The 57671-nt window shown below is 71.1% G+C and carries 46 protein-coding genes, 1 tRNA gene and 2 pseudogenes (2 of these 49 cut by a window edge); 20 read left to right on the plus strand and 29 right to left on the minus strand.

Annotated elements, in window-relative coordinates:
- From FCI23_RS07245 to sucC, 5 genes are all read right to left on the minus strand, one after another.
- Positions 1-51: transfer RNA gene (locus FCI23_RS07245), tRNA-Leu, on the minus strand (it extends 37 nt beyond the left edge of the window).
- Positions 52-212: 161 nt separating this feature from the next.
- Positions 213-1751 (minus strand): aldehyde dehydrogenase family protein, encoded by a 1539-nt coding sequence (locus tag FCI23_RS07250; RefSeq protein WP_136722622.1) that lies wholly within the window; start codon positions 1749-1751, stop codon positions 213-215.
- 44 nt (positions 1752-1795) lie between these two features.
- A complete protein-coding gene (locus FCI23_RS07255) occupies positions 1796-2212 on the minus strand; it encodes a carbonic anhydrase (protein WP_136722623.1) in 417 nt (138 codons plus the stop codon).
- A complete protein-coding gene (gene sucD / locus FCI23_RS07260) occupies positions 2209-3084 on the minus strand; it encodes a succinate--CoA ligase subunit alpha (RefSeq protein WP_136722624.1) in 876 nt (291 codons plus the stop codon). The genes FCI23_RS07255 and sucD overlap by 4 nt, the downstream gene beginning before the upstream one ends.
- Before the next feature lie 5 nt (positions 3085-3089).
- Positions 3090-4220: an ADP-forming succinate--CoA ligase subunit beta gene (sucC, locus tag FCI23_RS07265; RefSeq protein WP_136722625.1), complete on the minus strand. Its 1131-nt coding sequence runs from the start codon at positions 4218-4220 to the stop codon at positions 3090-3092.
- A gap of 170 nt (positions 4221-4390) precedes the next feature.
- Here sucC and FCI23_RS07270 point away from each other — a divergent pair, with 170 nt between their 5' ends.
- From FCI23_RS07270 to FCI23_RS07285, 4 genes are all read left to right on the plus strand, one after another.
- Positions 4391-6073, plus strand: a complete 1683-nt coding sequence (locus FCI23_RS07270) for a thiamine pyrophosphate-binding protein (RefSeq protein ID WP_136722626.1) — start codon at positions 4391-4393, stop codon at positions 6071-6073.
- 10 nt (positions 6074-6083) lie between these two features.
- Positions 6084-7313 carry a formyl-CoA transferase gene (gene frc / locus FCI23_RS07275; RefSeq protein WP_136722627.1) on the plus strand — a complete coding sequence of 410 codons (1230 nt, stop codon included), beginning with the start codon at positions 6084-6086 and terminating at the stop codon, positions 7311-7313.
- 3 nt (positions 7314-7316) lie between these two features.
- The gene (locus tag FCI23_RS07280) at positions 7317-9467 is read left to right on the plus strand and encodes an acetate--CoA ligase family protein (RefSeq protein WP_136722628.1); all 2151 of its coding nucleotides are present in this window, start codon (positions 7317-7319) and stop codon (positions 9465-9467) included.
- Positions 9468-9727: 260 nt separating this feature from the next.
- Positions 9728-11119: an OFA family MFS transporter gene (locus FCI23_RS07285; RefSeq protein WP_136722629.1), complete on the plus strand. Its 1392-nt coding sequence runs from the start codon at positions 9728-9730 to the stop codon at positions 11117-11119.
- Between the two features lie 528 nt (positions 11120-11647).
- Here FCI23_RS07285 and FCI23_RS07290 read toward each other — a convergent pair.
- Both FCI23_RS07290 and FCI23_RS07295 read right to left on the minus strand, forming a co-directional pair.
- On the minus strand, positions 11648-11980 hold the full coding sequence (locus tag FCI23_RS07290) for a chorismate mutase (protein ID WP_136722630.1): 333 nt from the start codon (positions 11978-11980) through the stop codon (positions 11648-11650).
- Positions 11981-12040: 60 nt separating this feature from the next.
- Positions 12041-12676: a LysE family translocator gene (locus FCI23_RS07295; RefSeq protein WP_136722631.1), complete on the minus strand. Its 636-nt coding sequence runs from the start codon at positions 12674-12676 to the stop codon at positions 12041-12043.
- Positions 12677-12734: 58 nt separating this feature from the next.
- Here FCI23_RS07295 and FCI23_RS07300 point away from each other — a divergent pair, with 58 nt between their 5' ends.
- Positions 12735-13259, plus strand: a complete 525-nt coding sequence (locus tag FCI23_RS07300; RefSeq protein ID WP_136722632.1) for a VOC family protein — start codon at positions 12735-12737, stop codon at positions 13257-13259.
- Between the two features lie 25 nt (positions 13260-13284).
- Here the strand turns inward: FCI23_RS07300 and FCI23_RS07305 are convergent, their stop codons facing one another.
- Positions 13285-13971 (minus strand): GntR family transcriptional regulator, encoded by a 687-nt coding sequence (locus FCI23_RS07305; protein ID WP_136722633.1) that lies wholly within the window; start codon positions 13969-13971, stop codon positions 13285-13287.
- Between the two features lie 139 nt (positions 13972-14110).
- On the opposite strand from FCI23_RS07305, the gene FCI23_RS07310 reads away from it, so the two are divergent.
- Positions 14111-14503, plus strand: a complete 393-nt coding sequence (locus FCI23_RS07310) for a FadR/GntR family transcriptional regulator (RefSeq protein WP_136722634.1) — start codon at positions 14111-14113, stop codon at positions 14501-14503.
- A 15-nt stretch (positions 14504-14518) separates the two neighbouring features.
- Here the strand turns inward: FCI23_RS07310 and FCI23_RS07315 are convergent, their stop codons facing one another.
- Positions 14519-15706 carry a molybdopterin molybdotransferase MoeA gene (locus FCI23_RS07315; protein WP_136722635.1) on the minus strand — a complete coding sequence of 396 codons (1188 nt, stop codon included), beginning with the start codon at positions 15704-15706 and terminating at the stop codon, positions 14519-14521.
- A 165-nt stretch (positions 15707-15871) separates the two neighbouring features.
- Here FCI23_RS07315 and FCI23_RS07320 point away from each other — a divergent pair, with 165 nt between their 5' ends.
- From FCI23_RS07320 to FCI23_RS07360, 9 genes and pseudogenes are all read left to right on the plus strand, one after another.
- Positions 15872-16855: a 2-dehydropantoate 2-reductase gene (locus FCI23_RS07320; protein WP_136722636.1), complete on the plus strand. Its 984-nt coding sequence runs from the start codon at positions 15872-15874 to the stop codon at positions 16853-16855.
- On the plus strand, positions 16852-18801 hold the full coding sequence (locus FCI23_RS07325) for a molybdopterin oxidoreductase family protein (RefSeq protein ID WP_136722637.1): 1950 nt from the start codon (positions 16852-16854) through the stop codon (positions 18799-18801). The genes FCI23_RS07320 and FCI23_RS07325 overlap by 4 nt, the downstream gene beginning before the upstream one ends.
- Complete coding sequence (locus FCI23_RS07330) at positions 18792-20825, plus strand: NAD(P)H-dependent oxidoreductase subunit E (protein WP_169316713.1); 2034 nt, start codon at positions 18792-18794, stop codon at positions 20823-20825. Before FCI23_RS07325 ends, FCI23_RS07330 begins: the two co-directional genes overlap by 10 nt.
- Entirely contained in the window at positions 20822-21688 is an 867-nt protein-coding gene (locus FCI23_RS07335) for a 2Fe-2S iron-sulfur cluster-binding protein (protein WP_136722638.1), read from the plus strand. Before FCI23_RS07330 ends, FCI23_RS07335 begins: the two co-directional genes overlap by 4 nt.
- A 6-nt stretch (positions 21689-21694) precedes the next feature.
- A complete protein-coding gene (gene fdhD / locus FCI23_RS07340; protein WP_136722639.1) occupies positions 21695-22543 on the plus strand; it encodes a formate dehydrogenase accessory sulfurtransferase FdhD in 849 nt (282 codons plus the stop codon).
- Positions 22544-22717: 174 nt separating this feature from the next.
- Positions 22718-23896, plus strand: coding sequence for a glycogen synthase (glgA, locus tag FCI23_RS07345; RefSeq protein WP_136722640.1), 1179 nt, complete (start codon positions 22718-22720; stop codon positions 23894-23896).
- A gap of 10 nt (positions 23897-23906) precedes the next feature.
- Positions 23907-25124 carry a glucose-1-phosphate adenylyltransferase gene (glgC, locus tag FCI23_RS07350; protein WP_136722641.1) on the plus strand — a complete coding sequence of 406 codons (1218 nt, stop codon included), beginning with the start codon at positions 23907-23909 and terminating at the stop codon, positions 25122-25124.
- A 69-nt stretch (positions 25125-25193) separates the two neighbouring features.
- Positions 25194-25322 (plus strand): annotated as a pseudogene (locus tag FCI23_RS59335) (TetR family transcriptional regulator); the annotation flags it as partial.
- A gap of 418 nt (positions 25323-25740) precedes the next feature.
- The gene (locus tag FCI23_RS07360; RefSeq protein WP_136722642.1) at positions 25741-26592 is read left to right on the plus strand and encodes a thioesterase family protein; all 852 of its coding nucleotides are present in this window, start codon (positions 25741-25743) and stop codon (positions 26590-26592) included.
- Positions 26593-26714: 122 nt separating this feature from the next.
- On the opposite strand, the gene FCI23_RS07365 is transcribed toward FCI23_RS07360, so the two are convergent.
- The 13 genes from FCI23_RS07365 to FCI23_RS07425 all read right to left on the minus strand — a co-directional run bounded on the left by FCI23_RS07365 (position 26715) and on the right by FCI23_RS07425 (position 39799).
- Positions 26715-27149 (minus strand): hypothetical protein, encoded by a 435-nt coding sequence (locus FCI23_RS07365; protein ID WP_136722643.1) that lies wholly within the window; start codon positions 27147-27149, stop codon positions 26715-26717.
- Positions 27150-27263: 114 nt separating this feature from the next.
- The gene (locus FCI23_RS07370; protein WP_136722644.1) at positions 27264-27767 is read right to left on the minus strand and encodes a flavin reductase family protein; all 504 of its coding nucleotides are present in this window, start codon (positions 27765-27767) and stop codon (positions 27264-27266) included.
- On the minus strand, positions 27764-28558 hold the full coding sequence (locus FCI23_RS07375; RefSeq protein ID WP_136722645.1) for an alpha/beta hydrolase: 795 nt from the start codon (positions 28556-28558) through the stop codon (positions 27764-27766). The genes FCI23_RS07370 and FCI23_RS07375 overlap by 4 nt, the downstream gene beginning before the upstream one ends.
- Entirely contained in the window at positions 28555-29685 is a 1131-nt protein-coding gene (locus tag FCI23_RS07380) for an LLM class flavin-dependent oxidoreductase (RefSeq protein WP_136722646.1), read from the minus strand. Before FCI23_RS07380 ends, FCI23_RS07375 begins: the two co-directional genes overlap by 4 nt.
- Positions 29686-29689: 4 nt before the next feature.
- Positions 29690-30913 carry an acyl-CoA dehydrogenase family protein gene (locus tag FCI23_RS07385; RefSeq protein WP_136722647.1) on the minus strand — a complete coding sequence of 408 codons (1224 nt, stop codon included), beginning with the start codon at positions 30911-30913 and terminating at the stop codon, positions 29690-29692.
- Between the two features lie 62 nt (positions 30914-30975).
- On the minus strand, positions 30976-32109 hold the full coding sequence (locus FCI23_RS07390) for an LLM class flavin-dependent oxidoreductase (protein ID WP_136722648.1): 1134 nt from the start codon (positions 32107-32109) through the stop codon (positions 30976-30978).
- 29 nt (positions 32110-32138) lie between these two features.
- On the minus strand, positions 32139-33179 hold the full coding sequence (locus tag FCI23_RS07395; protein ID WP_136722649.1) for an ABC transporter ATP-binding protein: 1041 nt from the start codon (positions 33177-33179) through the stop codon (positions 32139-32141).
- Positions 33176-34303, minus strand: a complete 1128-nt coding sequence (locus tag FCI23_RS07400; RefSeq protein ID WP_246143477.1) for an ABC transporter ATP-binding protein — start codon at positions 34301-34303, stop codon at positions 33176-33178. Before FCI23_RS07400 ends, FCI23_RS07395 begins: the two co-directional genes overlap by 4 nt.
- The gene (locus tag FCI23_RS07405) at positions 34281-35324 is read right to left on the minus strand and encodes an ABC transporter permease (RefSeq protein ID WP_136722650.1); all 1044 of its coding nucleotides are present in this window, start codon (positions 35322-35324) and stop codon (positions 34281-34283) included. Before FCI23_RS07405 ends, FCI23_RS07400 begins: the two co-directional genes overlap by 23 nt.
- Positions 35321-36388, minus strand: a complete 1068-nt coding sequence (locus FCI23_RS07410; RefSeq protein ID WP_136722651.1) for an ABC transporter permease — start codon at positions 36386-36388, stop codon at positions 35321-35323. Before FCI23_RS07410 ends, FCI23_RS07405 begins: the two co-directional genes overlap by 4 nt.
- On the minus strand, positions 36385-37947 hold the full coding sequence (locus tag FCI23_RS07415) for an ABC transporter substrate-binding protein (protein WP_136722652.1): 1563 nt from the start codon (positions 37945-37947) through the stop codon (positions 36385-36387). The genes FCI23_RS07410 and FCI23_RS07415 overlap by 4 nt, the downstream gene beginning before the upstream one ends.
- A 455-nt stretch (positions 37948-38402) precedes the next feature.
- Complete coding sequence (locus FCI23_RS07420) at positions 38403-39329, minus strand: DsbA family oxidoreductase (RefSeq protein WP_246143478.1); 927 nt, start codon at positions 39327-39329, stop codon at positions 38403-38405.
- Entirely contained in the window at positions 39326-39799 is a 474-nt protein-coding gene (locus FCI23_RS07425; protein WP_136722653.1) for an RrF2 family transcriptional regulator, read from the minus strand. The genes FCI23_RS07420 and FCI23_RS07425 overlap by 4 nt, the downstream gene beginning before the upstream one ends.
- Positions 39800-39873: 74 nt before the next feature.
- On the opposite strand from FCI23_RS07425, the gene FCI23_RS07430 reads away from it, so the two are divergent.
- The 3 genes from FCI23_RS07430 (at position 39874) to FCI23_RS07440 (ending at position 44200) form a co-directional block, all read left to right on the plus strand.
- Positions 39874-40386: a cupin domain-containing protein gene (locus tag FCI23_RS07430; RefSeq protein ID WP_136722654.1), complete on the plus strand. Its 513-nt coding sequence runs from the start codon at positions 39874-39876 to the stop codon at positions 40384-40386.
- Between the two features lie 287 nt (positions 40387-40673).
- Positions 40674-42452 (plus strand): ABC transporter transmembrane domain-containing protein, encoded by a 1779-nt coding sequence (locus FCI23_RS07435; RefSeq protein ID WP_136722655.1) that lies wholly within the window; start codon positions 40674-40676, stop codon positions 42450-42452.
- Positions 42449-44200: an ABC transporter ATP-binding protein gene (locus FCI23_RS07440; protein ID WP_136722656.1), complete on the plus strand. Its 1752-nt coding sequence runs from the start codon at positions 42449-42451 to the stop codon at positions 44198-44200. Before FCI23_RS07435 ends, FCI23_RS07440 begins: the two co-directional genes overlap by 4 nt.
- A 57-nt stretch (positions 44201-44257) precedes the next feature.
- Here the strand turns inward: FCI23_RS07440 and FCI23_RS07445 are convergent.
- From FCI23_RS07445 to FCI23_RS07475, 6 genes and pseudogenes are all read right to left on the minus strand, one after another.
- A pseudogene (locus FCI23_RS07445) lies at positions 44258-44479 on the minus strand (DNA-binding protein); the annotation flags it as partial.
- Positions 44480-44740: 261 nt separating this feature from the next.
- Complete coding sequence (locus FCI23_RS07455; RefSeq protein ID WP_136722808.1) at positions 44741-46675, minus strand: hypothetical protein; 1935 nt, start codon at positions 46673-46675, stop codon at positions 44741-44743.
- Positions 46676-46707: 32 nt separating this feature from the next.
- Entirely contained in the window at positions 46708-47610 is a 903-nt protein-coding gene (locus FCI23_RS07460; protein ID WP_136722657.1) for a carbohydrate ABC transporter permease, read from the minus strand.
- 28 nt (positions 47611-47638) lie between these two features.
- Entirely contained in the window at positions 47639-48607 is a 969-nt protein-coding gene (locus FCI23_RS07465) for a carbohydrate ABC transporter permease (protein ID WP_136722658.1), read from the minus strand.
- Positions 48608-48653: 46 nt separating this feature from the next.
- Positions 48654-49982, minus strand: coding sequence for an ABC transporter substrate-binding protein (locus FCI23_RS07470; RefSeq protein ID WP_136722659.1), 1329 nt, complete (start codon positions 49980-49982; stop codon positions 48654-48656).
- Positions 49983-50330: 348 nt separating this feature from the next.
- Positions 50331-51488 (minus strand): ROK family transcriptional regulator, encoded by a 1158-nt coding sequence (locus tag FCI23_RS07475; protein ID WP_136722660.1) that lies wholly within the window; start codon positions 51486-51488, stop codon positions 50331-50333.
- 340 nt (positions 51489-51828) lie between these two features.
- Here FCI23_RS07475 and FCI23_RS07480 point away from each other — a divergent pair, with 340 nt between their 5' ends.
- Positions 51829-52740, plus strand: a complete 912-nt coding sequence (locus FCI23_RS07480; protein ID WP_136722661.1) for a BadF/BadG/BcrA/BcrD ATPase family protein — start codon at positions 51829-51831, stop codon at positions 52738-52740.
- Positions 52741-52802: 62 nt separating this feature from the next.
- Positions 52803-56912, plus strand: coding sequence for a glycoside hydrolase family 38 N-terminal domain-containing protein (locus FCI23_RS07485; protein ID WP_136722662.1), 4110 nt, complete (start codon positions 52803-52805; stop codon positions 56910-56912).
- A 90-nt stretch (positions 56913-57002) separates the two neighbouring features.
- Here the strand turns inward: FCI23_RS07485 and FCI23_RS07495 are convergent, their stop codons facing one another.
- On the minus strand, positions 57003-57671 hold the 3' portion of the coding sequence (locus FCI23_RS07495; RefSeq protein ID WP_136722663.1) for an SDR family NAD(P)-dependent oxidoreductase. The gene runs 129 nt beyond the window's last position; only the last 669 of its 798 coding nucleotides appear in the window; its start codon lies off the right edge, out of view; its stop codon occupies positions 57003-57005.

Genomic DNA, 57671 nt, shown 5'->3' on the forward strand with positions numbered 1-57671 from the left:
AAAGGGCACTAGCACCTCAAGCTAGCGCGTCTGCCATTCCGCCACCCGGACCAGGTGTGTGTCGTGCGGTTTCCCGCGGCGACATGGATAACGATACCAAGGATTCGGGGTGCCTTTCACCTGTGTATCCGGTGGCTGCGGTTGGTCCGAATGGCGTCACGTGGAGTGATCCCCGCAGGCCGGAGGGGCGGCCTGCGGGGCGGGGCGGCGGGTTAGCCGGGCATGAGGTGGTAGTCCGGGAAGTTGCCGGGGAGGCGCTCGGTGGGGGGGCCGTCGGTGACGGCGTGGACGAGGAGGTCGCCGCCGACGAAGGCGCCGCGCCAGGAGGCGCCGAAGCCGCCGAAGAGTTCGGAGCGGTCGCCTCGGGAGCGGGGTTTGTTGTGGCCGGTTTTGAAGGCGCGGATCTGGGGGGCGAGGCGGGCGTAGGTGGCGGGGTCGTCGGTGGAGAGGGTGGCGACGAGGGCGCCGTTGCTGGCGTTCATGGCGGTGAGGAGTTCGGCCTCGGTGTCGACGAGGACGATGGTGTCGACGGGGCCGAAGGGCTCGGCGTGGTGCAGGGGCGAGGTGGAGGGCGGGTTGAGGAGGGTCACCGGCGGGAGGTAGGCCGAGGTGTCCTGGCCGGGGAGGAGGCGGCCGTCGGCGAGGGTGCCTCGGTGGAGGGGGACGGCGCCCCGGCCGATTGCCTCGCTGACCAGGTCTTCCAGCTCCTTGGCCTTGGCGGCGTTGATGAGCGGGCCGAAGTCGAGCTCCGGGAGGTCGTCCGCCGGGTCGGCGACGGCGAGCGGGTGGCCGAAGCGGACGGATCGTACGGCCGGGAGGTACGCCGCGAGGAAGTCGGCGAAGAGCTCGCGCTGGACGACGAAGCGGGGGTAGGCGGTGCAGCGCTGTTTGGCGTAGTCGAAGGTTTTACGGATGTGGGTGGTCAGGTCCGGCCAGTCGGTGTGGTTCCAGATGCCCCAGGCATTGAGCCCCTCCTGCTCCAGGATGTGGCGTTTGCCCAGGTCGGCGACGGCGGAGGCGACCCGGCCGCCGGCGTCGCGACCGCCGACGAAGGATACGCAGCCGATCTCCGGGGCGGTGACCAGGGACGAGGAGAGTTCGCTGCCGCTGCCGCTGACCAGCGTGATGGGGAGGCCTTCGCGGGCGGCCAGGGCGCAGGCGAGGGTGAGGCAGGCCAGACCGCCGTCGGTGGGGGTCTTGGCGATGACGGCGTTGCCGGCCAGCGCCTGGACGAGCATGGCGTGGACGAGGACGCTCATGGGGTAGTTCCAGCTGGCGATGTTGCTGACGGGGCCGGGGAGCGGGGTGCGGCCCGAGAGCATGGGGTCGATTTCGGCGAGGTACCAGCGCACGCCGTCGATGGCACGGTCGACGTCGGCCTGGGCGAGCCGCCAGGGTTTGCCGATCTCCCAGACCAGCAGCAGCGAGAGCAGCTCGCGGTGCTCGGTCATGGCGTCCAGCGCGGCGCCGACGCGGGCCTTGCGTTCGGCCAGGGGGACGTCGCGCCAGACGCGGTGCTGGTCGAGGGAGGCGCGTACGGCCTGGTGGGCGGTGGTGGCGTCGAGCCGGGGCAGCCCGGCGAGGGGGGTGCCGTCGACGGGTGAGGTGGTCGGCAGGATCCGGCCGTCGGCCTGCCAGCGGGCGTCCCAGAGGTTCAGGACCCGGTCGTGGTGGAATGCCTCGGGAGCGGCTGTCAGACAGCGCTGCCAAGCGTCCATCCAGGCCGTGCCGGGCTTGAGGGTAAGAGTCATGAGTGGTTCTCCGGCTCTCTTCAGGGGCGGAGTTCGGGCGGGGATCACGGGCGAAGCTCGCGCAGCGCACCACTGCGCGTGTAGATGAAGCCGCGCACCACATCGGTGTGGGGCAGCCCTTCGCTCTTACGGAGGCGGGCCATGCAGACATACAGGTCGGTGGCAGGGTCGCTGAGCGCCGCGCAGTCCTCGTGGTGCACCAGGAGGACTTCGCGGGTGCCGCCTCGTGTCTGGCTCAGCTGGAGCGAGTGGAGGGTGTCTCCGGTGACGCAGCCGCCCGCGTTGCGGATCACGTGGGCATCGCCCGGCCGCAGGCCGAACATCGTCTCGACTCCCAGCCGGGCGTCCATACAAGCGACAATAGCGACTCCGGTACGCGGACGCCGCAGCTCCGGGTCCAGTGGGGTGAGGGCAGTGCCGAGCGTGGTCCTGCGGGACAGAAGGCGCTCGGTGCCGGTCATGGCAGCAGCCCGCGTACGAGCCGGGCGGTCTCGGAGGGGGTGCGGCCGACCCGTACGCCCGCTGCCTCCAGGGCCTCCTTCTTGGCCTGCGCGGTGCCGGAGGAGCCGGAGACGATGGCGCCGGCGTGGCCCATGGTGCGGCCTTCGGGGGCGGTGAATCCGGCCACGTAACCGACGACGGGCTTGGTGACGTGTGCGGAGATGTACGCGGCGGCCCGCTCCTCCGCGTCGCCGCCGATCTCGCCGATCATGACGACGATGTCGGTCTCGGGGTCGTCCTCGAAGGCGGCGAGGGCGTCAATGTGGGTGGTGCCGATGACGGGGTCACCGCCGATCCCGACGGCGGTGGAGAAGCCGAGGTCGCGCAGCTCGTACATGAGCTGGTAGGTGAGCGTGCCGGACTTGGAGACGAGGCCGATGCGGCCGGCGGTGGTGATGTCTGCGGGGATGATGCCCGCGTTGGACCGGCCGGGGCTGATCAGGCCGGGGCAGTTGGGGCCGATGATGCGGGTGCCGGAGGCGGCCGCACGGTCGCGGAAGGAAACGGTGTCGCGGACGGGGACGCCTTCGGTGATGACGACGGCCAGGGCGATCCCGGCGTCGGCCGCCTCGTCGACGGCGTCCTTGACAAAGGGCGGGGGTACGAAGACGACAGTGACGTCCGCGCCGGTGGCGCCGATCGCCTCCTTGACCGACCCGAAGACCGGCACCGTACGTCCCTCGAAGATGACGGAGGTGCCGGCCTTGCGCGGGTTGACGCCGCCGACGATCGCGGTGCCGGCGGCGAGCATGCGGCGGGTGTGCTTCATGCCCTCGGCGCCGGTCATGCCCTGGACGATGACCCTGCTGTGCTGGTCGAGGAAGATCGCCATGCTGGTCAGCTCCTTGCCAGTTCGGCGGCGCGGGCCGCAGCGCCGTCCATGGTGTCCAGTTGGTGTACGAGGGGGTGCGCCGCGCCGGTGAGGATGGTGCGGCCGAGTTCGGCGTTGTTGCCGTCGAGGCGTACGACCAGCGGCTTGGTCAGCTCGACCTGCTCCAGGGCCTGGACGATGCCGTCGGCGACGGCGTCGCAGGCGGTGATGCCGCCGAAGACATTGACGAGGACGGACTTCACGCCGGGGTCGCCGAGGATCAGCCCGAGTCCGTCGGCCATGACCCTGGCGGAGGCGCCGCCGCCGATGTCGAGGAAGTTCGCCGGTTCGGCGCCCTGGCGGGCGACCACGTCCAGGGTGCTCATGACCAGGCCGGCGCCGTTGCCGATGATGCCGACCGAGCCGTCGAGCTTGACGTAGTTGAGCCCCTTCGCCTTGGCCGAGGCCTCCAGTGGGTCGCCGTCACCCGGGGTCTCGTAGGCGCTGTGCGCGGGGTGGCGGAAGCGGGCGCTGTCGTCGAGGGAGATCTTGCCGTCGAGGGCCAGAACGCGGCCGTCGATGGTGCGGACGAGCGGGTTCACCTCGACGAGCAGGGCATCCTCCTCGGTGAACACCTGCCAGAGGGCGACGAGGACGGGCACGGCCTCGGCCGGCAGCCCGGCGGCGGTGACGATCTCGCGGGCCTTGTCCTCGGTGACGCCCTCGGCGGGGTCGACGGGGATCCGGGCCAGGGCGCCGGGACGGGTGGCGGCCACCTCCTCGATGTCCATGCCGCCCTCGGAGGAAGCCATGGCGAGGTAGGTGCGATTCGTTCGGTCGAGGAGGTAGGAGACGTAGAACTCCTCCTCGATGTCGGCGGTCCGGGCCAGCATCACCTTGCCGACGGTGTGGCCCTTGATGTCCATGCCGAGGATGCGGGAGGCGTGGGCCACCGCTTCCTCAGGATCGGCGGCGAGCCTCACTCCCCCGGCTTTGCCCCGGCCGCCCGTCTTGACCTGGGCCTTCACCACTGCCCGGCCGCCGAGCAAGCGAGCGGCCTCGCGAGCGGCTTCCGGTTCGTCCACTACGTAGGCGTCGAGCACGGGGACCCCGTGCCGCGCGAAGAGTTCCCGTGCCTGGTACTCGTGCAGATCCATCGTCAACGCACCTTCCCCTGAATCAGGTTCGCCAGGACGGCGAAGAATCCAGTGCACGCCCCCTGGACATCGACTTGGCGATGCGGGATAACCATCTGCATACAGTATTCGTGTCCTGTATGCAATGTACAGAAGCGCGGTACGCCCCCTTCGAAGGGACTGAACTCGTCATGTCAGACGGCACATCAGACCTCATCTCCGGTGGCCATCTCGTCGCCAAGGCGCTCAAGGCAGAGGGCGTTGAGGTGATCTACACGCTCTGCGGCGGCCACATCATCGACATCTACGACGGCTGCGTCGACGAGGGCATCGAGGTGGTCGACGTACGGCACGAGCAGGTGGCCGCCCACGCCGCCGACGGCTACGCACGCATCACCGGCAAGCCGGGCGTAGCCGTCGTCACCGCCGGGCCCGGCACCACCGACGCCGTCACCGGCGTGGCAAACGCCTTCCGCGCCGAGTCACCGATGCTGCTGATCGGTGGTCAGGGCGCCCACAGCCAGCACAAGATGGGGTCGCTCCAGGACCTCCCGCACGTCGACATGATGACCCCGATCACCAAGTTCGCGGCCACCGTGCCCGACACCGCACGCGCCGCGGACCTGGTCTCCATGGCCTTCCGCGAGTGCTACAACGGGGCGCCCGGGCCGTCCTTCCTGGAGATCCCGCGTGACATCCTCGACGCCAAGGTGCCGCTGACCAAGGCCCGGATACCGAAGGCCGGCGCCTACCGCGCATCCACCCGCAGCCTCGGCGACCCGGCCGCGATCGAGAAGCTCGCCGACCTCCTCATCCACGCCGAGAAGCCGGCCATCCTGATCGGCAGTCAGGTCTGGACGGTCAGGGGAACCGACGCCGCCATCGAGCTCGTCCGCACCCTCAATGTCCCCGCCTACATGAACGGCGCCGGACGCGGCACACTCCCGCCCGGCGACCCGCACCACTTCCAGCTGTCCCGGCGCTACGCCTTCACCGAGGCCGACCTGATCATCATCGTCGGCACGCCCTTCGACTTCCGCATGGGCTACGGCAAGCGGCTCTCCCCCACCGCCACCGTCGTCCAGATCGACCTCGACTACCGCACCGTCGGCAAGAACCGCGACATCGACCTCGGCATCGTCGGCGACCCCGGACTCATCCTGGCGTCCGTCACCGAAGCCGCGTCGGGGCGGCTCAATGGCGGTGCGGGCAGGCGCAAGGAGTGGCTGGACGAGCTTCGCGCGGTCGAGGCCAAGGCGATCGAGAAGCGGCTGCCGCAGCTGCGCTCGGACGCCTCGCCCATCCACCCGTACCGGCTGGTGAGCGAGATCAACGACTTCCTGACGGAGGATTCCATCTACGTCGGCGACGGCGGAGACATCGTCACCTTCTCCGGCCAGGTGGTCCAGCCCAAGTCCCCCGGCCACTGGATGGACCCGGGCCCGCTGGGCACGCTCGGCGTCGGCATCCCCTTTGTTCTCGCGGCAAAGCAGGCCCGCCCCGACAAGGAGGTCGTCGCACTCTTCGGCGACGGCGCCTTCTCGCTCACCGGCTGGGACTTCGAGACGCTCGTCCGCTACAACCTGCCGTTCGTCGGCATCGTCGGCAACAACTCCTCGATGAACCAGATCCGATACGGCCAGGCCGCCAAGTACGGCCTGGAACGTGAGCGGGTCGGCAACACCCTGGGCGACGTGCACTACGACAAGTTCGCCCAGATGCTCGGCGGTTACGGCGAGGAGGTCCGCGACCCCGCCGACATCGGCCCCGCCCTGCGACGCGCCCGCGAGTCCGGGCTGCCGTCGCTGATCAACGTCTGGGTCGACCCGGACGCGTACGCCCCCGGAACCATGAACCAGACGATGTACAAGTGAGGTGACCGCCGTGACGAAGGCACTCGAAGGTGTACGTGTCCTGGACATGACCCACGTCCAGTCCGGACCGTCCGCCACCCAGATCCTCGCCTGGCTGGGCGCGGATGTCGTCAAGCTCGAAGCCCCTACCGGCGACATCACCCGCAAGCAGCTGCGCGACCTCCCTGACGTCGACAGCCTGTACTTCACGATGCTGAACGGCAACAAGCGCAGCATCACCCTCAACACCAAGACCCCGCGCGGCAAGGAGCTGCTCACCAAGCTGATCCGCCGCTCCGACGTCATGGTGGAGAACTTCGGCCCGGGCGCCGTCGACCGCATGGGCTTCACCTGGGAGCGGATCCAGGAGATCAACCCCCGCATCGTCTACGCCAGTATCAAGGGCTTCGGCGACGGTCCCTACACCAACTTCAAGGCGTACGAGGTCGTTGCCCAGGCCATGGGCGGCTCCATGTCGACCACCGGCTTCGAGGACGGTCCACCGCTCGCCACCGGCGCCCAGATCGGCGACTCCGGCACCGGTATGCACGCCGTCGCCGGCATCCTCGCCGCCCTCTACCAGCGCACCAGCACCGGACGCGGCCAGCGGGTGAACGTCGCCATGCAGCACGCCGTCCTCAACCTCTGCCGGGTCAAGCTGCGCGACCAGCAGCGCCTGGCGCACGGGCCGCTCGCGGAGTACCCCAATGAGGACTTCGGCGACGAGGTACCTCGCTCGGGCAACGCGAGCGGCGGCGGCCAGCCCGGCTGGGCGGTCAAGACCGCGCCCGGCGGGCCCAACGACTACGTGTACGTCATCGTGCAACCCGTCGGCTGGCAGCCGATCACGCAGCTCCTCGGCCGCCCCGAGCTCGCCGCGGATCCCGAGTGGGCCACCCCCGAGGCCCGCCTCCCCAAGCTCGGCAAGATGTTCCAGCTGATCGAGGAGTGGACCAGCACCCTTCCCAAGTGGCAGGTGCTCGAAATCCTCAACGCCCACAACATCCCCTGCGGCCCGATCCTCTCCACCAAGGAGATCATCGAGGACGCCAGCCTCAAGGCCAACGAGATCGTCGTCGAGGTCGAACACCCCGAGCGCGGCACCTACATCACCGTCGGCAGCCCCATCAAGCTCTCCGACTCGCCCGTCACCGTCGAGCGATCGCCTCTACTGGGCGAGCACAACCACGACATATATGCCACCGAACTCGGCCTCTCCCCCGCTGAGCTGGTCGAACTGCAGACGAACGGGGTGATCTGACCGATGGCCGACACATTGACCGACACGCCCGGGCACGATGAAATCCGTGCCCTATTGGACGCCGTACGGGCCGAGGGCCGCACCGCCCTCACCGCACCCGAAGGCAAGCTGATCGCCGACGCCTACGGGATCGCCACCCCCGGCGAGGCCCTGGCGCACGACGTGGACGAGGCGGTGGCGTACGCCGACCGCTTCGACGGCCCCGTCGTACTGAAGATCGTCTCCCCGGACATCCTGCACAAGACCGACGCGGGCGGCGTCCTCGTGGGGCTCAAGACGGCCAAGGAGGTGCGGGGCGGCTTCCACACCATCATCTCCAACGCCAAGCAGTACGCGCCGGACGCCCGCATCGAGGGCATCCAGGTGCAGCAGATGCTACCGCCGGGCCAGGAGGTCATCGTCGGCGCGGTCACCGACCCGACCTTCGGGAAGGTCGTCGCCTTCGGCCTCGGCGGAGTGCTGGTCGAGGTCCTCAAGGACGTGACCTTCCGCCTCGCACCGGTCACCGGCGACGAGGCGTTCTCGATGCTCGACTCCATAGACGCGGCCGAGATCCTGCGCGGCGTACGCGGCGCGCCCGCCGTGGACCGGTGGGCGCTCGCCGAGCAGATCCGCCGGGTCTCGCAGCTCGTCACCGACTTCCCCGAGATCGCGGAGGTCGACCTGAACCCGGTGATCGCCACGCCCGAGGGCGCGCTGGCGGCCGACATACGCGTCATCCTCGCCGACGGCGCACCGGTCGAGCGGCAGAAGTTCTCCCGCGAGGAGATCCTGACGGCCATGACCCGGCTCATGAAGCCGAGCGCGGTGGCCGTGATCGGGGCCTCGAACGAAGAGGGCAAGATCGGCAACTCCGTCATGCGGAACCTCGTTGACGGCGGCTTCGCCGGGGACATCTTCCCCGTCAACCCCAAGTCCGACGACATCCTCGGCCTCAAGGCCTACCGTTCCGTGACCGACATCCCCGGCGACGTCGATGTGGCCGTCTTCGCGATCCCCGCGAAGTTCGTTCCCGCCGCCCTTGAGGAGGTCGGCCGCAAGGGCATCCCCAACGCCGTCCTCATCCCCTCCGGCTTCGCCGAGACCGGCGACCAGCCCCTCCAGGACAAGGTCGTCGCCATCGCCCGCGAGTACGGCGTCCGTGTTCTGGGCCCGAACATCTACGGCTACTACTCCACCTGGCAGGACCTCTGCGCCACCTTCTGCACTCCGTACGACGTCAAGGGCGGTGTCGCCCTCACCTCGCAGTCCGGCGGCATCGGCATGGCTATCCTCGGCTTCGCCCGTACGACGAAGACCGGCGTGTCCGCGATCGTCGGACTGGGCAACAAGTCGGATGTGGACGAGGACGACCTGCTCACCTACTTCGGCGAGGACGACAACACCACGTGCATCGCCATGCACCTGGAGGACCTCAAGGACGGCCGCGCCTTCGTCGAGGCCGCCCGCGAGGTGGTGAAGAAGAAGCCGATCGTCGTGCTGAAGGCCGGCCGCACCTCGGCCGGGGCCAGGGCCGCCGGCTCCCACACCGGCGCTCTCGCGGGCGACGACAAGGTGTACGACGACATCCTGCGGCAGGCCGGCGTCATCCGGGCGCCCGGGCTGAAGGACATGCTGGAGTACGCGCGGGCACTGCCCGTGCTCCCCACCCCGCAGGGCGACAACGTCGTGATCATCACCGGCGCGGGCGGCTCGGGCGTGCTGCTCTCCGACGCCTGCGTCGACAACGGCCTGACGCTCATGGAGATCCCGCCCGACCTGGACGCGGCCTTCATGCGGTACATCCCGCCCTTCGGCGCGGCGGGCAACCCGATCGACATCACCGGCGGGGAGCCGCCGTCCACGTACGAGGCGACGATCCGTCTCGGCCTGGAGGACCCCCGCGTGCACGCCCTGATCCTGGGCTACTGGCACACCATCGTCACCCCGCCGATGGTCTTCGCCGAACTCGCCGCACGAGTCGTCGCCGAGGCCCGTGCCAAGGGCATCCACAAGCCCGTGGTGGCCTCGCTGGCCGGCGACACGGAGGTCGAGGCGGCATGCGCGTATCTCTTCGAGCGAGGAGTCGTCGCATACCCCTACACCACCGAGCAGCCCGTCGCGGCGCTCGGCGCGAAGTACCGCTGGGCGCGGGCCGCGGGGTTGCTCCCGTGACCCGCATCTGAGACCGGGGCTCTGCCCCGGGCCCCGGTTGCCATGTGCGGGCCGGTGGCCGGGTTGTGCCCACACGTGCCGCCCTGCGGCACGCCTGCCCACAACCCTTTCACTGTTTTAGCCGCTGACGCTCAGCGCAGCGTGAACGCGAGACGGGACCGGCCAACCGCGAGCCGCGGAGCCGGTCCCGCCCCGGAAGCACGAGAAGAGATCCGTCCAGGGGGCGCTGGCCAGGCTCTTTCGAGGCAAGGGGAACGACAATGACGTCACCGACATCGGCTCAACCACCCACTACCTACAAGGAGATCAGAGACGCCAACGGGCGGCTGTACCGGGTCGGCGAGACCGACCGGGACATCCTCGGCCGGCCGCGCTGGCTGATGGTGCTGCTGCCTTGGGCCGCGATGCTCGGCATCAGCGTCGCCGAGTACGCATACGGGTCCGCCGAGGACACCCTGTCCCAGGCCCACAACTGGACCCACACCAACACCTTCTGGCTGCTGAGCGTCTGGGTCGTCTTCCAGGCCGGCGTGGCCTTCCCCGCCGGTCGGCTGCGCGAAAAGGGGCTCTTCTCCGCCCGCGCCGCCATGCTCAGCGGCGCCGGCCTGGCCTTCCTCGGCTACCTGGCGCTCAGCCACGCCCCGAACATCTGGTGGGCCTTCGCCGGCTTCGGCTTCCTGGGCGGCACCGGAGCCGGGCTGGTCTACGCGACCTGCATCAACATGGTCGGCAAGTGGTACCCGGAGCGGCGCGGCGGGAAGACCGGGTTCGTCAACGGCGGTTTCGCCTACGGTGCGGTTCCGCTGATCTTCGTCTTCACGTACGTCTTCGACCTGGGCAACTACCGTACGGTGCTTGATGTCATCGGGGTGTACGTCCTGCTGGTGGTCGGGATATCGGGGCTGTTCTTCAAGGACCCGCCGAAGAACTGGTGGCCCGCCCACATCGACCCCATCGCCTTCAACCGCGACCGCAAGGCGAACAGCACGCTGGCGAAGAACCCGCCCGCGGTCAAGCAGTTCGGCCCGGCGGAGGCCATCCGCACCGGCATGCTGCCGCTGATGTGGATATGCCTGGTGATCATCGCCGGTGTGTCGATCTTCGGCATCGCCTTCCAGGTCCCGTTCGCCAAGGAGATGGGCTTCGGGCCACTGGTGGCGGCGTCCTCCATGGGCGTCATGGCGGTCGTCAACGGCACCGGGCGCGGCGCCGTCGGCTGGCTGTCGGACCGCTTCGGGCGCAAGCAGACCCTCACCGTCGTCCTGCTGATCGAGGGCCTGGCCCAGTTCGGCATACTGTGGGCCGGAACGGCGCGCAATGAGCCGCTCTTCCTCGTCTTCGCCTTCGTCTCCGGCTTCGGCGGCGGAGCCTTCTATCCGCTGTTCGCGGCGCTGGTGCCGGACTACTTCGGCGAGAACAACAACGCCCAGAACTACGGTCTCGTCTACAGCGCCAAGCTGTTCAGCGGGCTCGCCGGCGGCGGGCTCGGCTCCATCGTCATCGACGCCTGGGGCTACCACGGCGCCTATCTGCTCGCCGGAGCCATCAGCCTGCTGGCCGCCGCCCTCACCCTGCTGCTCCGCCAGCCGGGCCGGGACCGACTGCGGGACATCCGGCCCAATCCGCAGCCGATCAGCCGAGAAATGGCCTGAGGAGGGCCTTTGTTCCTCGACCGCCGGGCAGGCCCGATGTGCTCTGGGCCTGCCCGGCGGCTGCAGTTCGTCCCGCGGCGGTGGGCCCGCTCCCGTACACCCACTCGCCCGGCACCGCCTGCTTGCTCGGGCGGTTACGCGTCCTTCTACTCACCGGACGCCAGGTTCGAGGGCTGCCGGATCTGCGGCTCCGGCAACGGGATCAAACGGCGTCGTCGCTTCCCGGAGCGGCCCGGGAGACCTCCCCAGTACGGTCACCACGGCGTGCGTCAGCCTGGAGAGCTGCCACCCGAACAACGCCGGGACCAAACGGTACGCACTCGCCTTCCAGGACGCCATGACAGCGGCGGGTCGACCCTGGCCGTCTCCCACATGGTGGCGTACTCGCACGAACGCGGCGCGCGCGATGTCATCGGCGAGAAGGCACGGAATTACCCGACCGCGTTGCGCGCGGGCGTGGCTCACGGCCCGATGGGGAAGTTGATCTCCCGAATCTTCCCAAGGTGATCGGTGCGCGATCAACGGAGATCAGGATTTCCCGGATGCGTCGCCGGTCAGGGCCTTATCGGCGATCGCCCTATGATGCCTGATGACTTCTTCGATGATGAAATTGAGGAATTTCTCCGCGAACGCCGGGTCGAGATGCGCCTCCTCGGCCATCCGCCGAAGCCGTGTGATTTGCGCGGCTTCGCGGTCCGGGTCCGCCGGAGGCAGCTCGTAGGCCGCTTTGAGCTCCCCCACCTGCTGGGTGCACTTGAAGCGCTCGGCGAGGAGGTGGACGAGCGCCGCGTCGAGGTTGTCGATACTGCCCCGCAGGTATCGCAGACGCGCCCGGGCCTCTTCGGTCGGCTGCTGGCTCATGCTTCTAGCGCTCCTGCTCACAGGGGATACGGACCGCAGCACACTACCTGCCGCCGGGACTCAGTCCGTACGACCGGTCACGGCGACTGTCACGCCGAGCCCGATCATCGCCAGACCGCCGGCCCCGCCGACCATGGACAGCCGGCGCGGGTTGCCTGCGAACCAGGAGCGGGCGGCGGAGGCTGCGAGGCCCCAGACGCTGTCGCTGACGAGGGCGATGCAGGCGGAGATGAGACCGAGCAGAAGCATCTGGCCGGGCACGTGGCCTGCCGAGCGGTCAACGAACTGGGGAAGCACGGCCGCGAAGAAAACAATCGTCTTGGGGTTGGTCGCCCCCACCACGAAACCCTCCCACAGCGTCCGCAACGCTCCCCGCTCGGGGGCCGCGACGGTTTGCGCGTGCAGAGCACCGCGGTGCTGCCAGGCCTTGAACCCGAGGAACACCAGGTAGGCGGCGCCCGCGAGCTTCAGGGTCAGGAAGAGGACGACGGAGCGCTCCACCACGGTCCCGACACCGAGGGCCACCATGGCGACGAGGGCGTAGCAGCCGATGGTGTTGCCGGCGACCGACATCAGCGCTGTGCGGCGCCCGTGCGCCAGGGCGCGCCCGATGACGAAGACCACGCTGGGCCCGGGGATCACGATCAGCAGGAGGGACATCGCGGCGTATGCCGCCAGGCGGTCGGCGGAAACCATAGCCCGACGCTAGCGGGGTATACGTTTCGACGCACCACCATTACGAGGAGGCAGGGTCATGGGCGAGCCCCAGGGCAAGGAGTTGGAGGCGTTGCGCGAGCGGCGGGCGGCGCTGCGCGGCAAGTATCTACGGGCACCGGCCGAGCGGCCGCCGACGCAGGCTGCGGGGGTACACCATGTGGCGTTCATCTGCGCGGATGTCGAGGAGACGATCGGCTTCTATCAGGACTTCCTGGGGTTCCCGCTGGTGGAGCTGGTGGAGAACCGCGATTACCCGGGGTCGAGCCACTTCTTCTTCGACATCGGCCACGGCAATCTGCTGGGGTTCTTCGACTTCCCAGGCCATGACCACCCCGCCCAGCACGAGACGATCGGCGGGTTGCAGCACTTGGCACTGTCGGTGACCGAGGAGCAGTTCAGGGGGGCGAAGGCGCGCTTCGACGCGGCCGGGTTCGAATACCTGGGGCCGGACCGGGGCGCGGACGACAGCCTGTACATCCGTGACCCGAACGGGGTCAGTGTGGAGCTCTACCAGGAGCGGCTCGGCTACTTCAACGGGGTGGCGCTGCTCACGGAGGACTGATGAGCGTGGCCGTGGGGGCGAACCTCTACTCGTGCGGCCTCCCGTCGCGCTGGTGGTAGGAGGTCCGGGTGTGCTCGGTGTGGGCTCGCATCACCTGTTGGGCGCCGGCCTCGTCGCGGGCCGCGATCGCCTCGATCAGCTCCCGGTGCTCGATCCACGACTGGACCCCGCGTTGCCGCGCTACCGGTGTGTAGTACCAGCGCACCCGCCGGTCCACCTGCGCGGCGAGCTCGCCCAGCACCGCGTTCCCCGCGAGCTCCATAACGTACGCGTGGAAGGCCGCGTTGGCGGCCACCGCGGCGTCCACGTCATCGGCGGCGACCGCCTCCTCGCCGGTCTGGCACAGCCGGTCGAGCCGGGTCAGGCCGTGCGCGGACGAATTGACGGCGGCGAGCCGCGCCGCCTCGGTCTCGAGCAGCGCCCGTACGACGAGAAGCTGATCCGCTTCGGCCTCGGTCGGCTCGTGGACGAATGCGCCCTGGGCGGGGCGCAGATCGACCCACCCCTCGGTGTTGAGGCGCTGCAACGCCTCCCGGACGGGTTGGCGGGAGACACCGAGGTGGCTGGCGAGCTCGGTCTCCACCAAGTGCTGGCCCGGGCGCAAGGCGCGGGTCGTGATCAGCTCCAGCAGTGCCTCGTACACCCGCTCACGGAGCGGTCCGGGACGCTCCAGCTTGGGCACGGCCCCGGGCGGCAGTCCGGTGGACAGCATCTGTTCCCCCAGCGGTCGGCGAATTGGCTTTCGTCTACAGTCTACTGAGTACAGCCTACCCCGGCCGCCCGATCTCCTCAGTTGATCTCGTTGAAGCGCGGGATGAGGTGTTCGGCGACCAGCGCGGCCTCCTCGGCCAATGGCCAGCCGGCGAGGATCAGCGGCCGCCGGCGCAGCCTCCCTCAGGCATACGGACCTCGACATCGCGCGGCTCCAGCACCTCCAGGACAGCTGCTGCCGGATGACGGACGACACCGAGGCACGAGCCGGGAATTTCCGGTTCCACGAAGCCGTTTGGCGGGCCGCCCACAACTCCACGATCGCCGGGCTGCTCGCCAAGCTCAACACGCAGCTCCGGATCTATGACAGCGGACCCCCGTCGTCCTACGGGGACTTCGATCTGCTCAACGCCGAACACGAGCGGATCCTGCAAGCGCTTCGTGAGCGCTCGCCGGACGCTGCGCGCGCCGAAATGCGTGCGCATCTGCAGCGCAGCCTTGAGCAGCGCATCCGCTCCTTCGTCAGCGATTAGCGCTGTTGTCCCAGGTCAGCCGGGCAGGAGGAGCAGCTCGACGTCTCGCGCACCGCCCGGCGGTAGGACCGCGAGGGCGGTGGCGGCGGCCGCGCCCCGGAGGAGGCCTGGGCGGTCGTGGCCGACGGGGGTGGCAAGGCCGGAGGCGAGAGTCACGGGGATGAGCCGGGTGTCGGCGGCATGGGCGGGGACGGGTGCGACGAGGACGGCGCGAGGGGGCGGGGGCGGGGTGCGGCCGCAGAGGCGGCCGAGGGCGGGGGCGAGGAGGGTGAGGGCGGCGGCGAGGGCGGCGAATGGGTTGCCGGGGAGTCCGACGATGAGCGGGCCGCCGGGAGTGAGGCGGGCGAGGAGTTGGGGGTGGCCGGGGCGGCAGGCCACGCCGTCGACGAGGATGTCGGCGCCCAGTTGCCTAAGTACCGGCCGGAGATGGTCGGCGGGGCCGCGCGAGGAGGCTCCGCAGACGGCGATGACGTCGACCGCCGTACGGGTGAGGGAGGCGGCGAGCGGGGCGCGTCCGTCGGGAACGTAGGTGGGCGGCAGGGCGATTCCGCCGGCCCAGTCGATGAGGCCGGGGAGCAGGGGGCCGAGCGCGTCGCGGACCTGGCCGGGCAGCGGGGTGCCGTTGCGTACGACTTCGTCGCCGGTGACGACGATCGTGACACGCGGTCGGCGGTGGACGGTGAGCGCGTCGCAGCCGAGGCTCGCGGCGAACCCGAGCACGGTGGGGGTGACGGTGGCCCCGGCCGGGAGCACTTCAGTGCCCTCGGCGCACTCCTCGCCACGGCGGCGGATGTGGCGGCCGGGGCCGATGGCGCCGGTGACCAGCCCGTCCGTACGCAGGGCGAGTTCGTACGGCAGCACGGCGCTCGCGCCCGGCGGGACCTGCGCCCCGGTGGCGATCTCAACGGCCTGGCCGGAGGCCAGGTCCCGTACGTCGGCGGCGTGTCCGGCGAGGGCGCGGCCGGTCACCGCCCAGGGTCCCGGCCCGGCGACGGCGTAGCCGTCCATCGCGGCGGTGTCGAAGGCGGGCACCGCCAGGCCCGCGAACAGCGGCTCGGCGAGGGCGGAGCCGCGCGCGCGTTTCAGGGGGACGGTGAGGGGGCCAAGGGGTTCGGCCGCGAGTCCGGCGGTGCGGCGGGCCTGCGGCCATGGCATCGCGGTGGCGGTGGGTTCGTCGTTGGTGCGTTCGTCGAGCGCCGTCATGTGGGCTCCTCCCAGGGCACTGCGTCCTCGTAGGGCCAAACGGTCAAACAGTCACCGTCACAACCCTTGACCCCTCCGAAAGGCATACTGTAGACAATATTCTGTCGACTGCAAGAGAACCGCAACCCGCAACAGAGCTCCACCGACGGAACGGGAGCCCCGCGAGTGAAAGTCGCTGTTGTCGGCGCCGGAGCCATCGGCGCCTTTGTCGGAGCCGCCCTCCACCGCTCCGGAGCCGAAGTCCATCTCATCGCCCGGGGACCACACCTGGACGCCCTGCGCCGCGACGGCGTCCGGGTCCTCAGCCCGCGCGGGGATTTCACCGCGCATCCCAAAGCCACCGACGACCCGGCCGAAGTCGGCCCCGTCGACTACGTCTTCCTCGGTCTGAAGGCCAACTCCTATGCCGCCAGCGGCCCCCTCATCCGCCCTCTCATGCACGACCGCACCGCGGTGGTCGCGGCCCAGAACGGCATCCCCTGGTGGTACTTCCACGGGCTGCCCGGCCGGCACACCGGCCGCCGCCTGGAGAGCGTCGACCCCGGCGGCGCCGTCTCCGCGACCCTGCCGCCCGAGCGCGCCATCGGCTGCGTGGTCTACGCGGCCACCGAGATCGAGGCCCCCGGCGTCATCCGCCACCTCGAAGGCACTCGCTTCTCCATCGGCGAGCCCGACGGGACGGTCTCCCGCCGCTGTCTCGACTTCAGCGACGCCATGCGGGCCGGCGGCCTCAAATGCCCGGTCGAGCCGGATCTGCGCAACGACATCTGGATCAAGCTGCTCGGCAACATCTCGTTCAACCCGATCAGCGCGCTCGCCCGCGCCACGATGGTCCAGATCTGCCGCCACCCCGACACCCGCGAGCTGGTCACCGCCATGATGCGGGAAACCCTCGAAGTCGCCGCCCAGCTCGGCAGCCACCCCGAGATCTCCATCGAGCGCCGGCTGGCCGGCGCCGAACGCGTCGGCGAGCACAAGACCTCCACCCTCCAGGACCTGGAGCGCGGCAAGCCACTGGAACTCGACGTACTGCTGGCGGCGGTCGTCGAACTCGCCGGGCTCACCGGCACCCCGGTGCCCACGCTGCGCGCCATCCACGCCGTCGCCGACCTGCTGAACCGCACCACCACGATGAGGAGCGCCTCGTGAAGGACCGCAACCGCAGCCGCAGCCGCACGCCGAAGGTCTACCCCCGCATCACCCATCCCCTGGTGCGCGACACCAAGAACGGCGAGCTGCGGCGCGCGACCTGGGACGAGGCGCTCGACCGCGCCGCCGGAGGCTTCGCCCGCACGACCGGAGCCCACGGCCCCGACGCCTTCGGGATGTTCTCCTGTGCCCGCTCCACCAACGAGATGAACTACGTCGCCCAGAAGTTCACCCGGGTCGTCATCGGCACCAACAACGTCGACTCCTGCAACCGCACCTGCCACGCTCCCAGCGTCGCCGGGCTCTCCGCCGCCTTCGGCTCCGGCGGCGGCACCTCCTCGTACCAGGAGGTCGAGGACACCGACCTGATCGTCATGTGGGGCTCCAACGCCCGCTTCGCGCACCCCATCTTCTTCCAGCACGTCCTGAAGGGGATCCATAACGGCGCCCGTATGTACGCCATCGACCCGCGCCGCACCAGCACAGCCGAATGGGCCGACCGCTGGCTGGGCCTCAACGTCGGCACCGACATCCCGCTCGCCCATGCGGTCGCCCGCGAGATCATCCACGCCGGGCTCGCCAACACCGCCTTCATCGAGCGCGCCACCAGCGGCTACGAGGAGTACGCCGCCGAGGTCGAACCCTGGACCCTCACCGTCGCCGAACAGGTCACCGGCGTCCCCGCCGACGCCATCCGGGAGCTCGCGCACGCCTACGCCACCGCCGAGCGCGCGCAACTGTGCTGGACCCTCGGCATCACCGAGCACCACAACGCCACCGACAATGTGCGGGCCCTGATCAACCTCTCCCTGCTCACCGGGCACGTCGGCCGCCACGGCTCCGGCCTGCAGCCCCTGCGCGGCCAGAACAACGTCCAGGGCGGCGGCGACATGGGCGCCATCCCGAACCGCCTGCCCGGCTTCCAGGACATCCTGGAGCCCGCGACGCGGGCGAAGTTCGAGGCCTCCTGGAACACCGTCATCCAGCCCCGCTACGGGCTCAACCTCACCGAGATGCTCGACGCCATCGAGCAGGGCCGGCTGAAGGCCGTCTACTGCATCGGGGAGAACCCCGCCCAGTCCGAGGCCGACTGCGAGCACACCATCCAGCGGCTGAAGATGCTCGACCACCTGGTCGTCCAGGACATCTTCCTCACCAAGACCGCCGAGCTGGCCGATGTCGTCCTGCCCGCGTCCGCCTCCTGGTGCGAGAGCGACGGCACCGCCACGAACAGCGAACGGCGCGTCCAGCGGGTCCGCAAGGCCGTCTCCCCTCCCGGAGAGGCGCGCGACGACATCGCCATCATCTGCGACCTCGCGGCACGGCTCGGCCACAACTGGAAGTACGCCGACTCCGAAGAGGTCTGGAACGAGCTCCGGGCCGTCTCCCCCGACCACTACGGCATGACGTACGCCCGCCTGGAGGAGCACCAGGGAATCCAGTGGCCCTGCCCCAGCGAGGACCGCCTCGAACCCACCTATCTGCACGCCCGCCTCTGGGAGAAGGACCCCGCCAAGCGGGGCATGCCAGCCCCCTTCGGGCCGGTCAAGCACTCCCCGCCGGTCGACCTGCTCGACGAGCAGTACCCGATCCGGCTGACCACCGGACGCCGCCTGGACTCGTACAACACCGGCGTCCAGTCCTCCGGCTTCGCCTCCCCGCTGCGGCGCGGCGAGAACATCGAGCTCTCTCCCGAGGACGCGGCGGCGTACGGCATCGCCCAGGGCGAGGAGGTCCGCATCGCCTCCCGGCGCGGCGAGGTCACCGCCCCGGCCTGGATCGACCCGGGGCTGCGGCCCGGGCTGGCCTTCATGACCATGCACTTCCCGGACGAGGTCGACACCAACCAGCTCACCATCGAGGCCACCTGCCCGATCGCCGGCACCGCCGAGTACAAGGCCACGGCGGTACGGGTGGAGAAGCTGGCGGTGGCGTCATGGACCTGAAGTTCACCGACGCCAAGCCGACGGACGAGGAACGCGACGCCATCGACGACTTCCTCGGCCCGCCCGAGTCCGGCTGGGACGGCGGCGAGCGCACGAAAGCCGACCTGCGCTGGGCCCGGGGCGGCCACGAGGCCCGCGACCGCCGGGACCTGCTGCTGCCCGCGTTGCACGCGATCAACGACCGCGTCGGCTGGATCAGCGAGGGCGCGCTGGACTACGTGTGCCGACGGCTCACGGTGCCTCCCGCGGAGGGCTATGGGGTCGCGACGTTCTACGCGATGTTCTCCGTGCGGCCGCGGCCGGCGCGGGTGCTGCACGTCTGTACGGACCTGGCGTGCGCGGCGGCGGGCTCCGCCGCGTTGACGTCGGGGCTGGAGGACCGGCTCGGGCCGGCGGGCCAGGCCCGGGACGGCGTTGTCTGGCAGGCCAGCCCGTGCCTCGGGCTCTGCGAGCGGGCGCCGGCGGCGCTGGTGATCCAGGCGGGCGAGACAGGCCCCAGCCCCGCCCCTTCCGGAAACCGGGGCGCTGCCCCGGACCCCGGTTCCGTGCGGGCCGGGGTCCAGCCCGTCCGGCGTTTGAGGACCGGGGATCCGGGAGCGGAGCCCCCGCCACGCGGCGCCAGCCGCATACCGATTGCAACGGGAAGTGGCGGGGCAGGGGAGAAGCCCGCCGCAGGCGGCCACGCCATGGCCGTGGTCGGCCCGGCCACCGCCGAGGCCGTCGTCGCGGCGGCACGTGCCCCGCACGCGGCCCCGCCCGAGCCGGCCGCGTCACAGGCCGTGCCCCAGGCCGGGGATCCGGCGCTCGTACTCCTGCGCCGCATCGGCGTCGTCGACCCGTCCTCGCTGGACGACTACCGCGCGCACGGCGGCTACTCCGCCCTGCGCCGGGCATTCGCGCTGGGCCCGGCCGGAGTGATCCGGGAGGTGCTGGACGCGGGGCTGGTCGGGCGCGGCGGGGCGGCGTTCCCCACCGGCCGCAAGTGGGACGCGACGGCCAGGCAGCCCGAGCGCACCCACTACCTGGTCTGCAACGCGGACGAGAGCGAGCCCGGCACCTTCAAGGACCGGGTGCTGATGGAGGGCGATCCGTACGCACTCGTCGAGGCGATGACGATCGCGGGGTACGCGGTCGGGGCGCACCGCGGATTCCTCTATCTGCGCGGCGAGTATCCGCGTGCCCTGCACCGGCTGGAGCACGCGATCGGCCAGGCGCGCGCCCGGGGGCTGCTGGGGCCCGACGTCCTCGGCCAGGGGTACGCGTTCGACATAGAGATACGGCGTGGCGCGGGCGCGTATATATGCGGCGAGGAGACCGCGATCTTCAACTCGATCGAGGGCCGGCGCGGCGAGCCGCGCAGCAAGCCGCCCTTCCCGGTCGAGAAGGGCCTGTTCGACAAACCGACGGCCGTCAACAATGTCGAGACCCTCGTCAATGTGCTGCCGATCCTGGAGCACGGCGCGGCGGCGTACGCCGCCACAGGGACCGGGAATTCGACCGGCACCAAGCTGTTCTGCGTATCGGGCTCGGTGCGGGCGCCCGGCATATATGAGCTGCCTTTCGGCGCGACTTTGCGCGAGCTGCTCGATCTCGCCGGGGGCGCTCCGCAGGGCCGCACCCTCCGCGCGGTCCTGCTCGGCGGGGCGGCGGGTGGCTTCGTACGGCCGGACGAGCTGGACATCCCGCTGACCTTCGAGGGCACCAGGGAGGCCGGGGCGACGCTCGGCTCGGGCGTGATCCTGGCGCTGGACGAGACGGTGGAGCTGCCGCGCATCCTGCTCCGCATCGCGGAGTTCTTCCGGGACGAGTCCTGCGGCCAGTGCGTGCCGTGCCGGGTCGGGACCGTACGGCAGGAGGAGGCGCTGCACCGGATCACGGACCGCACGGGCGACGCGGCGGCGGCGGACATCGCGCTGCTTCGCGAGGTGGGCCGGGCGATGCGGGACGCCTCGATCTGCGGTCTGGGCCAGACCGCGTGGAACGCAGTGGAATCGGCCATCGACCGCCTGGGAGCCTACAAATGACCACCACCGTCCCCCTCGGCCTGCCGCGCCGCCTGATCGAGTTCACCCTCGACGACGAGCCGGTCCGGGTCCCCGAGGGCAGCACGATCCTCGACGCGTGCACGGCTGCCGGGAAGGACATCCCGACCCTCTGCTACGGCGACACCCTCACCCCGAAGAACGCCTGCCGGGTGTGCGTCGTCGAGGTCGAGGGGGCCCGCACCCTGGCGCCCGCGTGCTCGCGCAGGGCGGAGCCGGGCATGGAGGTCCGTACCGGCACCGAGCGGGCCCGGCACAGCCGGAAGATCGTGCTGGAACTGCTGGCCTCGTCCGTCGATCTGTCGACAACGCCGCACGTCGCGGGCTGGATCAGGGAGTACGGCGCGGAGCCGGACCGCTTCGGCCCGGATGCGGCGACGGTCGCCGACCGGGCGCCCAAGGTCGACAACGACCTGTATGTGCGCGATTACAGCAAGTGCATCATGTGCTACAAGTGCGTCGACGCCTGTGGCGACCAGTGGCAGAACACCTTCGCCATCTCGGTGGCCGGGCGCGGCTTCGACAACACCATCGCCGTGGAGCACGACGCGTCGCTCACCGATTCCGCCTGCGTATACTGCGGCAACTGCATCGAGGTCTGCCCGACCGGGGCCCTGTCCTTCAAGACGGAGTTCGACATGCGCGCGGCCGGCACCTGGGACGAGCCGTCCCAGACGGAAACCACGACCATCTGCGCGTACTGCGGTGTGGGCTGCAATCTCACCCTCCATGTGCAGGAAAACGAGATCGTCAAGGTGACCTCACCGCACGACAACCCGGTCACCCATGGCAACCTCTGTATAAAGGGCCGTTTTGGCTTCCAGCACGTACAGAACCGGGACTGATTGATTATGGGACGGGTCACCGAGCGGCGCCGCGTACTGCGTATCAGGGACGGCGCTGTCAGTCACCGCGCGGACACTCTGGTCGCCGAGGAACCACTGGAGATCCGCCTCAACGGCAAGCCTCTGGCGATCACCATGCGCACACCGGGCGACGACTTCGCGCTCGCCGCCGGGTTCCTGGTGAGCGAGGGGGTGCTCGGCAGCGCGGACGAGCTGGCGAACATCGTGTACTGCGCGGGCGCGACAGTGGACGGCTCGAACACCTACAACATCGTCGATGTCCGGCTCGCGCCCGGCACCCCGCTCCCCGACATCACCCTGGAACGGAACGTCTACACCACGTCGTCCTGCGGCCTGTGCGGCAAGGCCAGCCTCGACGCCGTACGGACGACAGCGCACTGGCCCATCACCGACACTCCCCCGGTCCTGGTCGAACCGGACCTGCTCGCCGTCCTCCCCGACCGGCTCAGGGCGGCCCAGCGGGTCTTCGACCGGACCGGGGGCCTGCACGCCGCCGCGCTCTTCACCCCCGAGGGCGAGCTGATCGACGTCCGTGAGGACGTGGGCCGTCACAACGCCGTCGACAAGCTGGTCGGACGCGCCCTGCAGCAGGGCGAGCTCCCCCTCTCCGGGAGGATCCTGCTGGTCTCCGGCCGCGCCTCCTTCGAGCTGGCGCAGAAAGCCGTCATGGCGGGCATCCCGGTCCTCGCCGCCGTCTCGGCGCCCTCCTCCCTCGCCGTCGACCTCGCCGACGAGGCGGGACTCACCCTCGTCGGCTTCCTGCGCGGCACCTCCATGAACGTGTACGCGGGCGAGCAGCGGATCGCTCTGCGCTCAGCGGCCGGCCGGGCCTGACGCTCCCGACCCGTGTACACGCGTACGGGACCGGCCGGCTAGGTGCGCCCCCTGGGCCGGCCGGTCCCCCGCCGTCACGACGTTCGCATATGCTCGCGGATCAAACCCGCTCTCCCTGGGCACTATGTGGGTGAGCGGCGGCGAAGGAGACCATGTGGCGTACGGACGGTGCTCATGAAGGTGGGCCTGCTCACCCGGGAATACCCGCCGGATGTCTACGGCGGCGCTGGTGTGCATGTGGAGTTCCTCGCCCGCGAGCTCCGCGCCCTCAGCGACCTGGAAATGCACTGCTGGAGCAGCGGTACGGCGCAGAGCACCGGGGACGTCACCCGGCACCGGGCCGCGGCCGGGCTGGACGGTGCGAACGAGGCGCTGCGGAGCCTGTCGGTCGACCTGTCCATGGCCGCGGCGGTCGCCGGCCGCGAGCTGGTCCACTCCCATACGTGGTACGCGAATCTCGCCGGCCATGTCGCCAAGCTGCTGCACGGCATTCCGCATGTGATGACAGCCCACTCGCTGGAGCCGCTGCGCCCCTGGAAGGCCGAGCAACTCGGCGGCGGCTACGCCGTGTCCAGCTGGGCCGAGCGTACGGCGATCGAGGCGGCCGACGCCGTGATCGCGGTCTCGCACGGCATGCGCGCCGACATCCTCGCCAGCTACCCGGCGCTGGACCCGGCCAGGGTGCGGGTGGTCCACAACGGCATCGACACCGCCCTGTACCGACCAGACCCGGACACCGATGTACTGCGCCGCCTCGGCGTCGACCCCGGCCTGCCGTACGCCGTCTTCGTCGGCCGGATCACCCGGCAGAAGGGTGTGCCGCATCTGCTGCGCGCGGCCCACGAACTGGACCGCGGCACCCAGTTGGTACTGTGCGCGGGAGCTCCCGACACGCCCGCGATCGACCGGGAGTTCCGCGAGCTGGTGGCGGAACTGGGCCGGGAGCGGGAAGGGGTGCTGTGGATCCCCGAGATGCTGCCGCGCCGGGATGTGGTGCAGCTGCTAACGCACGCCTCGGTGTTCGTGTGCCCTTCCGTGTACGAGCCGCTGGGCATCGTCAATCTGGAGGCGATGGCCTGCGGCACACCGGTGGTGGCCTCGGCGGTCGGCGGGATCCCGGAGGTGGTCGAGGACGGCCGCACCGGGCTGCTCGTCCCTTACGACGAGGCGGAGCCGAAGGGTTTTGAGGCGGCGCTGGCCGCGGCGCTGAACAAGGTGGTCGCCGATCCGGCGGCGGCGCGGCGGATGGGCGAAGCGGGGCGCGAGCGCGCCGTACGGGAATTCGGCTGGGACGCCGTGGCACGGCGCACCCTGCGGGTGTATGAGGAGACTCTCGAGCAACACAAGCAATAAGGGGTGGGCGATGCGTGGTGGCCCTTCGGTGCTGGGAATCGTACTCGCGGGCGGGGAGGGCAAGCGGCTGATGCCGCTCACCGCCGACCGGGCCAAACCGGCAGTGCCCTTCGGCGGCGCCTACCGGCTGGTCGACTTCGTACTGTCCAATCTTGTCAACGGCGACATCATGCGGCTCTGCGTCCTGACGCAGTACAAGTCGCACTCTCTCGACCGCCACATCACCACCACCTGGCGGATGTCCAATCTGCTCGGCAACTACGTCACCCCCGTCCCGGCGCAACAGCGGCTCGGCCCGCGCTGGTTCCTGGGCAGCGCGGACGCGATCTACCAGTCGTTGAACCTCGTGCACGACGAACAGCCCGACTACATCGTGGTCTTCGGTGCCGACCACGTGTACCGCATGGACCCGCGCCAGATGCTGCGGCAGCACATAGAGAGCGGGGCAGGGGTCACGGTCGCCGGTATCCGGGTCCCGCGCGAGCAGTCGCCGTCCTTCGGGGTCATCACACCCGGCCCGGACGGCATCCGGGTGGAACGGTTCCAGGAGAAGCCTGCCGACGCGCCGGGCCTGGCCGGGGACCCGGACCGGGTGTACGCCTCGATGGGCAACTACATCTTCACCACGAAGGTGCTGCTCGACGCGCTCTACCAGGACGCCGAGGACGACGACTCGATCCACGACATGGGCGGCAGCATCCTGCCGATGCTCACCGCCAAGGGCCAGGCCCAGGTGTACGACTTCGACGACAATCACGTCCCGGGAGAGACCGCCCGCGACCACGGCTACTGGCGGGACGTCGGCACCCTGGACCAGTACTACGACTCCCATATGGACCTGATTTCGGTGCACCCGGTCTTCAACCTCTACAACCGCGAGTGGCCGCTGTACACCCACTCCCTACGGCTGCCCCCGGCGAAGTTCGTGGCGGGCGGCATCGCGAGCGAGTCCATGGTCAGCCCGGGGTGCATCATCAGCGGCCAGGTCACCCAGTCCGTGCTGTCGCCGGGCGTCGTGGTGGAGGAGGGGGCGGTGGTACAAGGGGCGGTCCTGCACGACAACGTCCGTATAGGGCGTGGCGCGGTGGTGCGCCGGGCGATCCTGGACAAGAACGTGGTGGTCCCCCCGGGGGCCACGATCGGTGTCAACCGGGAACGCGATCAGGAGATCTACCACATCTCCCAGAACGGGATCACCGCACTCGGGAAGGGACAGCGGGTGACGTGATCATTTTGGCCCGTCGTTGTCCAGCGAACGGCTGGACGACGACGGCATATTCAGTAGACACTGTCTACTGTGACAGTAGACACCTGCGGCCGCCCGCTCGGCGCGGCCCTGGAACTACTGTCCGAGGAAGGCGTCGAAGCGCTCACCTTACGTGCCATCGCCCGCCGCACGCAGGTGTCCCACGGCGCGCAGCTCCAACACTTCCCGCACCGCGCGGCAGAGCGGCCCGCGATGCCCTCCCTGATGTTCCGGCGTGATCTGCCGGACCAGTCGGACAAGAAGCCGGCCCGGGCCGGCTCCGCCACCTTCGACGGACTGCCGGCCGTGCTGCGGGCCGCCCAGGACGACGGGTGGCGGGCGGACGCCGCCACCGGCGCCATCCGCGTCGACGAGGTCGTCGACACCCTCAGAGGCCGCGCGAATAGGTGGGGCGGCGTCGCGGGCCGATGGCTCTCGCCTGGAAGTGTTGTCGTCGGTGTCGGTCGACCCCAGGAGGTGCCCCCGCCTCCGCCTTGCCAGACTCGGCCCTCGGCGCGCTCCTTAACCCGCCCCACCTATTCGCGCGGCCTCTTACGCACGCACGCGGCCTCAACGAGCCGTCCACCCAAGGAAACCGATGACCCTTCACACATACGGATTCGACCTCGCCACCACGGTGACCCCGCGCCCCGACGAGCCCTCCGTCTTCGACGCCGAGCTGCACGACAACTGGCGGATAGGCATGGGGATCAACGGCGGCCTGCTGCTCGCGCTCGCCGGCCGCGCCCTCTGCGCCGAACTCGGCGACGGGGTCGACGGCCACCTCGACCCCTTCTCCATCAGCGGCTACTACCTCTCCCCCACCAGCCCCGGCCGCGCCACCCTCCGCACCGAGACCCTCCGCCGCGGCCGTACGGTCTCCACCGGCTCCGTCTCCCTCACCCAGGCCGGCGACGACGGCGAGCCCGTCGAACGGGTCCGCGTCCTCGCCACCTACGGCGACCTCGACGGCCACACCGACCATATCCGGACCTCCGCGACTCCCCCGGATCTGCCCGCCCCCGCGGACTGTGTCAGCACCGACCTCGCCCCGCCCGAGTTCCTCAAGCAGGCCCCTTTCCTGGGCAGCGTCGAGCTGCGCCTCGACCCCGGCACCATCGGCTGGGTCTCCGGCACCCCCTCCGGCCGCGGGATGGCACGCGGCTGGTTCCGCCTCCCCGACGGCCGCGAGCCCGACCCCCTGATGCTGCTCCTCGCCGTGGACGTCCTGCCGCCGGTCAACTTCGACCTCGGTGTCCCCAGCTGGGCCCCCACCCTCGAACTCACCGTGCACGTCCGCGCCAAGCCCGCCCCCGGCTGGCTGCGGATCGTCCACTCCACCCGCAACTTCGCGGGCGGTTACCTGGAGGAGGACGCCGAGGCCTGGGACTCCGCGGGCCGGCTCGTCGCCCAGTCCCGCCAGCTGGCCCGGGTGCGGCTGCCGCAGTAGCCGACGGCGGCCGGTCGTCCGGACGCCATGCCCCTGCCTCGCGAGGCCGCCCTCCGCTCCGCCCGAAATCCGTGTGCACGGCCGGCTCCGTCCCCGTTGCCGTCCTGGTATGGACGTGACGTTCACCAAGGTCGCGGGGCGTTCGTGACACGATCAGCGTCGCCCGCCGCACCGGACCCGCGCTCGCCACCCGCTACGCCCCCGGCTATGACGACTACCTCCCGCACGACGCCGTCCATTTCCTCGCCGAGGCCGAAGCCGGCCTCCGCGGTGCCGTGTTCGGCCGTATCGCCTCGGGCGGCGGTTTCATTACGCCGGCCGACCCCGCCGAGAGCCGCCGCCGGGCCCGCCGCGAGAAGACGCCGCGCCCTCAGGACCGCGCCGAAACGGCTCTTTCCGAGCGGCTCGTCTCCATCTGCCACTCCATGTGGCAGCTCCGCTCCGGTCATCGCGGCCAACTCCCCCCATGGCTCGCCGGCACCCCGCTCAGCGAGCGCGAAACGCCGCTCGTGCAGCGCATCTGCGGCCGCCTCGACACCTTCGCCGGCTGCTGGCACGCCCTCCCCGTCGGCGGCAGTATCACCCTCCCCTGGCCGCATCCCGAGGGCCCCCGCCACTCCCCGCGCACCAGCACCACCCAGCCCCGCCGCCGCTGGTCCCGGAGCCGGGCCCTACAGGCGCACGGCGGTGCCGAAGTATCCATCGTGGTGGACCAGGGCAGCGCCGGTGACATGGCCGCCGCCTGCCTCGACCTCACCGACCACGTGCAGATGGTCGCCGATCTCCTGGCGGAGAACCACGCGGGCGGTGAGCCATGCCGGTACGCCGTCGAGCAGGGGCAGGCCGTCGGGGGACGGTTTCCAGGGGACTCCCGCGAAGCGGTCGGTGCCGCTGCGGGCGAAACCCTGCGCCAGGGCGGCGTGTTCGGCGCCGAGGATGTGCACCGCGAACCGTTCCGCCGCCCGGACCGCGCGGGCGGTGGAGGCGGTGAGGCCGAGGTGGAAGGAGACCAGGGCCGGCTCCAGGGAGACGGAGGTGAAAGAGGTCGCCGTGAAGCCCGCCGGGCCGGGAACCGTGATCACTGTGACGCCGGCCGCGTGCCGGCGCAGGGTGCGGCGCAGGACCTCGGCGGCGGGGGCGGCGTCCACTTCCTGGTGCTCTCCGGTGACGGTCATGAACGGGGCTCCCTCGTGATGGACGCGATGGGCACGATGGGCACGATGGGCTCAATCGTGAGGATCGGGCTCAACTCCGGGCCGCCACGCAGCCGTTCGAGCCACTGGACGACGGCGGCGGCAGTGGTGCGGTGCGACGCGTCGTTGACGGTGTCGTGGAGTCCGCCGCGTACGACGCCGAGGCTCGCCCGGGGCAGTCGGGCCGCGAGGGCGCGGGCCCGGTCCGCAGGGGTGACCGGGTCCGCGTCGCCGTGCAGGACGAGCACGGGCAGCTCGGGTGCGGCGGTCTCCGCCGCGGCGGCGAGCGCGTCGGGGGCTGGGTCGCCCAGCCGGCCGCGCGCGAAGCCTGGGTCCTCGGCGAGGCGCCTGCGGTGGACGGGGCAGGCGGTGCGGGCGGCGAGTTCGGCGTCCCAGCCCTCGCCCGCCTGGAATCCGGCGGCCGCGGTCGGGGCCGTACCGGCCAGGATGATGCCGTGGACAGCGAGTTCCGGGTCCGGGTCGGCGGCGGCGACCAGCGCCTGGAGGGCGCCGGTGTCGGCGCCGACCAGGACGACCGGGGCAACGGGGTCCGGGCCGGCGGCCTGCCGCAGGGCGCTGCGGACGGTGTCCCGGTCGGCTCCGGGCTCTGTGCCGAGGGCGTGGACGACGTAGGCGTCGGCAGCGAGGCGGCGGCCGAAGCGTTCGTACACTCCGCCGTGCTCGCCACGGCCGGGGAGGACGAGGAGGGTGCCCCGGCTGACGGCCCCGGCGGGCGGGTGCCAGCTGTGGGCGGTGGTGAGCAACTCGGTCATCGAGCACTTCCGGAGGTGACGAGCGAGGTGGCGGTGGCGGCGCGATGCGCGAGTTCCTGGCGGACCAGCGGGATGAGATGGCGGCCGTAGTCGATGGCGTCGTCCAGCGGGTCGTAGCCACGGATCAGGATGGTGGTGACGCCGATGTCCACGTAGTCCAGCAGGGCCTGGGCGACGGTCTCCGGTGTGCCGACGAGCGCGGTGGAGTTGCCGGCCGCCCCGGAGGCCGCGGCGGGCGCGGTCCACAGCGCGCGGTCGTGCCGGTCGGCCTTCGCCGCGGCGGCCAGCAGCCGCTGGGAGCCGGTGTTCTGCGGGCCGTCGGCCCCGGTGAACCGCTTGACCTGGCCGAAGAACGACTTGCCGACTCCCTCGTTGATGGTGTCGAGGATGCGGTGGGCGCGTTCCCAGGCCAGTTCCTCGGTGGGGCCGAGGATCGGCCGGAAGGAGACGCTGATCCCGGGTGCCTCGGTACGGCCCGCGGCCTGCGCGGCAGCCCGTACGGAGGCGATCTGCTCGGCGGTCTCGGCGAGTGGCTCGCCCCACAGGGCGAAGGTGTCGGCGTGCCTGCCGCCCACCCGGTACGCGGCCTCGGAGGAGCCGCCGAAGAAGAGCGGGATGCCCGACTCGCGCACCGGCAGCACGTCGCTGTGGTAGTCCTCGAAGCGGTAGTGCGTGCCCTCGTGGCTGAAGGGCTCGCCGGAGGTCCAGGCACGGCGGAGGATGCCGAGGTACTCGTCGGTGCGGGCGTAGCGCTCGTCCTTGCCGAGGTAGTCGCCGTCCCGGCGCTGCTCGGTGTCGTGGCCCCCGGTGATGGTGTGGACGGCGACACGGCCACCGGAGAACTGGTCGAGGGTGGCGAAGGAGCGGGCGGCCAGGGTGGGGGCGATGAAACCGGGACGGTGCGCTATCAGCAGGCCCAGCCGTTCCGTACGGGCGGCGACGTGGGCGGCGACCTGGGTGCCGTCGGGAGTGCCGGAGCTGTAGCCGATCAGAACGCGGTCGAAGCCGCCGTCCTCGTGGGCGCGGGCGAAGCGGACGGTGTAGTCGGGGTCGATGGCCGGCCCGCTGCCGGGGCGGGTCTCGGAGGCGTCGCGGGTGCCGATCATGCCGATGAACTCGACGGACATGGGGTCATTTTCCCTTCGGAGCGGTGTTGGCTGTGGGGTGACGGGCGAGTGCGGCGCGGCCGGCGGCGGTCAGGACGGAGTCGTCCTGCGGGGTGTGAACGCGGCTGCAGAGCACATCGCGGTAGTGGCGCTGGAGTGGGTTGTCGAGGGTGAGGCCGTGGTTGCCGACCAGGCCGACCGCCTGCTCCACGGCGCCGGTGGCGGCCCGGGTGGCGAGAAGCTTCGCGATCCCGGCCCGGTCCGCCGCTTCGGGGTCACCGGCATCGATACGGGCGGCGAGCGCGTCGACGAGGGTGTCGGCTCCGACGAGGGAGGCCTCGATCTCGCCGACGGCGCTCTGGAAGCGGGGCAGGGTGGCGAGCGGGGCCCCCAGGGCGGTGGGGGTGCGCTCGTGCAGGAAGCCGGTCAGCCAGTCGCGGGCGGCGCCTGCTAGGCCGAGGTAGAGCGCGGCCAGGCCCAGCGAGCCCCAGGCGCCGGTCACCGCGTCGGGGCGGCCGGGAGCGGCGGCGGGTTCGGCGAGCCCGATCGTCTCCTCGAGGGGGACCCGGACTCCGTCGAGGATCACATCGTCGCTGCGGCTGGCCCGTAGGCCGAGGTGGTTCCAGGTGCGTTCGACGCTCAGGCCCGGGGTGCCGGCACGGACGATGAAGGAACCGACCCGGACCGGGTCCTCGTCGGTGCGGGCGTACACCAGCAGGCGGCTGAGCCCGACGGCCCCGGTGGAGTAGATCTTCCGGCCGGTCAGCACCCAGTGGCCGCCGTCGCGTCGGGCAGTGGTGGCGGGCAGCCCGCCGCGGACGGGGCTGCCGAGTTCGGGCTCCACACGCAGAGCGTTGACCAGGGCGGGGCGAGTGGCCGCCTCGGCCAGCAGGCCGGCGTACGCGGCGGTCGGCCAGGCCGGGCCACGCGCCTCGGCCGCATGGACGAACAGCGTCATGGCGCTGACCAGTGCGACGGCCGGGTCACCCGCGCCCAGGGCACGCAGGATACGAACGGTGTCCGTGAGCCCGGCACCGGGGCCGTCGTGGGCCGTCCCGACGGTCGCGGTGAGCAGACCGGCGTCGTGGACGAGCTGGAAGCCCTCCGTGGGGAAGGAGGCGTCCCGGTCGTGCTCCGCCGCGCGTGCGGCGAGGGCGGCGGTTACACCGGGCAGGCGGGCCAGGTCGGGGGTGGGCAGGGCGGGTGCTGAGGCCGATGGCGGCATGGAGGTGCCGAGGTGGTGGGTCATGGAGCTGTCTCCCGGGGCGGGGTGGGGGAAGCCCGCCGCAGGCGACAAGGCCGGCCCGGCGGTCATGCGCCTGCCGCCCCGGCGAGGGTCCGCTCACGGACGAGGCGTACCAGCGTCCCGTAGTCGCGGGCGTCGGCCAGCGGTGAGAAGCCACGGATGAGCAGGGTGCTGACACCCAGCCCCACATAGTCCAGAAGGGATTCGGCGACCTGCTCGTAGGAGCCAACGAGGGCGGTGGAGTTGCCGGCGGCGCCGGTGGTTTTGGCGATGGCGGTCCACAGCCGCTTGTCGTGGATGTCGCCCTGGGCGGCGTACTCCAGGAGGCGCTGGGAACCGCGCTGCTGCGCGTGGTTGAGGTTGAAGTACTGCCTCTCCTCGCCGGTGCGCTCCTTGGTGAGCCGGAGGATCTCCTGCGCGCGCTGCCAGGCCTCGGTCTCGGTGGCGGCGGGGATGGGGCGCAGGCTGACGCTGAAGCGCGGGTCGCGACCGTAGGGGGTGGCGGCCGCGCGCACCTGGCGGATGCGCTCGGCGATCCCGGCGAGCGGCTCGCCCCAGAAGGCGTACACGTCGGCGTGCTTGCCGCCGACCCGGACCGCGTCGTCGGAGGCGCCGCCGAAGTAGACGGGGATGGGGTCGGCGGGCCGTACCGCGGACCAGCCGCCGCGGACCTGGTAGAACTCGCCGTCGTAGTCGAAGGGCGTCTCGGCGGTCCATTCCCTGCGGACCACGTCGAGGAATTCGTCGGTGCGGCGGTAGCGGGTGACCTTGTCGGTGAGGTCTCCGTCGCGGGCCTGGTCGGCGTCGTCGCCGCCGGTGATGACGTGCAGGGCGACCCGGCCGGGGTGGAAGGCGTCCAGGGTGGCGAACTTGCGTGCGGCGAGGGTGGGGGCGACGAAGCCGGGGCGGTGGGCGAGCAGCACGCCGAGCCGGTCGGTGTGGGTGAGGATCTGGTCGGCGACGGTGAAGCCGTCGGGGCTGGCGGAGGAGTGCGCGACCAGGATCCGGTCGAAGCCGGCCTCCTCGTGAGCGCGGGCGAGGTCGCGCAGGTAGCCGGGCTGGACGACGGGGCCCCTGGCGGCGGCGGCCTCGGTCTGCGCCGAGACGCCGTCGCGTCCAGTACTGCCGTTGACGGGGGTCGCGGCGCCGCTCTCGCTGGTCTCCTGGGTGGCGGCGATGCCGATGAACTCGATGGTCATGGGGGGCTCCGGGGGGGTCGGGGGAGGATTCAGCCGAGCTGGGCGCGCCACGTCGTGGCGTGGTGGCAGGCGACGGTCCGGGTCGTGTCCGGCGCTGTCTCCGGATCCAGATCCGGCTCCGTCTCCGGCTCCGCGACGACGGCCGGGCGCGGCGTTTCACGGCATTCGGGCCCGGCGAAGCGACACCGGGGCGCGAAGGCGCAGTCCACGCCGTCCGGCCAGGGTTCGCGGCCGGCCGGGGCCCGCAACTGTGCGGGGAGCAGCCGGTGTTCCCGGCGCACGCTGGGCGCGGACGCGGTGAGCAGCGCTGTGTAGGGGTGGTGCGGGGAGTCGAGTACGTCGCCGATGGGGCCCTCCTCGACGAGATGGCCCCGGTAGAGGACGGCGACCCGGTCGGCGATCCCGGCGAGCGAGCTGAGGTCGTGGGATATGACGACGACGGCCAGGTCGAGGTCGCGCCGCAGCCGGTCCAGGAGCTGCAGTACGAGGTTGCGGTTGGAGGCGTCGAGGGCGCTGACCGGTTCGTCGCTGAGCAGCAGCCGCGGCCGGGTCACGATGGCGCGGGCCAGCGAGACGCGCTGGCGCTGGCCGCCGGAGATCTGGCCGGGGGTGCGGGATCCGAGCTCGTCGGGGTCGAGGCCGACGAGTGTGAGCGCTTCCGTGACCCGGGCAGCACGCTCCTCCCGGCCGGCGGAGCCGGTCGCGGCCAGGGGTTCGCCCACTATTCGATGGACCGTCAGTTCGGGGTCCAGGGAGCGCAGCGGGTCCTGGAAGGTGAGCTGCACCTGGCCCGTACGGCGGAAGGCGCGCAGCGCGCCGCCGCCCAGAGCCGCCAGGTCCTGACCGTCGAAGCCGATCCGTCCGGCGTCCGGCCGGACGAGGCCGACCGTGGCACGGGCCAGCGTGGTCTTGCCGGAGCCGGTCTCGCCGATGATGCCGAGGATCTCGCCGGAGCGGGCGGTGAGCGAGACGCCGTCGAGGACCCGGGTACGCCTGCGACGGCCGTACGAGACGGTGAGACCGCTGATGTCGAGCAGCGGCGGGGCGGCGGTGGCGGTGGCGGTCGTCATGCGCGGGCTCCTTCCCGGGCCGGTGCGGCGGGTGCCCGCAGGCAGCGGGACTGGTGGTGCTCGCCGACGGAGTACAGGGGCACCGGCCCCGCGGTGCACTCGGTGGTGACGTAGGCGCAGCGGTCGGCGAAGCGGCAGCCGGGGAGTTCGGCTCCGGCCTCCGGCGGGCGGCCGGGGATGGTGTCGAGCTCGCGGCGTCCCCATTCGCCGATGGAGGCGACCCGCAGCAGGGCCTCGGTGTAGGGGTGTGCTGGGGCGGCCAGGACGCCGGCTGTCGGGCCGTTCTCGACGATCTCCCCGGCGTACATCACGAGAATCCGGTCGCAGATCTCGGCGACCACGGCCAGGTCGTGGGTGACCAGCAGCAGCGCGAGGCCGTGTTCGGCGCGCAGCCGCCTGAGGAGTTCGAGGATCTCGGCCTGGATGACGACGTCCAGGGCGGTGGTGGCCTCGTCGGCGATGAGCAGTTCGGGCTCGCAGGAGATCGCGACGGCGATGAGGACGCGTTGCAGCATGCCGCCGGACAGCTCGTGCGGGTACTGGTGATAGACGTCGGACGGCCGGTGCAGGCCGACGTCGGTGAACAGTTCGACCGCCCGGGCGTGGGCCTCGGTACGGGACAGACCGAGCTTGACCCGGAGCTGTTCGGCGAGCTGGCGGCCCACGGTGAGCGCGGGGTTGAGGTACGACGCCGGGTCCTGGAAGACCGCGCCGAGCCGTCGGCCGCGGACGGCGTCCCACCGCTTGCGGGTCAGTGCGGTGAGTTCGGCGGCCTCGCCGCCGCCGTTGCCGAGGACGGCCCGGCCGGATGAGACCTCGCAGCCGGGCGGCAGCACGCCCAGGACCGAGCGGCAGGTGAGGCTCTTGCCGCTGCCGGACTCCCCCACCAGGCCGACGGATTCGCCCCGGGCGAGGGTGAACGACACGTCGCGCACGGCACGGGTCCGGCTGCCGCCCACGGTGACGGTGAGCCCTTCGACGTCCAGCACTGCCGTGGTGCCCGCGGGCCGCGGCTCGCGCGGCAGGGCGGCAGTTCCGGCCTCGGGCCGGTGCGGGCTTCCGGCCTCCCCCGAGTGGCTGGGCGGCATGGGCGGCCGTGGCTCAGGCGACGGGGACGGTGGCATCGGTCTGCTCCTCGCGGGGCGGCTGCGTGGACTGAGGCGGATTCGGTGCCGGCGGGCTCGGTTCGTCCCGCTGCGACGGCGGGAGGTGCGACGGTGCGGCCCGGCGGTCGCGGACCGGCCGCAGCCGGCCGGTTCCACGCAGGGCAGCGGCGAAGGTTCGCCGGACGGGCCCGGCACCGGCGCCCTGCGTACCCGCCGGGGCATCGGCATCGGCGCCGCTGTCGCGGATCGCGTCGGCGAGGAGGTTGAGGGCGCCGACGGTGATCATGATGACGGCGGCGGGGAAGAGCGGGGCCCAGGGCTGCTGGGCGAGGTAGCCGAGGTCGCTGGCGAGCATGCCGCCCCAGGTGGGGTCGGGGGGCTGGACGCCGAGGCCGAGGAAGGTGAGGGAGGCGACGACCAGCAGCGCCTGTCCGGTCGCCTGGGCCGTGGTGACGGCGACGGTCGGCAGGATCTTGCCCCAGATGTGGACCCGCAGGATCCACCGCCGGGAGGCGCCCATCAGCTCGGCGGCCTCGACGTACTGAGCCTGCTTCAGGCCGAGCGCGGCGGCTCGGGTGACGCGGAAGAACAGCGGGGAGAAGAGCACACCGAGGGCGAGCATCGCCTGGTGCATGCCATTGCCGAGGGCACCGACCACCGCGATGGCGAAGACGGTGAACGGCAGGGTCATCAGGGCGTCGACGACGCGCAGCGCGGTCCACTCCACCCCACGGCCCAGCCAGACCGAGGCGAGCCCGGGGACGACGCCGACCAGCGCGGCGGCGCCGACGGCCTCCAGCGCCCCGGCGACGGACAGCGCCGTGCCGGCCAGCAGCCTGCTGAGCACGTCACGGCCGAGGTAGTCGGTGCCGAGCAGGTGGTGCGCGCTCGGGCCGTGCAGCAGGTCGGCGGTGTCCTGGGCGAGTGGGTCGTACGGGGCGAGGGTGCCGCCGGCGACGGCCACCACCGCGACCACGGCGAGGACGACAAGGGCGATGCGGGCCGTACGAAGCCGCCAGGCGCGGCGCAGGGTGTTCATGACGGGCTCCCTTCCGCTGTCGCGGCCTCCGGAGCGGGGCCGCGTCGGGCGGCCGGGTTGAGGGCGGTCAGGGCCGCGTTGACCGCCACGTTGGCGAGGAGCACGACGACGACGGTGACCAGCAGGGTGCCCTGGACGACGGGGATGTCGTGCTGCTCGGCGGACTGCAGGGACAGCTGGGCGATGCCCGGCAGGTTGAAGATGCGTTCGGTGACGACCGCTCCGCCGAGGATCGCCGGCACACTCATCCCGAGTACGGTCAGGGCGGGTCCGGCGGCGTTCCGCAGGACGTGCCCGAACAGCACGCGGCGCGCCGAGAAGCCACGCATCACCGCGCCGGTCACGTAGTTCTCCCGCAACTCCCCGACCAGCGAGGTGCGCAGCTGCCTGGCGATGGAGGCGGCGGCGTCGAGGCTGAGGGCGAAGGCGGGCAGGATCGCGTACCGCAGCCACTGGCCGGGGCCGGTGGCGAACGGGACGTAACCGCCGGAGGGCAGCGCGCCGAGCTGCACCGAGAAGAGCACGATGAGGCCGATGGCCAGGACGAACGGCGGCAGGGTGCCCAGCACTGAGCAGACCAGTGTGACGGTGCGGTCGATCCGTCCGCCGCTGTTCAGCGCGGCGGCGATGCCGGCCCCGCCGCCGAGCAGGACGGCCAGCAGCAGTGCGAGCCCGGCGATCGACAGGTCCACAGGGAGGGCCTGGCCGATGCTGTCCGAGACGGGGACGGAGGTGAACCACGACCGGCCGAAGTCGCCGGTGAGGACGTGGCCGAGCCAGCTGAAGTACTGCGTCACCAGTGGCCGGTCGAGGCCGAACTGATGCTGCATACGCGCGATGTCGGCCGGGGTCGCGGTGTCGCCGAGCACCGCCGCGGCCGGGTTGGCGCCGGAGAGGGCACCGAGTCCGAAGGTGAGCAGGGAGGAGAGCAGGAAGACGGTCCCGGTGACGGCGAGCAGCCGGCCCAGGGAGCGGGGGGCGGCCGCCGCGCGGCGGGCGAGAGGCGCCCAGCCGCGTGCGGCGCGTCTGCGTTGGGCGGGGAGCGTCCCGCCGGGCGCGCTCACGACGCGGTGACTCCCTCGAAGCGCTGGACGACGGTGTACCCGGGGATCTCTGAGACCTTGTCATTGCGGGCCAGGATCCGGGGGACGGTGTAGAGGAAGACGTTGGGCTGGGCCTTCACCGCGATCGCCGTGGCCGCCTGGAGCGCCTTGGGATAGTCGGCGGAGTCCAGCGGGGTACCGCGGACGGCGTCCAGCGCCTTCTGCAGCTCGGGCGAGGTGGTCCGGCCGGGGTTCATCAGGCCCTGGTCGCCGAAGAGCACCTGGAATGCCTGGACGGCCGAGTCGCGTCCGGCGAACTGGTCGGTGAAGAGCGCCTTGCTGTGCTGGACGTAGATGATCTGGGTGGCCTGCGCCGCCGGGATGGTCTCGATCTTCGCGGTTATGCCGACCTTCTTGAGCTGGGCCTGGAGCAGTTCGGGGATGCCCTGCGCCTGGGAGGTGGTGATGGTGAGTTCGAGTCCGCCGGCGTGCCCGGCCTTCGCCAGCAGTTCCTTGGCCTTGGCCGGGTTGTAGGCGTACAGGCCGTCGAGTTCGTCGTTGTGGCCGACGTAGCCCTTGGGGAACGGCTGGTAGGCGACCTCGCCGTACCCGAAGGCGGCGGTCTTGAGCAGTTCCTCGCGGTCGACGGCGTACTTCAGCGCGAGGGCCACGTCGGGGTCGGTGAAGGGCGCCTGCTTGATGTTGACGTCCAGCACCGCCACCACCAGGGAGGGGATGACCTGCACCTTCAGTCCGGCCGCCTTGGCTGCCGCCACCTGACTGCCCGGGATCTGGGCGACGTTGTACTGGCCGGACTGGAGGGCCGCGACGACGGTGGTGGCCTCGGGGAGCGGGTAGACCTCGAAGTTCTCGACCTTGATCTGCTTGGCGTCCCAGTAGCTGGGGCTGCGGCGCAGTACGGCCTTGGAGTTCTGTACGTACGAGGTGAGGGTGAAGGGCCCGGCGCCGGCCGGTTCGGTGGCGATCGACGCGGCGTCGGCCTCGAAGACCTTGGGGTTGACGACCATGCCGGTCTTGCCCGCCAGCAGCGCCGGGATCTGGAAGTCCGGCTGCGCCAGTTCGACGGTGACGGTGAGCGCGTCGGGTGCGGTGATCTTCTTGACGTTGACGAGTTGGGCGGCGACGAGCGACTTGGCGTCGTCCCGGCCGCGTTCCAGGCTCTTCTTGACGGCAGTGGCGTTCAGGACCGTACCGTCGCTGAAGGTCAGGCCCTTGCGCAGGGTGAAGGTGACGGACGATCCCGTGGTGTCGTACTTCCAGGACTCGGCGAGCGCCGGGACCGGGTCGCCCTTCTCGTCCAGTCTGGTCAGTGCCGCGTAGGTGAGCGAGAGGACGTGTACGTCCCAGCCGGCCGAGGAGGTGACCGGGTCCCACGAAGTGGGCAGCGCCCAGCCCCACTTGAGGGTGCCGTTGGTGCCACCGGCCGTCGTCGGCGACGCGTTGCCGCCGCAGGCGGCGAGGGCCAGCGCTGCGCCGGCGCCGAGGGAGAGCCCGAGGAACGACCGTCTGCCCAGGCCGGCGACGGCGGCGGGGGTGGAATGGGTCCGGAGGATAGGCATGGGCGTGCGTCACCTTTCTCGGCCGTGTGCGGCCCCCGTCGGAGGGCGTGCGGGCACGGCCGTACGGCGCCTGGCCGGCGTACCGGCGGCGCGCGGAAGGTAGGGGCAAGAGAAGAGCGAGGGGAGGGCCGCGAAGGGTGGGGACGCAGCGGAAGCCCGACGGAACGGTCCACGGGATCAGACGGACGCGCGGTGCACGGCCGGGCTCAGCGGACGGTCCGGGCGGGGGAACGGGACGGGCGCGCCGGGAGAGGGGCGGCGGTCAGCGACAGAGAGCGCTGGAGGTACGCCGGTAGTCCACGTAGCGGCACACCACACCAAGGTGCGTCGAATTCATGCCGCCATCTTGGCGGGGTGGCCGAACCGGTGTCAATGGATACCTAGAGGTGTCTCATTGGCCGAGACCCTCGCCACCAGGCAGTGTCCGGCGGCCACACCGGGTCGCCCGGCATGCGCTAGGGCCGCAGGACCGCCGGATGCACCCGCGCCTCGTCCGGGTGCAGCCAGAGCAAGCCATTGCCGGTATCGACGCGGACGGCCCGCGCCGGCGGGTCCGGACAGCCGGTGAGCAGCTCCAACTCCGGCTCGGTGAGAGACCGGTGCCCCTCCAGTGCCTCCTCCGCGCAGGGCAGCCCGGGGGCCGGCCGCAGCCCGGGGGCGACCTGGCAGGCGGCGTCCAGATACTCCTCGTAGCGGCGCCATCCCGGGACGACCGCCCGGCCCCCCGGCCCCGTCAGCAACAGGGTCGGCAGGGCGTACCGATGGCGTCCGCCCACGAGCTTGGCCCGGCCGCCGTGCGGACCGGGAGCATCGAGCCGCAGGACCCGGTGGTCCGGGCGGCGGGTCTCGGTCCAGTCCCGGCGGACGGCCTGCCGGGTCGCGTCCGCCCGCATGTCGCGCAGCAGACGGGGCTTGTCCAGCCCGGGAACGCCGGCGACGGCGGCCAGGACCCCGTCCTCGGTGTCGGCCGGGGTACCGAGTACGAACGTGGCCTCGCGCAGCCGTCGCAGCACCCGTTCGGCGACGTCGGCGGACTGCGACTCCGCCGCCTTGGCCGCGAGGGAGGCGGGCCAGCTCGTCCGGGCCACCCACTGCAGCCGCGGGGTGTGCGGCGCCCGGGTGTGCGCGGCGATCCCCGCGATGAACCCGCGGTACCAGCGGGTCTCCGCGTCCGGATCGGGGGCGGGGTCCTCGTCCTCGTCCTCGTCGAAGAGAATGCCGAACACCCTGCGCCAGGCGACCTGGCCGCCCAACGCGTACCGCAGCCGGCGGAAGGTCGGCTCCGAGCCCCAGGCCCACGGGCAGGCCGGGTCGGTGAACTCAACGACCTCGACGACGGGCCCGCCCACGGGTGTCACCGGGCGGGCGGACTCCCCGCTCACGCCGGCACCACGCTGTCGGCGGCCCGGCCCCGGGGTGCCGGGACGCGGGACGGCAGGAGTCCGTCCAGGCCACCGCCGCTCACCAGCTCGGCCAGCGTCATACGGCCGACCACGGCGTCCGCCGCCTCCTGCACCGCGCGCCAGACGGCGGGCAGCAGACCGGCCGCGCCGGGATATGCCAGGGCGTCGAGCCGTTCCCCCCGCAGCGTCATGAAATCACCGTCCACGGCGACCATCACCTCCGCCAGCGTGATCTCCGAGGCGTCGCGGCCGAGCCAGTAGCCGCCCTCGCAGCCACGCTGGCTGCGGACCAGCCCGGCCTGGCGCAGCTGGCGGAAGACCGACTTGAGAAACCGGAACGGGATCTCCTGGGCCGAGGCGATGGCCTCACAGGTGAGCGGCCGTTCCGCGTCGGCGGCCAGCTCCGCCAGCGCCCGCACCGCGTAGTCCGCCTTCGCCGAGATATGCATGACACCGTCTTCCTGCAGGCCGCGACAATGGATACATCTTGACATCCATTCGGCGCGCTCTCTACGGTCGAAATATGACCTCGCACGTCGAAGGCTTCCACCCCGATCTTCCCGACGCCGACGGGGACAGCCCGGCGCTGCCTCTGCGGACGCGGGTGCATCACATCCGCGCCGACGCACTGGACGGGGACACCGCACAGAGCGGCGGCATGCGCCGGTTCGCCGCGATCAGCGGGCGCACCGTCGGCTCCGAGCGGATCTGGATGGGCCAGACCCATGTCGCCCCCGCCACCGCCTCCTCCGACCACCACCACGGCGCCTCCGAGACGGCGATCCACGTCGTGAGCGGCCACCCGGAGTTCGTCTTCCTCGACGACTCGGACGGCGCCCCCCAGGAAATCCGGCTCCGCACCTCCCCCGGCGACTACATCTTCGTCCCGCCGTACGTCCCGCACCGCGAGGAGAATCCGAGCCCGGACGAGGAGGCCGTCGTCGTGATCGCCCGCAGCACCCAGGAGGCCATCGTGGTGAACCTGCCGGGGCTGTACGTGCTGGGGCACGGTGACGACGCCGGGGAACAGAGGTAGCGGCGAGGGCAATTCGGTTGCGGCGGAAGGCACTGCTTGGTCCACTGAACGACATGACGACGCTCACCGCCGAGATGCCCCCGCGTTCCTCCAACAGGGGTGGTGAGCTGTTGGTCGTTGCGTACTGCCGCCTCCTTCCGAGCGGCCACCGGGATCGGTGGCGGGAGGCCGTCACCGATCCGCTCACGGAATTCCGCTGATCCGAACTGATCCGAAGTGACACAGCGCGTCCGGGCCTGTGAGTGGTGCCGGGGGCGATTGGGCCGACGATCGCCGAGGTGCGGTGGATGATTGATTCGTACGCGGACTCGGGCACCCCTGACCGTCGCAGTCCCGGGCGGTACCTGTGGTGGCTGCTCGCCCGTCAGCCTCGCCGGGCCGCCGGCGGCGCGCTGTTCGGCAGCGTCTGGATGGTGCTCCTGGTGCTGGCGCCGTACTTACTCTCACGCGCGATCGATGACGGGCTGGAGCCCGGGCACTTGGCCGTGCTGGCCGGCTGGAGCGCGGCGCTGCTGGGCGTCGGGGTGCTGAACGCCTGGGTGAGCATCATGCGGCACCGCACGATGACCAGGCTCCGGATGGACGCCAACTTCCGCACCGTCAAGGCGGTGGTCGGGCAGGCGACCCGGCTGGGCGCGGCACTGCCGCGCCAGGTCAGTGCCGGGGAAATCGTCACGATCGGCGTCAGCGATGTCCAGCAGATCTCCCAGGCCCTCACGATGGCCGGCCCAGGTGTCGGCGCGGTCGTCGCCTACCTGGTCGTGGCCGGGTTGCTGCTGTCCATCTCTGTGCTGCTCTCTGCGTTGGTACTGCTGGGTGTTCCGCTGATCGGCGTGCTGGTCGGCCCGCTGCTGGGGCGGTTGCAGAGCGCGGAAGCGGCGTACCGCGAACGCCAGAGCGGGCTGGCCGCCCGGATCGGGGATCTGGCGGGCGGCCTGCGGGTCCTCAACGGCCTCGGCGGCAAAGGGCTGTACGCCGACAACTTCCGGCACGACTCGCGGAAACTGGTGGCGCAGGGATACCGGGTCGGGGCCGTGACCAGCTGGGTCCAGGCGCTCGGCCTCGGACTGCCGACGATGTTTCTCGCCGTCGTGACGTGGCTGGCGGCCCGGATGGCCGCGCAGGGGGACATAACGATCGGCGAGTTGGTGGCGGTCTACGGTTATGTCGCGGTCCTCGTGGTGCCGGTGGCGTTCTTCATCGAGAGCGGCTATGAACTCACCCGCGGCAAGGTCGCCGCCCGGCGGGTCATCCGGTTCCTGTCCCTGGAGCCCGACACCACGGGCAGCGACCGGACCATCGCGGACGCCCCGGCGTCACCGTCCGCACTGCGCGATCCGGCCTCCGGTGTCGAGGTGGCACCCGGGAAGCTGACCGCGCTGGTCAGCGCCCGGCCCTCGGAGTCGGCGGCCGTCGTCGACCGCCTCGGCCGGTTCGAACGCTCGGCGGTCACCTGGGGCGGGGTACGCCTCGACGAGGTCGCGCTGCCGCAGGTCCGGAGGCGGATCCTGGTCGCGGACAACGAGGCCGACCTGTTCGCCGGCACGCTGCGCGAAGTGGTCTCCGGCCGGTGGGGCCCGTACGACAAGGACGATGCCACGATCGACCGCGCCGTCCACGCGGCCGTGGCGCAGGACATCGTGCGCGCCCTGCCCGACGGACTCGACTCGCTGCTCGACGCGCAGGGCCGCAATCTCTCCGGCGGCCAGCGGCAGCGCATCCGCCTGGTCCGGGCCCTGCTCGCCGATCCCGAGGTGCTGCTGGCCCTGGAACCCACCTCGGCGCTCGACGCCCACACCGAAGCCGCCCTCGCGGCCCGGCTGCGCGCCGTGCGCTCCGGCCGCACCACCCTCGTCACCGGCACCTCCCCGCTCCTGCTGGACCAGGCGGACACCGTGTACTACCTGGTGGACGGCAAGGTCGCCGCCGTAGGCAGCCACCGGAAGCTGCTCGGCGAGGAGCCCGGCTACCGTGCGCTGGTGGCTCGTGGCGCGGAGGACGAGGACGGGAACGACAACGACAACGAGGACGACGGCGCCCGGCCGTCCGAGGAGGCCGTTCGATGACCGCCCAGCTGCCCATCGCCGAGCCGTCCGACGTACGCGCGGCGGCGGCCCGGCTGATCCGGCTGGACGGCCGCGCCTTCGCCGCACTGCTGGCCCTCAACGCGCTGGCCGCCGGGGCCGGGCTCGTCGGGCCGTGGTTGCTCGGCCGCATCATCGACACCGTCCAGGCGGGCGGCGCGGTGGGCACGGTGGACCGGGTGGCATTCGCCATCCTGGTGTTCTCGCTGGCGCAGTTGCTCCTGGCACGCTACGCCCGCTACGTCGGACACCGTTTCGGGGAACGCACGCTGGCACGCGTCCGCGAGCAGTTCGTCGACCGGGCGCTCGCGCTGCCCGCCTCGGTCATCGAGCGGGCCGGCACGGGCGATCTGACAGCCCGTGGCACCGCCGATGTCACGGCGGTGGGCGCGACTTTGCGCGATGCCGGACCGGAGGTGCTCATCGCCATGGTCCAGTCGCTGTTCATCCTCGGCGCGGTTTTCGTCCTCGACCCGCTGCTCGGCGGGTGCGGAGTGCTCGGTCTGACCGGCATCTGGTTCGCGCTGCGCTGGTATCTGCGCCGGGCGCGCTCCGCCTACCTCGACGAGGGCGCGGCCAACTCGGCGCTCGCCGAGATCCTCGCGGCCACCGCCTCGGCCGCCCGCACCGTCGAGGCCTTCGGGCTGCAGGAGCGCCGCGTCGCCGCGAGCCGGGAGGCGATCGAGGCGTGTCGCCGGACCCGGACCCGGACACTGTTCCTGCGCAGTGTGTTCTTCCCGGCCGTGGACATCTCGTACATCATCCCCGTGGTCGGTGTGCTGCTGGCCGGCGGTATGCTGCACGACCACGGCGCGATGAGTCTGGGCGCGGTGGTCGCCGCCGCCCTGTATCTGCGGCAGCTGACCCAGCCGCTGGACACCATCTTGATGTGGGTCGAGCAGTTGCAGAGCAGCAGCGCCTCCTTCGCCAGGGTCGAGGGCCTGGCCCGGACCCCGCGAGCGGCGTCGGCCGTCTCTCCCGCCCCCGTCGATGACCGGATCGACGTCGCCGGTGTGCATTACGCCTACGACGGCGGAGGCGACGTCCTGCACGGAGTCGACCTGACCGTGCGGCCCGGTGAGCGGCTGGCCCTCGTCGGCCCCTCCGGAGCCGGCAAGACCACCCTGAGCAGACTGCTCGCGGGCGTCGACGCACCGCACACCGGCACGGTGACGGTAGGGCGGATCCCGGTCGCCGATCTGGACCCCGACCAGCTGCGCCGGCACATCGTCCTCGTCACCCAGGAGCACCACGTATTCCTCGGCACGGTTCGCGACAATCTGCTGATCGCCGCGCCCGCCGCCACCGATGCCGGGCTCCACGCGGCCCTCGCCGCCGTCGGCGCCGACTGGGCCGGCGAACTGCCCGACGGCCTGGACACCGCACTGGGCGCCGGAGGATACCGGCCGGACGGCTCACAGGCCCAGCAACTGGCCCTGGCGCGCGTCGTACTGGCCGATCCGCACACGCTGATCCTCGATGAGGCCACCGCGCTCCTGGACCCGAGGACCGCGCGCCACACGGAGCGCGCGCTGGCCGCCGTCCTCCAGGGACGGACCGTCATCGCCATCGCGCACCGCCTGCACACCGCCCATGACGCGGACCGGGTGGCCGTGATGGAAGGCGGCCGCCTGACCGAACTCGGTACCCACGACGACCTCGTGGCAGCCGGCGGCGCCTACGCCGCGCTCTGGCACTCGTGGCACGGCGAGCCCCCGGCCGCTCCCTGAACCGGCATTCTTCGCCGGTCCACAAGGTCGCGTTCACCGAGACGAGCCAGCTCTGTTCTACTCTGGGCCTTGCTCCGCGCCGGTGGCGGTACGGCCGACCAGTCGTTCATAGCGCTGCCTGGCGGCCTGCGGAGGGCCGAGCCCGAGACCGAACGCGATCTGCGGCCAGGTCATGCCGCGACCCCGCGCCATCTGGAGGAGTCCGGCTGCCAGTTCGTCCTTTTCCCCGCGAGCCAGTGGCACGAGGCTCAAAGCGGCGGTGATATCGGTGTGGTCCAGGGCCCAGTTCCGCCGCACGCTTCCCCACGTGCCGATCGTCCGGGGCGACGGCGTGGCCGGTGCAGTCGCTTGATCCGTACGGGTTCGTCCAGCGGGTCGAAGGTGACCACGACCTTGCCGATGTGGCGGGAGTGCTGCATCAGCCGGAAGGCCTCATCGGCCCGGGCTGTATTCCTCCTGCGGGCGCTCGGCCCGGCGGCGGTCCAGGAAGCCGCGGTAGGTCCTGACCGGGTCGTCCTGGAATACGGCGAGGTATGCCGGTTACGCGCCCGGCGCCCGCAGCGTCAGCGTCGGCTCGCCGTGGGCATCCCCGGCGGGCGGGCCGACGACAGCGGTGAACGCTTCTGTACGGACCGTCAGGCCATCGGCGTCAAGGCCGAAGGCCGGGGTGAAGGGCGTGTCGGCGGCGAGGGCGGGACCGTAGCGGACGGCGAAGAGGACGCGGCCGTCCGGGGAAGCAGGACAGGGGGCGGCCTCGACAGCGGTGGTGGCGACGATGTGGGACCAGCCCTGGTCCGGGTTGCCGTAGCCGCGGGGGTCGGCGGCGAGGCGGAAGGCGGCCTGCTCCTGGGTAAGGGCGATGGTGTCGGGGCTGTTGAAGTAGGCGGAGCCGTCGGTGCCAGGGTAGTCGGGCGTGGTGAGGCGCAGTTCACCGGCGGCGGTGATGGCCAGACCACCCATGAGCAGGCTGCCTCCGGCGGTGAGCCGGGCGCCCTTCTCCGCGAGGTCGAGGCCGGACACCTCGGTGATCTTGGCAAGGCCGCCGTCGGTCTGGGTGGCGTAAGGGAGCCCGGCGAGCAAATATGGCTCCCCCTCGGTGCGGTCGAGGGCGACGGTCAGCCACAGGCTCGTGCCGTCGGTGACGTACAACGACTGGGTGTGCAGGAGAGGGTGATCGCGGCTCACCACGGGCTTGGTGACGAGTTTGGCGGCCAGGCCCGAGGCCACCGCGTCGCGGACGCGGATCTGGCCCATGGGGCGGGTCAGCAGAAAGCCGTCGACGGCCGGGCCGAAGCCGTGCTGCCTGTTCACGGCGGCGGGGAGCAGCACTGTGCCGGCCGCCTCGACCAGAGCCGGGGTCATCGCACTGTCGAAGGACACCGAGACCCGCGCGGAGCGCAGCTGGTGCCGGACGGGGGCGGTCTTCGGGGTGCGATACCAGCGGGTGGCGTCCTGGATCTGCCAGACCAGCATGAAGGCGAAGTGTCCGTCGAGCCCGCCGTCCGCGTTCACCGCGTGCCGGGCCCAGCGGGCGTCGCCGAGGTAGCGGCCGAGGTCGGAGCGGATGCGGCGGCTGAAGTAGCGCAGGCCCAGCACCGCTTCGAAGCCGGAGTGCTGCTCGCTGTAGCGGGGGCCGCCGACGTCGTAGCCGCAGGAGGAGAGCCGGGCGTCGATGTAGCGGGCGATCTCGTCGCCGTCGTCGGCGAAAAGCTGTTCGCCACTGACCCGGTGCGCCTGGGCGAGGAAGGAGAGGGAGATCGGACCGTAGTTGTTGTCGTACGCACCGCCGTGCTCGGCGGGCAGCAGCGCGCCCCGGTCGGGCAGGCGGCGGGCGCGGATCTCGGTCCCGTACAGCCGCAGCGCGGTGTCCCTGACTGCTTGGGCGTCCTTCGCCGGGAGGTGGCGGGCGAGCATCAGTCCGCCGACGACGCAGCCGATGGCCTGGTTGGTGGCGTCCTGCGGGTTGAAAAAGGTGACTTCGGTGAGCCAGCGCCAGTAGCCCTGTCCGAGCTCGGTGAGGACGGCGTACTGCTCCTGGTCGATCAGCCCGTCGGCGGCGTCGAGCACATTGACCGCCTGGAGCAGCGCCCATACGGTGCTCGGCCAGTCGCCGATGGGGTGCTCGCCGTCGCCGAGGACGTAACGCGCGTACGGTTCGCCGGAGGCGCGCAGCCGCAGGTTCGGGTAGCCGGGGTTGTCGGTGCGGTAGACGCGCTCGCGGAGGTGGAAGTTTAGGCTGCGGCGCACCGGTTCGGCGAGCCGGTCGTCCTTCGTACGCTGCCAGGCCAGCGCCAGCAGCGCGGTGACGCCGTGCGAGGTGTCGCCGAGGTCGTCCCAGGCGGCGGGGTGTTCCAGGTTGCCGTCGGGGGTGATGCGGGCGAGGGCGGTGTCGGCGACCCGGGCCAGCACGGCGTCGTATGCCGCCGGGTCGTCCGGCAGGTCGTGCAGGGAGCCGTGCTGGTAGGTGAGGAACACCGGTGGTTCCAAGGGAGGGGCCACGGGTCGGTTCAGCCCTTCATTCCGGAGGTGGCCATGCCCTCGACGAGCCGCTTCTGGAAGACAAGGAAGCAGATCAGCGTCGGGGCCAGAGCGAGGACCGACATCGCGAACATCGCGCCGTACGAGGAACCGCTCGTCTTGTCCAGGAAGAGCGTCAGGCCGAGCGGCACGGTGAACTTGGAGTTGTCGGACAGGTAGACGAGCTGGCTGAAGAAGTCGTCGTACGTCCAGATGAACGTGAAGATGGTGGTGGTGACCAGGGCCGGGCGCATCAGCGGCAGGATGATCCGCAGGTAGATCTGGCCGGGGTTGGCGCCGTCCATCATCGCCGCCTGGTCGAGTTCGCGAGGGATGCTGCGGATGAACTGGACCATGAGGAAGATGAAGAAGGCGTCCGTCGCGAGGAACTTCGGGACGATCAGCGGCAGGAACGTATTGATCCAGTTGAGGTTGAAGAACAGCGTGTACTGCGGGATCAGCGTGGCCTGCATCGGCAGCATCATCGTGCCGAGCATCAGCCCGAACCAGATTTTCTTGCCCCGGAATTCAAAGCGCGCGAAGGCGTAAGCCGCGAGCGAACAGGATATTACGTTGCCGATGACCGCGCCGATCGTGACGGCCAGCGAATTGATCAGGTAGAGGGAGAAGGAGTTGCCGGAGCCGCTCCACCCCTTGGCGTAGTTCTGCAGGTGGAAATGCTTGGGCCACAGACCGATCTGGGTGAAGATGTCCTGGTCGGGCTTGAGCGAGCTGCTCACCATCCACATCAGCGGATAGAGCATGACGAGCGCTACGCCGATGAGCACCGTGTGCACCAGGATGCGGCGGCCGGCGATTCCGGCACGTGGCTTCTTGACCGGAGCCGGCGCGGAAGCGGGGGCGGGGGCGGGGGCTATAGCGGGGGCAGACATCTTCTCTTCCGTACTCCTCACCGACGACTCAGTCGTCGTAATGGACCCAGAACCGGCTGGCGATGAAATTCATCGTCGTGAACGCGGCGATGACCAGGAACAGCACCCATGCCAGTGCGGAGGCGTATCCCATCTGGAAGTCGGCGAAGCCCTTCTTGTACAGGTAGAGCGAATACAGCATGGTCGAACCGATCGGGCCGCCGCTGCCGTTGCTGATGACATAGGCGGGGGTGAAGGTCTGGAACGAGCCGATGATCTGAAGCACCACGTTGAAGAACACGATGGGGGTCAGCAGCGGGAGGGTGATCCGGAAGAACCGGGTGAACGCTCCGGCGCCGTCGATGGCCGCCGCCTCGTAGACGTCCTTCGGGAGCTGCTTCAGCCCTGCCAGGAAGATCACCATCGGGGTGCCGAACTGCCAGACCGCCAGCAGGATGAGGGTGTAGATCGAGGTGTTCGGTGAGGAGATCCAGTCCTGGCCCTTGAGGCCGAACCACCCGAGCACATCGTTGAACAGACCGTCCGCGCCGAAGATCTGCCGCCACATGATGGCGATGGCGACCGCGCCGCCCAGCAGGGACGGCAGATAGAACGCCGCCCGGTACAGCCCGAGTCCGCGGATCGGCCGGTTGAGCAGCACCGCCACGCCGAGTGCGACCGCGAGCTTCATCGGCACGGAGACCGCGACGTACACCAGCGTCACATGGACGGTGTTCCAGAAGTTCGGGTCATCGTTGAACATCCTGGTGTAGTTCTGCGCACCGATCCATTTGGCAGGGGTGAGCAGGTTGAAGTTGGTGAAGGAGAGGTAGAGCGAGTCCAGCATCGGGTAGATGGTCAGCCCGAAGAGGCCTATGAACCAGGGAGCCAGGAAGAGGAACGGCCACCAGCCGCCGGCGCGCCTTCTGGCGGCGCGCTTGCGCATCCGTTCCCGGTCGGCGGGGGCCGCCGGCAACGGCGGCTCCTTCACGACCTCGTTGATTTGGTCGGTGGTCACACTCATCTCCCTGGCCTCTCCCGGAGGGTCGGTTACGACAACAGGATTACGACGACGACAGGATGCTGTTGGCCTGGTCGAAGAAGCTGCTGAGCGCGGACTTGATCGTCTTCTTGCCGAAGGCGATGGCGAGGTTGGACTGGAACAGCAGCTCCGAGATCTGGTCGGCGCCGGTGGGCGCGGCGACCGGCACGGGCAGGGCGTTGGTGGCCTTGGAGACCCGGTCGGAGACGTAGGCGGCCGCGTCCGAGGCACGCTTGTCGTTGCCGGCCAGGGACGGCGCGACGATGGCACGGGCCTTGGCCGTCGGCGGGATGCCGCGCAGCAGGGCCATGTCCGCGATCGCCGTCTTGTCCTGGGCGATGAAGCTCATGATCTTCACCGAGTCCGCGATGTGCTTGCTGCGGGCGGTGGCGCTCAGCAGCACGCCGCCGTTGACGTAGTTGCCCTCGCGGGCACCGGACCAGCTGCCCTGCGGGGTGGGGAGGAAGTCCAGGGTGGCCCCGGTGAGGCTGCCGGAGGAGTTGGTCAGACCGGAGTCGAACGTGATCATCCCCTTGCCGATGACCACCGCGTTCTTGGTGAGGTCATTGTGCGCGGAGGAGGTGACCGCGCCGCCGGGGGACGCGTTGATCTTGCGCATCTCGGCCCAGTAGGTCCACCACTCCTCGAGGGTGGCCTGGGTGTAGCCGAGCTTGCCATCGCTGGTGTAGAGGTCCTGGCCCTTTTCGCGGGCGAAGACGTTGAAGGCCTGGAGGGTCGAGCCGCCGCCGTCGTCCACGCCGAAGACCTTGCCGCCGCTGGCCTTGTATATCTTGGCCGCGTAGGTCTTCAGGTCGTCCCAGGTCCACTCCTTGTCGGGCTCCGCGAGCCCGAGCCCCTTCAGGCCGGTCACGTTGATCGTGAGGACGTTGACGCCGATGCCCGACGGCACGCCGTAGAGCTTTCCGTTGACCGTTCCGGCGGCGAGCAGCGACTTGGAGAACCCGGTGAGGTCGAGCGTCTTGCCGACGTAGTCGTCGAGCGGCGCGAGCACGCCCTTCTTGGCGTACGAGGCGACCAGCGCGGTGTCCATCTGGAGCAGGTCGGGGGCGCTGCCGCCGGCGACCTGGGTGTTGAACTTGTCGAAGTAGCCGTCGTAGCCCGAGTAACGGGGCTTGATCTTGATGCTGGGGTTCGCCTTGGTGAATACCGCAAGCGCCTTCTTGTACGCCGCGTGACGATCGTCGCTGCCCCACCACGTCATCGTCAGGTCACTGCTGCCGGAGCTGGCGCCGGTACCGCCACAGGCGGCGAGCGTGCCGCCGAGTGCCGATGCCACTGCCAGTCCGCCACCGAGCCGGAGCAGACCTCTACGCGAGACCTCTGTACCCACCGCTGCCTCCTACATGTGCGCGAAGAACCGCCCTATCCGGGCCCAAGGTTCTAATGGGGGTGATGCTGGGCTGTCTGGTACTGGGGGGTGGTACTGGGGGTTGGTACTGGGGAGTGGTGCTGGGGGGAATTGGTGCGGGATGGTGCTGGGGAACCGATGCCGTGAGGATTCTGCCGTGGGGCGGAGGGGTGAAGCGCCCCGGGATACGGCCTCGCCCGGCCGTCTTGCCACATACGGGTGGAAGGTCCCTGGCTATCGCTGTACGAGCACGCCCTCGTACGGGGGACACTTCACCCGGAGCCGGGTCCCGCCGGCTTGGGAAAGCGCTTTCTGGGACCTTGGCACTGATCAGGGCGCGGAGTCAATGCCCGGCTGGTCGCCGCCGATAACATTCTGGACACCGCGGGCGACGGCGAGCCGGGTCGCGCCGACCACAGTGCCGCTGTTGCCGAGCACGCTGCAGACCACCTTGGTGGGCCAACTCAGCCGCTCCAGCTCGGCGTTGACGCCCGGCAGCAGCTGCGGGTTGGCGCCGATCCCGCCGCCGAGGACGATCAGGCCGGGGTCGAGAACGGCGGTGACCGCGGCGGCCAGCCGGCCGACCTCACCGGCGTGCTCGGTCACCATCCGGCGGGCGGTGAGGTGGCCGTCGGCGGCGAGAGCGAAGAGCCGCTCGGCGGTCTCCGGGCGGTCGCCGTCCGCGGGCCGCCAGGCGTAGGCGGCGCGGCGGACGAGGGAACGGGCCCCGGCGTAGGCCTCCAGCCCTTCGTGCTCGGCCCGGAGGCCTTCGGCCCAGGGGTAGGGCAGCCGGGCGACCTCGCCGGCCGCACCGTTGGCGCCGCGCAGCACCTGGCCGCCGTAGACGATGCCGAGGCCGATGTTGTAGCCGACCTGGAGGTAGGCGAAGCTGTGGCGGTCGCGGGCGGCGCCGTCGTGCAGTTCGGCGAGGGCCGCGCAGTTGACGTTGTTCTCGACGTGCACCGGTACGCCGGGGGGCAGTTCGAGCGCCTCGAACGCGACCGCGATACGGGAGGTGGCGGGGCGAGTGCCGCCGCTCTCCTGGCGGGCGGCGACATCGGGGACGGCGACGACGACGGCACGCAGCGGGCCGGGGACGGGCAGCCGGCCGAGGACCGCGTGCACGGCCTCGGCGGGGCGCAGGTCGTCGTCGGTGCGCTGGACGGCGAGGACTGTGCCGTCCAGCGCGATGCCGCGGACCTCGGTGTGGGTGGAGCCGAGGTCGATGGCGAGGACGGAGCCCGAGGCGGGGCCCAGGCGGTAGACGGCGGCGGAGCGGCCGGTGCCGCCGTGGGCGGTGCCGGAGCGGGCGGCGAGGCCGGCGGCTTCGAGCTCGGTCATCACGGAGGAGACGGTGGGTTTGGACAGCCCGGACTGTGCCGCGAGCTGCGGTCTTGTCGCACTGCCGGCAGCGGCCAGGACTGCGAAGACCGCCCTGGCGCTGTCGCTCAGTGGGTGTCCTGAGTGGACATCCGTCGTTGCAGTCATGCGCTCTCCCGCGGTGGTCCTGCTTCTGGGTGGTTGTGCCGCCACCCAACGGAATCAAACATTGGGCACCGTCTCTCTGGCAGCCCTTGACGCATCGTACTTCGTTAGTTAAATTCCTAACGAATTCGTGGCAACACGCCTGCCACATTCAGCCGAGGCCCGTCCCGGGGCCTCCCGACCGCTTCTGATCAGCCGGTCCGCAGATCTGCTGCTCTGCTGCCACCGAGTCACGGTTCGCCCGCCGTGCGCAGGCACTTCCACTGCGTTTACGCGCCACGCAACGGGACGGCCTCGCGCTGCTCCTGTGCTACCGCTGCGTCGCGAAAGGCGAAAAAAATCCGTGCAGGACAGAACGACGCTCGTCGTCGGTATCGACGTGGGCGGCACCAAGACCCACCTGCGCGCCCGCGCAGGAGACGACACCGTCGCTGATCTCGTACGGACCAGCAGAGGCTGGCAGCCGCACGACCCCCAAGGCGCTGCCAACTGGCTCACCGACCTCATCCACGAGGCGCTACCCGAAGACGCCCGGCCGCACGCGGTCGCCGTCGGCGGGCGCGACTGCGAGACCCCCCGGCAGAGCGAGCTGATCCGGCAGGCCCTCGGCCAACGGCTCGGCGCGCTCTGCCGTGTTGTCAACGACGCCGAGCTCCTCGTGCCCGCGCTGGGCCTGGCCGAGGGCGTCGGCCTGGTCGCCGGCACCGGAGCCGTCGCCGTCGGCCACACCGCGGCGGGCGAACTCGTCCAGGTCGGCGGCTGGGGCGCGGTCCTCGGGGACGAGGGCAGCTCGGCCGGGCTCGTACGCGAGGCCATCCGGGCCGTGTACGCCGCCCATGACCGCGCGGAAGCGCCCGACGAGCTCACCCGGCTGCTGCTTGCGGCACTCGGCGTGCCCGAAGTGCCGGCATTGGGCGCCGCCCTGGAAGCCGCCGACGATGTCGCCGCCGGCTGGGGACGCCACGCCAGTGCCGTGTTCGAAGCGGCCGCCGCCGGATCCCGGGCGGCCCAGGATGTCATCGCGGCCGGCGGCCGGGCGCTAACCGGCCTCGTCGTACGCCTCGCCGAGCGCGGCGCCACCGTGGACGACGTGGTGGTGGCCGGCGGAACCGTCCTCAACCAGCCCGTGCTCTACGGCGCCCTCACCGACGCTCTCGCCAGCTCCCTCCCCGGCACCCGGGTCCACCCATTGCAGGTGCCGCCGGTCGCCGGGGCGGTGGCCCTGGCCCTGGCCCTGGCGCCCGCCACCGCGTAAGGCCATGTCCGGCCGGAAACGACCCAGCACCCCCACCGACCCACCGAAAGGGCCGCCGCCCGATGCGTATCAGCACCATTCGATCCACCGATCTGTTCATCGGTACGGAACAGTCCCCGCGCCAAGTCGTACGGATCACCGTGCACGGCGCGGCCGGACCGATGCGGGTCCGCGTCGAGGGCCCGACCGTCAGCACCCCCCGGCCGGAGCCGGCAGCCGCCCCGGCACCAGGGGAGGAGGCCATCGCCGAAGTCGGTGTCATCGTCTCCGCCCCCGCGGCGGAGGGGTCCGTGCACCGCGTCACCGCGATCGCGGAGGACGCCGACGGCAACCGGTGCACAGCGGACGGGTCCGTCACGGCGGCGGCCACCGGCTGGACGATGTGGATGGTGTCCCACTTCCACTACGACCCCGTGTGGTGGAACACCCAGGCCGGCTTCACCGAGATCCGCCACGAACTTCCCGACCTGCCCTGGGTGGACCGGCTCCGCCCACCGCATGTCCGCAGCGCCTTCGACCTCGTGCGGGCCCACCTGGACGCGGCCCGGCACGACGAGGACTACCGCTTTGTGCTCGCCGAGCTCGACTACCTCAAGCCCCACTGGGACGCCTTCCCCCGCGACCGCCACGACCTGCGCCGCTTCCTCCGGGACGACCGCATCGAGTTGGTCGGCGGCAGCTACAACGAGCCCAACACCAATCTCTCGCACCCCGAGTCGACCATCCGCAACACCGTTTACGGCATCGGCTACCAGCGTGATGTCCTCGGCGGCGACCCGCGCTCCGGCTGGCTGCTCGATGTCTTCGGCCACGACCCCGCTCACCCCGGGCTGATGGCCGACGCGGGACTCGACTCCAGCGCCTGGGCGCGCGGCCCGTTCCACAACTCCGGGCCCAAGGGGCACACCGAAGACATCACCCGTATGCAGTTCCCCAGCGAGTTCGAGTGGATCGCTCCGAGCGGGCGTGGCGTCCTCACCCACTACATGGCCGCGCACTACACCGCCGGCTGGGCGCTGCACCGCAGCGATTCGCTGGAGGCGGCGATGACGGCCGCGTACGAGCAGTACGCGGAGCTGAAGAAAGTCGCCGCGACCCGCAATGTGATGCTGCCGGTCGGTCACGACCACAATGTGCCGTCCCGCTGGTGCACCGAGATCCACCGCGAGTGGGCCAAGCGTTACGTTTGGCCGCGGTTCGCCATGGGCCTGCCGCGCGATTTCTTCACGGCGGTGCGGGGGGAGGCCGACAGCAGCCCTACGACGGTGATCACCCCGCAGACCCGGGACATGAATCCGGTCTTCACCGGCAAGGATGTCTCCTACATCGACACCAAGCAGGCCCAGCGCGCCGCCGAGACCGCGGTCCTCGACGCGGAACGGCTCGCCACCCTCGCCACGCTCTTCGGCGAGCGCTTCCCCAGCGAGGCCCTCGACAAGGCCTGGCGGCTGCTAGCCTACGGCGCCCACCACGACGCCGTCACCGGAACCGAGTCCGACCAGGTCTACATCGACCTGGTCGGCGGCTGGCGCGAGGCGTTTGAGCTGGGCGACCAAGCGCGCGGCGCAGCGCTTCGTCAGCTCGCCGAGCGCACGGACACCCGCGGCGAGGGGAAGCCGGTCCTGGTGGCGAACACCCTGTCGTGGGCGCGAGACGGGCTCGTGTCGCTGGCGGCCGCCGTAGGCCGCGAATTGCTCGACGAGAACGGCCAGCCGGTGCCCTCGGTCGCGGAGGACGACGGCACAGTCTCCTTCTTGGCGCGGGATGTGCCCTCGCTCGGCCACCGTGTCTACCGGCTCGTGGAGCGCAAGGCGCCTCAGTGGAACCGCGTGCCCGGCGCCGATTCCATCGAGAACGGCAGCTTCCGCATCGAGGCCGATCCCGCTCGCGGCGGCGCGCTGACCCGCATCACCGACCGCCGCACCGGCCGGGAACTGCTGCGTCCCGGCGGGCTCGGCGCCGAGCTGGTCCTCCAGGACGAGCACAGCACCCACCCGGTGTGGGGCGAGGGCCCCTGGCATCTGCTGCCCAAGGGACCGGGCAGCGGGACCGGTGGCGGGACCGCCACTGCCGTACGCGTGGAGCACTCCCCCGTCGGGCGGCGCATCGTCTCCGAAGCCACGCTCGGCGGGCTGCGTTTCACGCACACCGCCACCCTTCTGGACGGCGCCGACCGCATCGACTTCCACACCCGAGTCGACGGCTCCATCGGCGAGGACCGGCTGCTGCGGGTCCGCTTCGACCTCGATCTGCCCGGCACGCTGCCCGTCTCCGAGGTCGGCTTCGCCGCGATCGGGCGGCCGTTCGGCTTCCCGGAGTCGGACGCGGCCGAGCACCTGTGGACCCTGGACAACCCCGCTCACACCTGGGCCGGGCTCTCCACCACCGCCCGCATAGCCCTGCACAGCAGTGACGGCACGACCGCGCACCACGCGATCGGCATCGCCGAAGTGATCGCCCCCGAAGACCATGATGTCCGCCCCCTTCTTGCCGCTCTGGTCGGACAGGGCGTCACGGCGACCTCCACCCGCCCGGACAGCGGGCGGTACGGGTCGCTCGACGCCGACTCCAACCTTCCCGACATCAGGTTCGCACTCGGCACTGACAATGCCTTCGCCGAGCAGGTCCTGGCGGCCGCCGACCCCGCCTATCGCCAGGCCCTGGCCGCCCATGGCCGCGTCTTCGTCCCCGCCGCCCGCACTCGCCGCGAGGCCTGGGTGCCCAGCGCCGACCTGCGCGGCCCGCGCGACCTGCCGGTGCTGATCGTGCGGGACCTCGACGGCGCGGGTCCGGCCGGACTGACGGCGGACCTGAGCGACGCCGTCATCGACGTCCCCGTGCCGCCCGGCCTGCCCACCGCCGCCGAGCCGGCCACCGACTACTCCGCCGCCCTCGTCAACCGCGGCACTCCCAGCTCCGTCGCGACCGCCGACGGCACGCTCTACCTGTCCCTGATGCGCTCGTGCACCGACTGGCCGATGGGGATCTGGCTCGACGGCCCCCGCCGTACCGTCCCGGACGGCAGCAGCTTCGCCCTCCAGCACTGGACCCACGACTTCCACTACAGCCTCGCCGCCGGCCAGGGCGACTGGCGCAGGGCCGGCTTCGTACGAGCCGGCCACGAGGCCAACCACCCACTGCTGCCCCTGGAGACCACCCCCTCCGACGGCGAACTCCCGGCCCGCGCCTCGCTGCTGAGTGTCGAGCCCGCCAACGTCCTGCTCACCGCCCTCAAGCCCCGCGGCAACCCGATGGCCTCCGGCCTGTCCGGCGACACCGCCCCCGCCGACGGGCTGACCTTCCGGCTGTACGAGTCCCAGGGCCGCCCCACAACGGCCACGCTCCGCCTGCACGGCGGCCTCACCGGCCCCGAGACGACGGACCTCCTGGAACAGCGCACCATACGCCCGCTCCGCGAAGCCGACGGCACCCTCGATGTCGAGCTGGGCGCCGCCGACATCACCACGGTCGCCGCCCGCCCGCTCCTCGCGCCCGTCCGCGAGCCGGCCGGCCGCTCGGCCGTCGAACCCGTCCAGCCGGTCTTCACCCGCTACTGGCTGCACAATCTCGGCCCGGCCCCCATCGGCTACCTCCCGGCGACCGTCCACCTGGCACGCCCGGACGACGACCTTGTCCGCATCACTGTGTCGGCCGCCGCCCGCCCCGCGCGCGGCACCCTCCGCCTCGACGTCCCGCCAGGCCTCACCGCAGCGCCGCACCCTTCCCTGGACTACGACCTCGCGCCCGGAGAGTACGCCGAGTTCGAGCTCGCTGTCCGCCCCGACGACGACGCCGCTCCCGGCACGTACTACGTAACCGCCCGCATAGGTGACGACCTGGGCCAGCTCCTGGAGGACGCGCTTCCCTTCACCATCGGCAGCGGCCTGCCAGACCCGCTCAAGGCCGAATTCACCCGCCCCGCCCCGGACCGCCTCGTGCTCCGCCTCACCAACCACGCCCGCAGCGAGCTACGCGGCGAAGCCCAGCTCATCAGCCCCTACGGCACCTGGCACGCCCTTACCCCGCGCACCCAGGGCTTCGCCATCGCCCCCGGCGCCACGGCCACCCTTTCCTACGGCGTCGGCCCGGCGATGGCCGACGGACGGTGGTGGGCCTTGGCCAAGGTCTCGGCCTTCGGGGCCATCCACTACACGGAGACGCTCTCCTTGTAGACGGCCTCGGTGTTGTTGCCGTCGGGGTCGCTCACGAAGGCGCCGTACGCGCGGTACTCAGGCCAGTGACGCGGGACCGCGGTGCGGGGGCTACGGGATGATGGAATCGACGTAGCCGCCGTCCACGCGGGTGGCACCGCCGGTGGTGGCCGAGGCCAGGGGCGAGCTCAGGTAGACGACCATGTTGGCGATCTCTTCCGGCTCGATGAGCCGCTGGAGCAGCGACTGGGGCCGGTGCTCTCGCATGAAGGCACGCTGGGCCTCGTCCCAGGGAAGGCTGCGGTCGACGAGTTGGTAGACAAAGTCCTCCACGCCTTGTGTATGGGTAGGGCCGGCGATCACGGAGTTGACGGTCACCGCACTGCCTGCGGCCTGTTTGGCGAAGCCTCGTGAGACAGCGAGGAGCGCGGTCTTGGTCATTCCGTAGTGGATCATCTCGACAGGCGTGACGATTGCGGAGTCGCTGGCGATGTAGAGGACGCGCCCCTGGCCTCGCTGGATCATGCCGGGCAGATACATGCGAGTGAGCCGGACCGCGGCCAGCACATTCACCTCGAAATAGTGCCTCCATTCGTCGTCGCTGATTTCCAGGGCCGGCCGCGCGCCGAAAATGCCGAGGTTGTTGACGAGGATCTCGACGTGCTCCAGCGTCTCCTCGATGCGCCGGGCGCCGTCCTCGGACGCGGCGTCGGCCACCACGGGCACGATCTCTGCACCCGGCACCTGGGCACGGACCCGCTCGACCGCCGCACCGACGGT

This window comes from Actinacidiphila oryziradicis (assembly GCF_005047355.1).
Classification (GTDB): Bacteria; Actinomycetota; Actinomycetes; order Streptomycetales; family Streptomycetaceae; genus Actinacidiphila; species Actinacidiphila oryziradicis.

Excerpts from the sequence above, each read along its gene's own strand:
- FCI23_RS07375 (WP_136722645.1), bottom strand. The coding sequence starts at position 28,558 with ATGACCGAGTTGCTCACCACCGCCCACAGCTGGCACCCGCCCGCCGGG.
- fdhD (WP_136722639.1), top strand. The coding sequence starts at position 21,695 with ATGGGACGGGTCACCGAGCGGCGCCGCGTACTGCGTATCAGGGACGGC.
- FCI23_RS07395 (WP_136722649.1), bottom strand. The coding sequence starts at position 33,179 with ATGACGACCGCCACCGCCACCGCCGCCCCGCCGCTGCTCGACATCAGC.
- FCI23_RS07305 (WP_136722633.1), bottom strand. The coding sequence starts at position 13,971 with ATGCTGTCCACCGGACTGCCGCCCGGGGCCGTGCCCAAGCTGGAGCGT.
- FCI23_RS07475 (WP_136722660.1), bottom strand. The coding sequence starts at position 51,488 with ATGACTGCAACGACGGATGTCCACTCAGGACACCCACTGAGCGACAGC.
- FCI23_RS07255 (WP_136722623.1), bottom strand. The coding sequence starts at position 2,212 with ATGACCGGCACCGAGCGCCTTCTGTCCCGCAGGACCACGCTCGGCACT.
- FCI23_RS07380 (WP_136722646.1), bottom strand. The coding sequence starts at position 29,685 with ATGTCCGTCGAGTTCATCGGCATGATCGGCACCCGCGACGCCTCCGAG.
- FCI23_RS07295 (WP_136722631.1), bottom strand. The coding sequence starts at position 12,676 with ATGGTTTCCGCCGACCGCCTGGCGGCATACGCCGCGATGTCCCTCCTG.
- FCI23_RS07440 (WP_136722656.1), top strand. The coding sequence starts at position 42,449 with ATGACCGCCCAGCTGCCCATCGCCGAGCCGTCCGACGTACGCGCGGCG.
- FCI23_RS07315 (WP_136722635.1), bottom strand. The coding sequence starts at position 15,706 with ATGACGGCGCTCGACGAACGCACCAACGACGAACCCACCGCCACCGCG.
- FCI23_RS07370 (WP_136722644.1), bottom strand. The coding sequence starts at position 27,767 with ATGACCGTCACCGGAGAGCACCAGGAAGTGGACGCCGCCCCCGCCGCC.
- FCI23_RS07330 (WP_169316713.1), top strand. The coding sequence starts at position 18,792 with ATGGACCTGAAGTTCACCGACGCCAAGCCGACGGACGAGGAACGCGAC.
- FCI23_RS07405 (WP_136722650.1), bottom strand. The coding sequence starts at position 35,324 with ATGAACACCCTGCGCCGCGCCTGGCGGCTTCGTACGGCCCGCATCGCC.
- glgC (WP_136722641.1), top strand. The coding sequence starts at position 23,907 with ATGCGTGGTGGCCCTTCGGTGCTGGGAATCGTACTCGCGGGCGGGGAG.
- FCI23_RS07290 (WP_136722630.1), bottom strand. The coding sequence starts at position 11,980 with ATGAGCCAGCAGCCGACCGAAGAGGCCCGGGCGCGTCTGCGATACCTG.
- FCI23_RS07415 (WP_136722652.1), bottom strand. The coding sequence starts at position 37,947 with ATGCCTATCCTCCGGACCCATTCCACCCCCGCCGCCGTCGCCGGCCTG.
- FCI23_RS07250 (WP_136722622.1), bottom strand. The coding sequence starts at position 1,751 with ATGACTCTTACCCTCAAGCCCGGCACGGCCTGGATGGACGCTTGGCAG.
- FCI23_RS07400 (WP_246143477.1), bottom strand. The coding sequence starts at position 34,303 with ATGCCACCGTCCCCGTCGCCTGAGCCACGGCCGCCCATGCCGCCCAGC.
- sucC (WP_136722625.1), bottom strand. The coding sequence starts at position 4,220 with ATGGATCTGCACGAGTACCAGGCACGGGAACTCTTCGCGCGGCACGGG.
- FCI23_RS07360 (WP_136722642.1), top strand. The coding sequence starts at position 25,741 with ATGACCCTTCACACATACGGATTCGACCTCGCCACCACGGTGACCCCG.
- FCI23_RS07435 (WP_136722655.1), top strand. The coding sequence starts at position 40,674 with ATGATTGATTCGTACGCGGACTCGGGCACCCCTGACCGTCGCAGTCCC.
- FCI23_RS07460 (WP_136722657.1), bottom strand. The coding sequence starts at position 47,610 with ATGTCTGCCCCCGCTATAGCCCCCGCCCCCGCCCCCGCTTCCGCGCCG.
- FCI23_RS07335 (WP_136722638.1), top strand. The coding sequence starts at position 20,822 with ATGACCACCACCGTCCCCCTCGGCCTGCCGCGCCGCCTGATCGAGTTC.
- FCI23_RS07285 (WP_136722629.1), top strand. The coding sequence starts at position 9,728 with ATGACGTCACCGACATCGGCTCAACCACCCACTACCTACAAGGAGATC.
- sucD (WP_136722624.1), bottom strand. The coding sequence starts at position 3,084 with ATGGCGATCTTCCTCGACCAGCACAGCAGGGTCATCGTCCAGGGCATG.
- glgA (WP_136722640.1), top strand. The coding sequence starts at position 22,718 with ATGAAGGTGGGCCTGCTCACCCGGGAATACCCGCCGGATGTCTACGGC.
- FCI23_RS07385 (WP_136722647.1), bottom strand. The coding sequence starts at position 30,913 with ATGACCCACCACCTCGGCACCTCCATGCCGCCATCGGCCTCAGCACCC.
- FCI23_RS07485 (WP_136722662.1), top strand. The coding sequence starts at position 52,803 with ATGCGTATCAGCACCATTCGATCCACCGATCTGTTCATCGGTACGGAA.
- FCI23_RS07280 (WP_136722628.1), top strand. The coding sequence starts at position 7,317 with ATGGCCGACACATTGACCGACACGCCCGGGCACGATGAAATCCGTGCC.
- FCI23_RS07430 (WP_136722654.1), top strand. The coding sequence starts at position 39,874 with ATGACCTCGCACGTCGAAGGCTTCCACCCCGATCTTCCCGACGCCGAC.
- FCI23_RS07425 (WP_136722653.1), bottom strand. The coding sequence starts at position 39,799 with ATGCATATCTCGGCGAAGGCGGACTACGCGGTGCGGGCGCTGGCGGAG.
- FCI23_RS07300 (WP_136722632.1), top strand. The coding sequence starts at position 12,735 with ATGGGCGAGCCCCAGGGCAAGGAGTTGGAGGCGTTGCGCGAGCGGCGG.
- FCI23_RS07270 (WP_136722626.1), top strand. The coding sequence starts at position 4,391 with ATGTCAGACGGCACATCAGACCTCATCTCCGGTGGCCATCTCGTCGCC.
- FCI23_RS07390 (WP_136722648.1), bottom strand. The coding sequence starts at position 32,109 with ATGACCATCGAGTTCATCGGCATCGCCGCCACCCAGGAGACCAGCGAG.
- FCI23_RS07310 (WP_136722634.1), top strand. The coding sequence starts at position 14,111 with ATGGCCAGCCGGCGAGGATCAGCGGCCGCCGGCGCAGCCTCCCTCAGG.